The 56,878-nt window shown below is 73.0% G+C and carries 54 protein-coding genes (2 of these 54 cut by a window edge); 33 read left to right on the plus strand and 21 right to left on the minus strand.

The window, feature by feature from the left end:
- A protein-coding gene (locus ACSMX9_RS17855) for a peptidoglycan DD-metalloendopeptidase family protein (RefSeq protein ID WP_445395087.1) crosses the window boundary here: on the minus strand, positions 1-1,082 show its 5' portion. Its footprint begins 19 nt before the window's first position; the window shows 1,082 of its 1,101 coding nt (coding positions 1-1,082); its start codon is at positions 1,080-1,082; the stop codon falls past the left edge of the window.
- Positions 1,083-1,213: 131 nt separating this feature from the next.
- On the opposite strand from ACSMX9_RS17855, the gene ACSMX9_RS17860 reads away from it, so the two are divergent.
- From ACSMX9_RS17860 to ACSMX9_RS17925, 14 genes are all read left to right on the plus strand, one after another.
- Positions 1,214-1,762: a DUF6668 family protein gene (locus ACSMX9_RS17860; protein WP_445395088.1), complete on the plus strand. Its 549-nt coding sequence runs from the start codon at positions 1,214-1,216 to the stop codon at positions 1,760-1,762.
- Positions 1,759-2,037 (plus strand): hypothetical protein, encoded by a 279-nt coding sequence (locus ACSMX9_RS17865; protein WP_351249712.1) that lies wholly within the window; start codon positions 1,759-1,761, stop codon positions 2,035-2,037. Before ACSMX9_RS17860 ends, ACSMX9_RS17865 begins: the two co-directional genes overlap by 4 nt.
- Before the next feature lie 100 nt (positions 2,038-2,137).
- A complete protein-coding gene (locus ACSMX9_RS17870; RefSeq protein ID WP_445395090.1) occupies positions 2,138-2,437 on the plus strand; it encodes a hypothetical protein in 300 nt (99 codons plus the stop codon).
- A gap of 44 nt (positions 2,438-2,481) precedes the next feature.
- Complete coding sequence (locus tag ACSMX9_RS17875) at positions 2,482-3,237, plus strand: hypothetical protein (RefSeq protein WP_445395092.1); 756 nt, start codon at positions 2,482-2,484, stop codon at positions 3,235-3,237.
- Positions 3,237-4,427, plus strand: coding sequence for a hypothetical protein (locus ACSMX9_RS17880; RefSeq protein ID WP_445395094.1), 1,191 nt, complete (start codon positions 3,237-3,239; stop codon positions 4,425-4,427). The genes ACSMX9_RS17875 and ACSMX9_RS17880 overlap by 1 nt, the downstream gene beginning before the upstream one ends.
- A gap of 78 nt (positions 4,428-4,505) precedes the next feature.
- Positions 4,506-5,999, plus strand: a complete 1,494-nt coding sequence (locus ACSMX9_RS17885) for an SCO6880 family protein (RefSeq protein ID WP_445395096.1) — start codon at positions 4,506-4,508, stop codon at positions 5,997-5,999.
- Positions 5,996-7,483 carry an ATP/GTP-binding protein gene (locus ACSMX9_RS17890; RefSeq protein ID WP_351243090.1) on the plus strand — a complete coding sequence of 496 codons (1,488 nt, stop codon included), beginning with the start codon at positions 5,996-5,998 and terminating at the stop codon, positions 7,481-7,483. The genes ACSMX9_RS17885 and ACSMX9_RS17890 overlap by 4 nt, the downstream gene beginning before the upstream one ends.
- A 32-nt stretch (positions 7,484-7,515) precedes the next feature.
- A complete protein-coding gene (locus ACSMX9_RS17895) occupies positions 7,516-8,049 on the plus strand; it encodes an NUDIX hydrolase (RefSeq protein ID WP_445403018.1) in 534 nt (177 codons plus the stop codon).
- A 379-nt stretch (positions 8,050-8,428) separates the two neighbouring features.
- Positions 8,429-8,638, plus strand: a complete 210-nt coding sequence (locus tag ACSMX9_RS17900) for an integrase core domain-containing protein (protein WP_445395098.1) — start codon at positions 8,429-8,431, stop codon at positions 8,636-8,638.
- A gap of 132 nt (positions 8,639-8,770) precedes the next feature.
- Entirely contained in the window at positions 8,771-9,226 is a 456-nt protein-coding gene (locus ACSMX9_RS17905) for an NUDIX domain-containing protein (RefSeq protein ID WP_445403019.1), read from the plus strand.
- A 290-nt stretch (positions 9,227-9,516) separates the two neighbouring features.
- Positions 9,517-9,954, plus strand: coding sequence for a hypothetical protein (locus ACSMX9_RS17910; RefSeq protein WP_445395100.1), 438 nt, complete (start codon positions 9,517-9,519; stop codon positions 9,952-9,954).
- Between the two features lie 7 nt (positions 9,955-9,961).
- Positions 9,962-10,504, plus strand: a complete 543-nt coding sequence (locus ACSMX9_RS17915) for an NUDIX hydrolase (protein WP_445395102.1) — start codon at positions 9,962-9,964, stop codon at positions 10,502-10,504.
- A gap of 357 nt (positions 10,505-10,861) precedes the next feature.
- Positions 10,862-11,698, plus strand: a complete 837-nt coding sequence (locus tag ACSMX9_RS17920; RefSeq protein ID WP_445395104.1) for a helix-turn-helix domain-containing protein — start codon at positions 10,862-10,864, stop codon at positions 11,696-11,698.
- The gene (locus ACSMX9_RS17925) at positions 11,698-11,916 is read left to right on the plus strand and encodes a DUF397 domain-containing protein (protein WP_445395106.1); all 219 of its coding nucleotides are present in this window, start codon (positions 11,698-11,700) and stop codon (positions 11,914-11,916) included. The genes ACSMX9_RS17920 and ACSMX9_RS17925 overlap by 1 nt, the downstream gene beginning before the upstream one ends.
- A 253-nt stretch (positions 11,917-12,169) precedes the next feature.
- Here ACSMX9_RS17925 and ACSMX9_RS17930 read toward each other — a convergent pair whose 3' ends face one another.
- Positions 12,170-12,373 (minus strand): hypothetical protein, encoded by a 204-nt coding sequence (locus tag ACSMX9_RS17930; protein ID WP_445395108.1) that lies wholly within the window; start codon positions 12,371-12,373, stop codon positions 12,170-12,172.
- A 187-nt stretch (positions 12,374-12,560) separates the two neighbouring features.
- Here ACSMX9_RS17930 and ACSMX9_RS17935 point away from each other — a divergent pair, with 187 nt between their 5' ends.
- A complete protein-coding gene (locus ACSMX9_RS17935; protein WP_445395110.1) occupies positions 12,561-13,022 on the plus strand; it encodes an NUDIX domain-containing protein in 462 nt (153 codons plus the stop codon).
- Positions 13,023-13,331: 309 nt separating this feature from the next.
- On the opposite strand, the gene ACSMX9_RS17940 is transcribed toward ACSMX9_RS17935, so the two are convergent.
- The 10 genes from ACSMX9_RS17940 to rsmI form a co-directional block, all read right to left on the minus strand.
- Complete coding sequence (locus ACSMX9_RS17940; protein WP_351243069.1) at positions 13,332-14,171, minus strand: DMT family transporter; 840 nt, start codon at positions 14,169-14,171, stop codon at positions 13,332-13,334.
- 97 nt (positions 14,172-14,268) lie between these two features.
- Positions 14,269-15,948 (minus strand): penicillin-binding transpeptidase domain-containing protein, encoded by a 1,680-nt coding sequence (locus tag ACSMX9_RS17945; protein WP_445395112.1) that lies wholly within the window; start codon positions 15,946-15,948, stop codon positions 14,269-14,271.
- Between the two features lie 216 nt (positions 15,949-16,164).
- Positions 16,165-17,784: a penicillin-binding transpeptidase domain-containing protein gene (locus ACSMX9_RS17950; RefSeq protein ID WP_445395114.1), complete on the minus strand. Its 1,620-nt coding sequence runs from the start codon at positions 17,782-17,784 to the stop codon at positions 16,165-16,167.
- A gap of 136 nt (positions 17,785-17,920) precedes the next feature.
- Entirely contained in the window at positions 17,921-19,300 is a 1,380-nt protein-coding gene (locus ACSMX9_RS17955) for an acyltransferase family protein (protein ID WP_445395116.1), read from the minus strand.
- Positions 19,301-19,354: 54 nt separating this feature from the next.
- A complete protein-coding gene (locus ACSMX9_RS17960) occupies positions 19,355-19,882 on the minus strand; it encodes a GNAT family N-acetyltransferase (RefSeq protein ID WP_445395118.1) in 528 nt (175 codons plus the stop codon).
- Positions 19,883-20,050: 168 nt separating this feature from the next.
- A complete protein-coding gene (locus tag ACSMX9_RS17965) occupies positions 20,051-20,977 on the minus strand; it encodes a 4-(cytidine 5'-diphospho)-2-C-methyl-D-erythritol kinase (RefSeq protein ID WP_445395120.1) in 927 nt (308 codons plus the stop codon).
- Complete coding sequence (gene rsmA / locus ACSMX9_RS17970; RefSeq protein ID WP_445395122.1) at positions 20,974-21,864, minus strand: 16S rRNA (adenine(1518)-N(6)/adenine(1519)-N(6))-dimethyltransferase RsmA; 891 nt, start codon at positions 21,862-21,864, stop codon at positions 20,974-20,976. The genes ACSMX9_RS17965 and rsmA overlap by 4 nt, the downstream gene beginning before the upstream one ends.
- A gap of 52 nt (positions 21,865-21,916) precedes the next feature.
- Entirely contained in the window at positions 21,917-22,840 is a 924-nt protein-coding gene (locus tag ACSMX9_RS17975) for a TatD family hydrolase (protein ID WP_445395123.1), read from the minus strand.
- A gap of 53 nt (positions 22,841-22,893) precedes the next feature.
- Positions 22,894-23,385 (minus strand): hypothetical protein, encoded by a 492-nt coding sequence (locus tag ACSMX9_RS17980; protein WP_445395125.1) that lies wholly within the window; start codon positions 23,383-23,385, stop codon positions 22,894-22,896.
- A 223-nt stretch (positions 23,386-23,608) separates the two neighbouring features.
- Positions 23,609-24,457 (minus strand): 16S rRNA (cytidine(1402)-2'-O)-methyltransferase, encoded by an 849-nt coding sequence (gene rsmI, locus ACSMX9_RS17985; protein ID WP_366114078.1) that lies wholly within the window; start codon positions 24,455-24,457, stop codon positions 23,609-23,611.
- Positions 24,458-24,581: 124 nt separating this feature from the next.
- Between rsmI and ACSMX9_RS17990 the strand changes: the two genes are divergently transcribed.
- Entirely contained in the window at positions 24,582-26,324 is a 1,743-nt protein-coding gene (locus tag ACSMX9_RS17990; protein ID WP_445395127.1) for a dolichyl-phosphate-mannose--protein mannosyltransferase, read from the plus strand.
- A 1,241-nt stretch (positions 26,325-27,565) separates the two neighbouring features.
- Here ACSMX9_RS17990 and ACSMX9_RS17995 read toward each other — a convergent pair.
- Positions 27,566-28,087, minus strand: coding sequence for an AAA family ATPase (locus ACSMX9_RS17995; RefSeq protein WP_445395129.1), 522 nt, complete (start codon positions 28,085-28,087; stop codon positions 27,566-27,568).
- A gap of 38 nt (positions 28,088-28,125) precedes the next feature.
- Entirely contained in the window at positions 28,126-28,884 is a 759-nt protein-coding gene (locus ACSMX9_RS18000) for a GntR family transcriptional regulator (RefSeq protein WP_445395131.1), read from the minus strand.
- A 239-nt stretch (positions 28,885-29,123) separates the two neighbouring features.
- On the opposite strand from ACSMX9_RS18000, the gene ACSMX9_RS18005 reads away from it, so the two are divergent.
- The 7 genes from ACSMX9_RS18005 to ACSMX9_RS18035 all read left to right on the plus strand — a co-directional run bounded on the left by ACSMX9_RS18005 (position 29,124) and on the right by ACSMX9_RS18035 (position 35,564).
- A complete protein-coding gene (locus ACSMX9_RS18005; RefSeq protein WP_445395133.1) occupies positions 29,124-29,498 on the plus strand; it encodes a hypothetical protein in 375 nt (124 codons plus the stop codon).
- Positions 29,495-29,938: an XRE family transcriptional regulator gene (locus tag ACSMX9_RS18010; protein WP_445395135.1), complete on the plus strand. Its 444-nt coding sequence runs from the start codon at positions 29,495-29,497 to the stop codon at positions 29,936-29,938. Before ACSMX9_RS18005 ends, ACSMX9_RS18010 begins: the two co-directional genes overlap by 4 nt.
- Positions 29,935-30,753, plus strand: a complete 819-nt coding sequence (locus ACSMX9_RS18015) for a hypothetical protein (protein WP_445395137.1) — start codon at positions 29,935-29,937, stop codon at positions 30,751-30,753. The genes ACSMX9_RS18010 and ACSMX9_RS18015 overlap by 4 nt, the downstream gene beginning before the upstream one ends.
- A gap of 2 nt (positions 30,754-30,755) precedes the next feature.
- Positions 30,756-31,520 (plus strand): HNH endonuclease, encoded by a 765-nt coding sequence (locus ACSMX9_RS18020; protein WP_445395139.1) that lies wholly within the window; start codon positions 30,756-30,758, stop codon positions 31,518-31,520.
- Entirely contained in the window at positions 31,517-33,100 is a 1,584-nt protein-coding gene (locus ACSMX9_RS18025) for an ATP-binding protein (RefSeq protein ID WP_445395141.1), read from the plus strand. Before ACSMX9_RS18020 ends, ACSMX9_RS18025 begins: the two co-directional genes overlap by 4 nt.
- A gap of 250 nt (positions 33,101-33,350) precedes the next feature.
- Entirely contained in the window at positions 33,351-33,590 is a 240-nt protein-coding gene (locus tag ACSMX9_RS18030) for a helix-turn-helix domain-containing protein (protein ID WP_445395143.1), read from the plus strand.
- 708 nt (positions 33,591-34,298) lie between these two features.
- Positions 34,299-35,564 carry a tyrosine-type recombinase/integrase gene (locus ACSMX9_RS18035; protein WP_445395145.1) on the plus strand — a complete coding sequence of 422 codons (1,266 nt, stop codon included), beginning with the start codon at positions 34,299-34,301 and terminating at the stop codon, positions 35,562-35,564.
- A 226-nt stretch (positions 35,565-35,790) separates the two neighbouring features.
- On the opposite strand, the gene ACSMX9_RS18040 is transcribed toward ACSMX9_RS18035, so the two are convergent.
- Positions 35,791-36,246, minus strand: coding sequence for a hypothetical protein (locus ACSMX9_RS18040; RefSeq protein WP_445395147.1), 456 nt, complete (start codon positions 36,244-36,246; stop codon positions 35,791-35,793).
- A 328-nt stretch (positions 36,247-36,574) separates the two neighbouring features.
- Between ACSMX9_RS18040 and ACSMX9_RS18045 the strand changes: the two genes are divergently transcribed.
- From ACSMX9_RS18045 to ACSMX9_RS18080, 8 genes are all read left to right on the plus strand, one after another.
- On the plus strand, positions 36,575-38,410 hold the full coding sequence (locus tag ACSMX9_RS18045; RefSeq protein ID WP_445395149.1) for an ABC-F family ATP-binding cassette domain-containing protein: 1,836 nt from the start codon (positions 36,575-36,577) through the stop codon (positions 38,408-38,410).
- A 262-nt stretch (positions 38,411-38,672) separates the two neighbouring features.
- Positions 38,673-40,544 (plus strand): outer membrane protein assembly factor BamB family protein, encoded by a 1,872-nt coding sequence (locus tag ACSMX9_RS18050; RefSeq protein WP_445395151.1) that lies wholly within the window; start codon positions 38,673-38,675, stop codon positions 40,542-40,544.
- A 202-nt stretch (positions 40,545-40,746) separates the two neighbouring features.
- Entirely contained in the window at positions 40,747-42,834 is a 2,088-nt protein-coding gene (locus ACSMX9_RS18055; RefSeq protein WP_445395153.1) for an outer membrane protein assembly factor BamB family protein, read from the plus strand.
- A gap of 378 nt (positions 42,835-43,212) precedes the next feature.
- Positions 43,213-43,926 (plus strand): helix-turn-helix transcriptional regulator, encoded by a 714-nt coding sequence (locus ACSMX9_RS18060; protein ID WP_366114058.1) that lies wholly within the window; start codon positions 43,213-43,215, stop codon positions 43,924-43,926.
- A 490-nt stretch (positions 43,927-44,416) separates the two neighbouring features.
- Positions 44,417-45,457 (plus strand): galactose-1-phosphate uridylyltransferase, encoded by a 1,041-nt coding sequence (gene galT / locus ACSMX9_RS18065; RefSeq protein WP_445395155.1) that lies wholly within the window; start codon positions 44,417-44,419, stop codon positions 45,455-45,457.
- Positions 45,457-46,461, plus strand: coding sequence for a UDP-glucose 4-epimerase GalE (galE, locus tag ACSMX9_RS18070; RefSeq protein WP_445395156.1), 1,005 nt, complete (start codon positions 45,457-45,459; stop codon positions 46,459-46,461). The genes galT and galE overlap by 1 nt, the downstream gene beginning before the upstream one ends.
- Positions 46,462-46,487: 26 nt before the next feature.
- Positions 46,488-47,672: a galactokinase gene (gene galK / locus ACSMX9_RS18075; protein WP_445395158.1), complete on the plus strand. Its 1,185-nt coding sequence runs from the start codon at positions 46,488-46,490 to the stop codon at positions 47,670-47,672.
- Positions 47,673-48,031: 359 nt separating this feature from the next.
- Entirely contained in the window at positions 48,032-48,796 is a 765-nt protein-coding gene (locus ACSMX9_RS18080) for a LuxR C-terminal-related transcriptional regulator (protein WP_445395160.1), read from the plus strand.
- Between the two features lie 225 nt (positions 48,797-49,021).
- On the opposite strand, the gene ACSMX9_RS18085 is transcribed toward ACSMX9_RS18080, so the two are convergent.
- Positions 49,022-49,726 carry a restriction endonuclease gene (locus ACSMX9_RS18085; protein WP_445395162.1) on the minus strand — a complete coding sequence of 235 codons (705 nt, stop codon included), beginning with the start codon at positions 49,724-49,726 and terminating at the stop codon, positions 49,022-49,024.
- 233 nt (positions 49,727-49,959) lie between these two features.
- Positions 49,960-50,457: a MarR family winged helix-turn-helix transcriptional regulator gene (locus tag ACSMX9_RS18090; RefSeq protein WP_445395164.1), complete on the minus strand. Its 498-nt coding sequence runs from the start codon at positions 50,455-50,457 to the stop codon at positions 49,960-49,962.
- Positions 50,458-50,548: 91 nt separating this feature from the next.
- Between ACSMX9_RS18090 and ACSMX9_RS18095 the strand changes: the two genes are divergently transcribed.
- A complete protein-coding gene (locus ACSMX9_RS18095) occupies positions 50,549-51,370 on the plus strand; it encodes a trans-aconitate 2-methyltransferase (RefSeq protein ID WP_445395166.1) in 822 nt (273 codons plus the stop codon).
- Positions 51,371-51,401: 31 nt separating this feature from the next.
- Here ACSMX9_RS18095 and ACSMX9_RS18100 read toward each other — a convergent pair whose 3' ends face one another.
- Both ACSMX9_RS18100 and ACSMX9_RS18105 read right to left on the minus strand, forming a co-directional pair.
- Positions 51,402-52,073 carry a TetR family transcriptional regulator gene (locus ACSMX9_RS18100; RefSeq protein WP_445395168.1) on the minus strand — a complete coding sequence of 224 codons (672 nt, stop codon included), beginning with the start codon at positions 52,071-52,073 and terminating at the stop codon, positions 51,402-51,404.
- Positions 52,070-53,059, minus strand: coding sequence for an acyl-CoA desaturase (locus ACSMX9_RS18105; protein WP_445395170.1), 990 nt, complete (start codon positions 53,057-53,059; stop codon positions 52,070-52,072). The genes ACSMX9_RS18100 and ACSMX9_RS18105 overlap by 4 nt, the downstream gene beginning before the upstream one ends.
- A gap of 287 nt (positions 53,060-53,346) precedes the next feature.
- On the opposite strand from ACSMX9_RS18105, the gene ppc reads away from it, so the two are divergent.
- Positions 53,347-56,079, plus strand: a complete 2,733-nt coding sequence (gene ppc / locus ACSMX9_RS18110; protein WP_445395172.1) for a phosphoenolpyruvate carboxylase — start codon at positions 53,347-53,349, stop codon at positions 56,077-56,079.
- Between the two features lie 6 nt (positions 56,080-56,085).
- Here ppc and ACSMX9_RS18115 read toward each other — a convergent pair whose 3' ends face one another.
- Positions 56,086-56,595, minus strand: coding sequence for a hypothetical protein (locus ACSMX9_RS18115; RefSeq protein WP_445395174.1), 510 nt, complete (start codon positions 56,593-56,595; stop codon positions 56,086-56,088).
- Positions 56,596-56,747: 152 nt separating this feature from the next.
- Positions 56,748-56,878 carry the 3' portion of an aminoacyl-tRNA hydrolase gene (gene pth, locus ACSMX9_RS18120; protein ID WP_351243017.1) on the minus strand. The gene runs 466 nt beyond the window's last position, so the window shows 131 of its 597 coding nt (coding positions 467-597); its start codon lies beyond the right edge, outside the window — the gene reads right to left on this strand; it ends in the stop codon at positions 56,748-56,750.

Here is a 56,878-nt window from a genome sequence, read left to right on the forward strand (position 1 = left end):
GGCGCGGGGTCCACGTACGTCCCGTCCACCCGCACCTCGAAGTGGGCGTGCGGGCCGGTCGAGAAGCCGGTGGAGCCGACCGCGCCGACCCGCTGCCCGACCCCCACCCGCTGCCCGCGCGCCACGTCGAGGGCCGACATGTGGTTGTACGTCGTCTCGATCCGTTTGCCGTCCACGGTGCCGTGCGCGACCACGACCCGGTTGCCGTACCCGGTGGTCCACCCCGCGAACGTCACCTCTCCGCCCAGGGCGGCCAGGAACGGGGTGCCGGCCGGGGCGCCGATGTCGATGCCGGTGTGCAACTTGTAGACGTGCAGGGTCGGGTGCATGCGCATCCCGTAGGGGGAGGTGACCGGGAAGTTCCCGCGCAGCGGCATCGCCATCCGCCGGCCGGGCGGCAGCTCGCCCACCGCGTCCTCGACGCTCGCGTACTTCGGGATCAGGGACCGGATGCGGGCGAGGTAGCCGCGGGTCTCCGTGTACGGCGGGACCCCGCCGTGCCGTTGCACGGCGCCGGGGCCGGCGTTGTAGGCGGCGAGCGTCAGGTCGAGGGTGTCGCCCTTCGCCCGCCCGCGCTGCTTGTACCGCTCCACCTGCCGGGCCAGTGCGCAGTCGTAGGCGCCCTGCGCCATGATCGCGTCCGGTGGGTCGAAGGGCGAGGACCGGCCGTCGCCGTCGGCGTCCTCGCCCCAGGTCGCCCAGGTCCCGGGCATGAACTGGGCGAGCCCCCGGGCGCCGGCGGGGGAGACCGCGTCGGGGTTCCAGTTCGACTCCGCCTCTATCTGGGCGGCGATGACGGCGGGGGTGACCGCCTCGCACAGGGCGCCCGCCTTCAACACCCAGGGCACGTACGCCGGGTCCACCGCACCGTTGCGCAGCGAGCCGCCCGCGCCCTTGCCGTCGCCCCCGCCGGGCGGGCCGCCGCTGACCGCGATCATCGCCCCCAACGGCAGTACCACCAGCGCCAGTACGCCTCCGACGATCCACGAGGCCCGTCCTCCGTTCCCCCCGCTCTTCGACATCCGCTCCCCTCGGCAGCGCTCCCGCGCCCCGTGCCCGTCCTCGCGGCCGTCGGGTGTCACCGGACGCATCCTGCCCGTGCATCACCGCTCGGTCATAAACTCGTCCCAGAGTGTCATGGGTCGCTGTTCCCCGCCCCCGCGTCGGCGAGGATCACCGGGCCGGTCACCGAACACCCCGGAAGGGAGGGGAGTTGAACGTGCCAGTCGAACCGCCGGGCGGACCCGGGATATGGGTCCGCGGGCCGGTCGCCGTCCCCGGGACGCCGGCGCCCGCACCGATGGACCCCCAACAGCCGCGCCCCGCGGGGCGGATGGCCTGGGTCGGTGCGCACGGCGGGGCCGGGGTCACCACCCTGGCGCAGGTCTTCGGCGGCGTCGACGCCGGCCGGTCCTTACCGCTCCCCGCCCAAGGCGGCCCTAAGACCGTGGTGTTGGTGGCCCGCACCCACGCCAGCGGGCTACGGGCGGTGTCCCGGGTGCTCGACGCCTTCCGACGCGGCCAGGAACCGCCCGGGACGACGCTGGCCGCGGTGGTCCTGGTCGCGGACGCCCCCGGCCGGCTGCCCCGGCCGCTCCAACAACGGATCAAGGTCATCGGTTCGGTGGTGCCGGTCCACCGGGTGCCGTGGGTGCCCGCCTGGCGCACCGGGGACCTCACCGTCCCGCCGCCCCGGCAGACCGCGGACCTGGCCGCCCTGATCGCCCAGCCGGACCGAGACCACCCGAGGAGCGGCCGATGAGCGCCGGACTGCTGGCCCACCTGGCGTACGACCCGCCCGCCGAGGTCACCGGTCCGCTGGACCAGGTGCTCGGCTACCTGGCCTGGTTGGTGACGGCGGCCGGAGTGGCGGGCCTGATGTTCGTCGGCACCCGGATGGCCGTCGCACTGCGCACCGGCGACGGCGAGGAGCACCTGCGGGCCTACCTCCTGGTGCTGGCCGCCTGCGTCATCGGCGCCAGCGCCGGGCCCCTGGTGCAGTTCGTGGGGCTGGACCTCTGGAACACCGAGGGCTGAGCGGCCCGCCACCCGGCCCTTCGGCGCCGACCCGTCCCCGCCCACCGGGCCCGACCCAACCACACCGCGACCCTTGGTCGAACCACATCGGGGAGAAACCATGATCCAGGCGCTCGCCGCCAAGGCCCACGCCACCGTCGTCCTCGCGGACGGCGACGTGCCCGACCCCAACCGCAACGCCCCCGACGCGCTCACCTCCAAGGTCGACACCGTCCTCGGCATCCTGGCCTGGGCCGGCACCGCGGCGGGCGTCGCGGGCGTGCTCATCACCGGGGCGATGATGGCGCTCTCCATGCGCCGGGGCGAGGGATCGGAGCACCTGGGCCGGCTCGGCATGGTCCTGGGCGGCTGCGTCCTGGTGGCCACCGCCGGGCCGGTCGTCACGTTCGTCTTCGGCTGACCGGGCCGACCCGCGACCACACCACAGAGTAGGGAAGGAACACGATGGGCAAGCCCGGCCGGCCGCGCGGCGGCAGCGGCGAGTGGGAGCAGCCGTTCTGGCAGCAGCGGGGCTGGATCGTGTCGGCCGGGTTCCTGCTGGCGCTCGCCCTCCTGGCCGGTGTCGTCCTGCTGGCGAGGGGGGACGGGGAGCCGGCGGCAGCGTCGGCGCCCGCACCCTCCGCCCCGGCCACCGCCGCCGCGTCCGGTGACGGCCGACCGGCCGGCTGCCGCACCGACGACGGCGAGCAGCGCAAGCCCGAACGGTCGCCGAAGGACCTGTACTGGAAGGCCAACGGCAGCAACCTGGTGCCCGTGTCGAAGGGTTCGGGACCGCTGAAGTTCGACGGCTCCGTCTGGTACTGCTTCGCCCGCACGCCCACCGGAGCGGTGTTCGCGGCGCACGCCATCGCCGACCACTTCGGGTACGCGGGTTGGCGGGAGGTCGTCGAACGCCAGGTGGTGCCCGGGCCGGGCCGGGACGCGTACGTCGCCGCCCGGAAGAAGGCGAAGGACAAGTCCCCCTCGGACGCGGCGGCCGGGGCGGCCTACGCCGGGTTCTCCGTCCTCTCGTACAACAGGCGGGAGGCGACGGTCATGCTGCTGGTGGGCGCGCCCGGCGGTGACCGGTACGGCTCCCTGTCGGTCGCGCTGCGCTGGCAGGACGGCGACTGGAAGGTGGTGCCCGACGAGGACGGCGCGGTCTACGGCGGGGGCGCGGCGGTCGACGGCACCGACGGCTTCGTGACCTGGGGGGCCTGATGGCGGACACCGGGAAGTGCACGGTCGACCCGCTGGCCTGCGCGGGGAAGGACGTCGAGTACCCCTTCGAGAAGGGCGGCCAGGGCGGCGCCGTGCAGGAGTTCGCCGAGGCGATCGGGGTCGCCACCTCGGAGACGCTGAAGGCGCTCAACGGGGTGTGGTTGAAGGTCGACGTGGAGAACCCCAACGGCCCGATCAACGACGTCCACGAGGCGACGGGTTGGCTGGTCGGCTACCTCGCGGTGGCCTGTCTGCTGATCGCCTCCGCGAAGATGGCCCTCGACCGGCGGGGCCAGCCCATGAAGCAGGCGTTCCTCGGCATGTGGCGGGTGCTGCTGGTCGGCGGACTCGCGGTGCCGGTGGTGCAGGCCCTCACCAAGGCGTCCGACGCCTACGCGCAGGACATCTACGAGAAGTCCGACCTCGACGACAAGGCGCACGAGATCCTCGGCGTGATGGGGCTCCAGGCGCCCGGACTGGTGCTGGTCTTCGGGCTGTTGGTGATCCTGTCGTCGGTGGTGCAGATCTGTCTGATGTACCTCCGCATCGGCGTCATGATCGTGCTGGTGGGCACCCTGCCGCTGGCCGCCGTCTCCTCCATGACCGGCTGGGGCGAGGGCTGGTGGAAGAAGCACCTGGGCTGGCTCGCGGCCTGGCTGCTCTACAAACCGGCCGCGGCCCTGATCATCTACTCGGCCACCGCGATGACCGACAACCCCGCGAACGACGGCGCCCTCGACACCACCATCGCCGGCATGGGCATGTTGATCCTGGCCGTCTTCGCCCTGCCCGCCCTGCTGAAGCTGATCGTCCCGGCCACCGTGGCCCTCGGCGGCGTCCCCGGCGCGGCCGTCGCCGCGGGCGCCTCCGGCACCGCGGCCAGCGGCGCCGTCAGCATCGCCTCCGGCGGGGTCGGCGGCGGGGCGGCGGCGGGCGGCCGGGCCGTCGGCCCGCAGGGCTCGCCGTCCGCGGGGGCCGGCGGCTCCGGCGCGAGCGACCGGGACCCGGCCCGGTCCGGCGGTGGCACCGCGGGCGGCCGCGGCAGCGGCGGGGGCGCCGCCGCGGGGCCCCGGGCCGCCGGCCCCGCCCCGGCCGCGCCCGCCGCCGCCGCGCGGTCCGCCGCCCGGGCCGGCGGTGACGCGACCCGCGCCCCCGACGACCACGGCACGGCGAAGGGCCACCACCCGTAACCCGCCCGCCCCGAGCCACCGACCACCGAGGCGCCACCGAAGCACCACCGCGGAAGCCGAAGCCCACGAAGGGAACCCATGTCCTCCGACGCCCTCACGCGTCCCACCTACGGCAACTGGCGCCGTCCCCGCCGCCCCGGCCTCGGCCCGCTCGGCCTGCTCGGCACCGTCATCGCCTTCGGCGGGCTGCTGGTGACGCTGCTGGCCTCACTGGTCTCCCTGGCCGCCGCGGTCACCGTCCTCGTCCCGGTGGCCCTGCTGCTGGCGCCGCTGGCGCTGCGCACCGCGGACGGCCGCAACGTCTACCAACTCCTCGCCGTGCGCATCGGCTGGCTCCGCCGCAAGGCCAACGGCTCCACCAGCTACGTCGCCGGGCCGCTGTCCCGCCGCCCCGGCGGCCGGTTCCCCCCGCCCGGGCTGCTCGCCCGCACCCGGATGCACGAGGGCCGGGACGCCTACGACCGCCCGTTCGGCGTGATCCACCACCCGGGGCGCAACCTGTACACACTGGTCCTGGCCTGCGAACCCGACGGCGGCTCCCTCGTCGACCCGGAACAGGTCGACGTGTGGGTGGCGTCCTGGGGCGACTGGCTGAACCGGCTCGCCCACGAACCCGGGCTGCGCGGAGCCCAGGTCGTGGTGGAGACCGCGCCCGACACCGGCACCCGGCTCGCCGCCGAGGTCCTCCCCCGGATCTCCCCCGACGCCCCCGCCGCGGCCCGCGCCGTGATGGAGGAGGTCGTCCAGCGCTACCCGACCGCCTCCTCCGAGATGCACACCTACATCGCCCTCACCTACGGCCCCACCGGCGGCCCCAAACGGGACGTCGACGACGTCGTCACCGAGCTGTCGATGCGGCTGCCCGGACTGCTCGCCGGGCTGGTCGCCGCCGGCGGCGGGGCCGCCCACCCGCTCTCCGCCGAACGGATCGCGGAGACCGTGCGGGTGGCCTTCGACCCGGCGGTGGCCCCGGACGTGCTCGGCCTCCGCGCCGAGGACTCCGGCACCGGACTGGAGTGGGCCGACGCCGGCCCCGCGGCCACCGTGGAGACCGTCACCGCCTACCAGCACGACTCGGGCGTCTCCCGCTCCTGGCTGCTGACCCTCGCCCCGCGCGGCACCGTCCGCTCCAGCGTGCTGCGGGGACTGCTGGAGCCGGCGCCCGGCACCCGCCGCAAGCGGGTCTCCCTCGTCTACCGCCCCATCGACCCGGCGACCTCCGCCCGCATCGTGGAGTCCGACCGCCGCGCCGCCCACTTCATGGGCAGCTCCCGCGGCGGCCTCGTCCAGGCCCGCGCCACCTCCGAGATCCGCGCGGCCGAACAGACCGCCGCGGAGGAGGCCGCCGGCGCCGGACTGGTCGAGTTCTCGCTGATGGTGACCGTCACCGTCGACGAGGAGTCCGGGCTCCGGGACGCCGACATCACCGTCCGCAACCTGCAAGCCTCCTCCCGGGTGTCGATGCGCCCCGCCGACCGGATGCAGGCGTCCGCCTTCGCCTGCACCCTGCCGGTCGGCATCCTGCCCTGGGAGTACACCCTCGTCCCGTACCAGCTGCGGGAGGCGCTGTGAGCGGCACCCGGCGCCCCCGCCGCCCGGCCACCGCCCCGCCCCGCGGCTGGTACGGCCCCGGCGGCGGCCAGGTCGGCCACCTCGACCCGCCCGCCATGTGGCGGGCCACCACCGTGCAGGCGTGCGGGCTCTGGCCGTTCGCGGCCGGCTCCGGCGCCCCCATGACCGGGGTGCCGCTCGGCCAGCACCTGCACACCGGGGCCACCGTCTGCGGCGACCCCATCTCCTGGTTCACCCGCGCCCGCTACATCTCCAACCCCTCCCTGTTCATGCTCGGCATGCCTGGCCTCGGCAAGTCGACGCTGGTCAACCGGATGCTCATCGGCCTCGCCGCGACCGGCGTCACCCCGTTGGTGCTCGGCGACCTCAAACCCGACTACGCCGACACCGTGCGGGCCCTGGGCGGTCAGGTCATCTCCATCGGCCGCGGCGTCGGCGGCATCAACGTGCTCGACCCCGGCGCCATGGGCGAGGCCGCGGCCCGCATCGGCGGCGAGCCCGGTCGGGTGCTCGCCGCCGAAGCCCACGGCCGGGTCCTCAACATGGTCGCCGCGCTGATCACCATCGTCCGCGGCCGGCCCATGGACGACCACGAACAGTCCGTGCTCTCCGCCTGCCTGCACCACCTCACCGAACGGACGGAGCCGGGCCGCGCCCCGCTCCTGCCCGACCTGCTGCGGGTCCTCGACGAGGGCCCCGACCGGGTGCGCGCCGTCACCCTGGACCGCGGCGACGTCACCCGCTACCAGGAGGCCGTCGACCCGCTGCACCGCTCCCTGCTCGGCGTCCTCGACGGCCCCCTCGGCAGCACCTTCGCCGCCGGTACCTCCACCCGCATCGACCCCGCCTCGCCCGCCGTCTGCGTGGACATCTCCCGCATCGGCGAGGCCGACACCCAACTCACCGCGGCGGCGATGCTGGCCGCCTGGTCCGACGGGCTGGGCACGGTCGCCGCCGCCCACGCCCTCGCGGACGCCGGACTCGCCCCGCAACGCTGGTTCTTCACCGTCCTCGACGAACTCTGGCGCCCCCTGCGCGCCGCCTCCGGCATCGTCGAACGGATCGACGCCCTCACCCGCCTCAACCGCTCCCTCGGCCTCGGCGACGCCAAGATCACCCACACCCTGAAGGACGCCGAGGCCCTCGGCAACGAAGCCGACCGGGCCAAGGCCCGCGGCTTCGTGGAACGCGCCGGCATGGTGGTGTGCGCCGGCCTGCCCCGCACTGAGATGCGGGAGCTCGGCGAGATCGTCGGCATGTCGGAACGGGAGATCGACCTGGTCTCCTCCTGGTCCTCGCCGCCCGGCTGGGCCAGTACCGGCAACCACGACGAACCCCCCGGCCGCGGCCGGTTCCTGATCAAGGTCGGTGGTCGGCCCGGCATCCCCATCAAGGTCTCCATCACCGACACCGAACGCGCCCTGCACGACACCAACACCCGCTGGACCGCCACCGGTCCGCCCACCGGGGAGCGCGACGGATGACCGGGAACGCCGGGGAGGGGGAGGGGAGCGCGATGCGCTGGACGGTCCACGGGGAACGCCCCGTCCACGACACCCCCTGGGTGCGGCTGCGCACCCTGGACGTCGAACAGCCGGACGGCACCCGCACCGACTACGACGTGGTCCGGCTGCGGGACGTCGCCGTCACCGCCGCCGTCGACGACCGCCGCCGGGTCCTGATGATGTGGCGCCACCGCTTCGTCACCGACACCTGGGCCTGGGAACTACCCATGGGACTGGTCGAGGACGAGGAGGAACCGGCCACCGCGGCCGCCCGCGAACTGCTGGAGGAGACCGGCTGGCGCCCCGGCACCCTGCGGGAACTCGTCTACGCGGAACCCGCCGCCGGCATCACCGACGCCCGCCACTTCGTGTTCCGCACCGACGACGCCCACCACGTCGCCGCCCCGACCGAACGCAACGAGTCCGACCGCCTGGAGTGGCTCCCGCTCACCGACCTCCCCGCCCTGATCTCCCGCCGGGAGATCGTCAGCAGCGCCACCCTGGTCGGGATCATGGCCCTGCTGCTGGACCTGGGGGCGGGGTGACGGCGGGCGGGGGTTGCCGGCCGTTTCAGGAGCGGAGGGTTCCGAGCGCGCCGGCGAGGCGTTCGCGTGCCGTCGCCCCGTAGACCGCACTCCGGGACAGTTCCGCGAACCGTGGCGGCAGAAGATCAAGAAGGACGCCGACCTCATTCATCGTTCCGACCGCGGGTCGCCACGGCGATCAACAACCGGCCTCGCAAGGTCCTCGGTTGGCGGACACCGGCCGAGGTCTTCGAGGAACAGCTACGCTCGCTGCAACGGCCCAGCGTTGCAACGACCGGTTGAACTCACCCAATACGTGTCCATTCGCTGCACAGAGCGGCTGGCGGAGGTCGGAGCCTCAGCATCGGTCGGCTCGGTCGCAGACCCGTACGATAAGGCGATGGCTGAGGCCCTGAACGGGACGTTCGAGGCCGAACTGATCGAGCATCAGGGCCCGTGGCGGGACTGCGACAAGGTTGAGCGAGCCTTTTTCCAGTGGGTCGCGTGGTACAACGGCGAACGACTCCACTCCGCCCTGGGCTGCGTCCCACCCGACGAGTACGAACAGGCGTACCGGACGAGCCTGGAGGAAGCCTCGCAGACCGCTTGATCACACGATCGCGGACTCTACGAAACTCGGGACTGCTCAGTCGCCCGTCCCAGCCCGTAGCGGACCTGGCCCGCAGGCTTCACATCATCACAGGCGGTTAGAGTCCATCCTGTGAACGAGCATGAGGCGAAGATGGCCCACCCCCGCATGGCAGCCGGCGCTCTCTTCTTCGATGAAGCCGATCGCGTCCTGCTCGTAGAACCGTCCTACAAGGACTATCGCGACATTCCGGGTGGATACGTCGAACAGGGTGAGTCACCCCTGCAGGCCTGTGCGCGAGAAATCCACGAGGAACTGGGCATCAAACCCCGCATCGGCCGCCTGCTCGTCGTGGACTGGGCGCCGAATCCAGGGGAGGGAGACAAGGTCCTCTACCTCTTCGACGGCGGCCGTCTCAGCACGGACCACCGGCACCAGGTCGCACTGCAAGCCGACGAGCTCCGCGGCTACGACTTCCACCGCGCCGAACGGCTGCCGGAGCTCACCATCCCCCGCCTCGTACGCCGAATCACCGCCGGCATCCAGGCCCGCGCGAACGGCGCGACCGCCTACCTGGAACATGGCGAGCTGCCACAGGCAGGGCCCTGACCGGGGCCCTGCCTGTGGCGGAACATGAATCCCAGGTCGCATTTGCCCACGTCCGAGACCACTCGGAAGTCGGCCGACGGTTCGCTTCGCCGCAGACCGAGATTGCCTGCGGCCATCACCGGATCCCGTACGAACACCTGGAAAGCGCGTTGGGGGACTTAGCGCCGAGGAGTCCCCGTCATCGCTCACCGAGTGAACCGGCCTGGCCACCATCTGGGCATGAGACGCCCAGGAAGCGCCTTCGTGCGTGAGCGGACGGTCCGGCACAGGGCCGCCACGACCGAGATGGGGTGCGAAGTCGCAGGGCGCTGATCGGGCAGAACAGCACCCAGGAGCATCCCCCGGCAAGAAACCCGATCCCACTCTCGCTGCGGGGCGAGGACTTCCCCGAGCTGAGAAACGGTGCGTTCGTCGCCACGGTGACCAGCTCGGAGGACGAACTGGAGTTGGCCGGGCTGCCGGCGTGCTACACGAGGTCGACCGTTGCGGAGCACATGACGCGCTACGAGACGACGGGGCACTACTTCTACCTGCTCAACGGAGGCGAGGCGGTCAACTTCCTGCACGGGGCGAGCGTCGGTCCTTTCATCCACCTCGTCCAGGCCGAGATCATCGCCGGGGTGCGCGCTCTGGTGCAGGGAGGTTTCGGCGCGGGCGTGCACGAGGTCTCGGCAGCGGCCCGTGGCTCCATCGCCACGACCTGGCTCCACTACTTCAACGAAAGGTGACCGAACCATGGGAATCGACCCCGACCACATCCGCGAGACGGTGACGGCGTACACGAGCGCCCACCCGGAGGAGGACGCGGTGCTCGCCCGGGTCCTCGAACGTCTGGACCGGGGAGAGGACCTCAGCAGCCGCAAGACCTTCCCCCTGCACGTCACCGCCGGGGCGGTGCTGGTCGACGAGAACGGCGACGTACTCCTCGTCCGTCACAACGCACTCGGGAAGTACCTCACCCCCGGGGGTCACCTGGAACCGGAGGACGTGGACCTGAGGGGAGCCGCCCTGCGGGAACTGAGGGAGGAGACCGGCATCCGGACGGGGATCGAACCGCTCTCGCCCGACCCCGTCCACATCGACGTCCACGACATCCCCGCGAACGACGCCAAGGGCGAGCCCGCGCACCAACACGCCGACGTGCGGTACCTGTTCCGCACGACGGGGCCGGTGACAGTCACCTTGCAGGAGGAGGAGGTCAGCGGCGTCGCATGGCGCAGCCCGGACGCCCTCGCGGACGAAGTGCTACGGGATCGGGTCTCGGCGGCAGTCCGCTGACGGCTGCGCCCTCGCGCGCACGGGTGGTGAAGCGCTGCGGCCACGTCGCCTCGAACGTGGCCGCAGCACCACGGCGGCGGACCGGTGGTCACTCCGACCGGAGATCACCTTCGATCCCGCCGCCCTGCTGACGGAGACGTACCTCGCCCGATCCCGTGGCCCAGGCCGTGCCCTTCTCGCCCCGTGTCGGGTGAAGTGTGCGAGATCCCCGACGTGAGACTGGTGTTGTTCCGCTACGTTCTTTCCTCACATGACCGCTCCGCTCCGTAGTTCTTTCGCTACCGGGGTAGTTCAGGTGTCTTGGAGTGGGAAGCCGAACAACATGGCTGGCGAGAAAGGTTAATTGGGGGACAGAGGGTGAACCGTAAGGACTTGAACCCGGAGGAATCGCCGCAGGCGGCATTCGGAGCACGTCTACGCAGCTCACGTGAGGCGCGCGGCTGGACGCAAGCGGATCTCTCCACCCGCATGGGCGTCTCCGGCGGGCACATCTCGGGTGTGGAAACCACCCGCAAAACGCCTTCCTTGCGCTTCGCGAAGGCTGCCGACAAGGCATTCGGCCTCTTGGGGAAGGAGGCCACGTTCGAGCGCCAGTGGCGTGAGATGCAGTACGGGAGCCTGTTGGAGGGATTTCCGGAGTACCTGGGGTGTGAGGGGCGGGCCGCCGAGGTGCGGTTGTTCGAGGTGGGGGCGGTCCCCGGGCCGCTCCAGACCCGTGAGTACGCCCAGGCCATCGCGGGCTTCGCCGTGGAACAGGGGGACATCACGTCCGAACAGGCCGCTGAGCGCGTGGACTTCCTGATAGAGCGACAGTCCGCCCTGGCGCGGACCCCGTCACCGTTGGTCTTCGCCGTCCTGGACGAGAGCTGCATCCGTCGACCCATCGGTGGGCCGCAGGTGATGAAGGCGCAATTCGAGCGGTTGCTGGACTTCGCCGGACAGTCCAACTCGGGATTCCAGATCGCCCCGTACTCCCTGGCCGAGCGGAGGCCGTTCAGTCGCCTGGTCAACCTTCTGACGATGGCTGATCGATCCGTGATGTCCTACATCGAGTCAGAGATGCACGGTCATCTGGACCGTGAACTCACCTCTGTGCTCCCGCTACTGAGGAAGTACCATCAGTTGCAGCTAGAGGCCGCATCCCAGGCGGAATCTGTCGCCATGATCGAAAAGCTACGAAAGGGCATCGTGTGATGGCTGAGATCAACTCCCTTCCGCTGCGGTGGGTCAAGTCCTCTTACAGCACTCACAACGGTGGTTCCTGCGTGGAGTGGGCTCCTGATGTGGCTGTGGTGGGTGTGGTTCCTGTGCGCGATTCGAAGGATCTGGCCGGTCCTGTGTTGAGCCTGCCGGTGGACGCATTCTCGTCCTTCGTGGCGGGTGTGAAGGGCGGCGAGTTCGTCGCGGTCTGAGCGCGTCGGTGCGACCTGCCGCGGGCCAGCAGCGTGAGGCCCCCGCCGCCTCCGAGTGGAGCGGCGGGGGCCTGTTTCCTGTCTTGGATGGCCCAGCCTGCGGGCCACACCGGCTCCCGTACGATGTGCCGAAGGGGAGAGGCAGCGCCTCAAGGCGGCGAACGGCTACGGAAGTGCGCCGGCGCGGGCAGCAAGGGCCCGGAGTTCGGGTGTCGTTCGACCGGACAGCAGGAGTCCGGAGATGAGGAGGGCTCTACGCGGCGTGCCGGGCATCGACGTGCCGCACCCGCCGTCCCCTGCCGGTCCGGCCTGGTACGCGCTCCCCCTGAGCTACTGCCCGGACCAGCTCGCCGGCTTGCCCGTCGAACGGTTCCTCGAAGCCGTCCACGCCGAGGGCGCGGGCGAGGTCGACCTTCCCGGCTCGACCCGCGCTCTCGGCGATCACCCGTTGTTCCACAGCCCCGGGGCGCTCCTGCCGGCTACGCTGACCACCCGGGCCCCTCCGCCGACAGTTTCGCCACTGCACAGCGCGTACACGGCAGCACGGTGAAGCTCCCGGTGTGGCACCGCGAACAGGACCTCCATCTCGCCGACGCGTACACCGCGGCCATCGTCAAGGTCGCCGACCACCAGGAACTCGTGAAGTGGACGCACCCGTCGACGCCGCCCTGCTGGGCGATCTCATCCGCGCCGCCGACGCTGATGGCGTCACCAAGCACGTGGTCGGCGCCGTCATCTCCAATACGGAAGGCGAGGTGCTGCTATTGCACCGTGCCGCCGACGACTATCTCGGTGGCCTGTGGGAGCTCCCTTCCGGCGGTGTCGACGCGGGCGAGACCCTGACCGAGGCCCTGCACCGGGAAGTCGCCGAGGAGACCGGTCTCACCGTCACCACGGTCGGGGCCTACATCGGGCACTTCGACTACCTCTCCAAGAGCGGCAAGAAGACCCGACAGTTCAACTTCACCGTCCGCGTGACCCATGAGAGCGACACGGTCAAGCTGACCGAACACGACGCACACCTGTGGGCCGACAGAGCGAAGCAGGAACAGGTCTCCAACGCCGTACGGTCCGTCCTGACAACGTGGCGAGAGGGAGTTCCGTGACGGGGCGTCCCACGCTGGTACTCGCCGATCGCCCTGAGCTCTGTGTTCGCACCCACCCCGCCCACGAGGATGCGCCGGGCCTGGACTCCCTATGCCCGGGTCCGGCACGCGGGACCCGAGCACCCCCGCACGCGCGGGGAGCACGCCACTCCTCCGTAGTCGACGTCGCGGTGCGCGGGACCACCCCCGCACGCGCGGGGAGCACCCCTTCCCGACCTGGGACGTTACCCCGCGGGCGAGCCGTTTTGAGTAAGAACTCGAAACTCCGACATGTGCCCCAAACGACCCAAACCACCCCCCCGGCCCCCCTCACGTCAGCATCAGCCCTATCCCCACCACCAGCACCCCCGCCGCGACCAGGCGGGGCGTGCCGAAGCGTTCGCGGAAGAGGAGGGCGCCGATGGCGGCGCCGACGATGATGCTGGACTCGCGCAGGGCGGCGACGGGGGCGAGGGCGGCGCGGGTCTGGGCCCACAGGACCAGGGTGTAGGCGAAGACGGAGAGGGCGGCGCCCAGGAGCCCGAGCCGCAGGTGCGGGCGGAGCCGGTCGGCGGTCTCGCCGCGCCAGCGCCACAGGGCGTAGAGCGGGACGGCGAAGCCCTCCAGGACCATCAGCCAGGCCATGTAGCCGAGGGTGGTGCCGGCGGCGCGGACGCCGAGGCCGTCGACCAGGGTGTACGCGGCGATGGCGGCGCCGGTGGCGAGGGCGGCGACGATGGCGGGCCAGTCGGGGCGGTGGCCGCGCAGGCCCCACAGGGCGACGCCGGTGAGGCCCGCGCAGGCGACGGCGATGCCGGCGCCCTGCCAGGCGTCGGGGTACTCGTCGGCGAACACGGCAGCGAGGGCGGTCACCAGCAGGGGGGCGCTGCCCCGGGCGATGGGGTACGCCTGGCCGAAGTCGCCGAGGCGGAACGACCGCATCAGCAGGGCGTAGTAGGCGATGTGCAGGGCGGCGGAGAGGGCCAGGTAGGGCCAGGCGCCGGCGGCGGGCAGCGGGGTGAAGGGGGTGAAGGCGAGGCCGATCAGGGCGCCGCCGCCGGAGATCAGGGTGAAGCCGACGAGCTTGTCCGTGATCCGGTGGGCGATGGCGTTCCAGGAGGCGTGGGTGACGGCGGCGAGCAGGACGGCCGCCGCGACCAGCGGGGTCACCTCCGCACTGCCCGGATCGGAGCGGTCGGGTGCCGGGGGGCACCGGCGCGCCGGGTCGGTGCCCCCCGTTCGTCGTGGCCGTATCGGCGCACGGCGGTCAGCCCGCGGACTTCAGCAGCTTGGCCACCAGGGGGCCGGCGGACTTGCCGCCCCGTCCGCCTTCCTGGACGACGGCGGCCCCGGCGACGTCGCCGCGCCAGGCGGTGAACCAGCCGTTGGGCTTCTTCTGGCCGTCGACCTCGGCGGAGCCGGTCTTGGCGCCGACGTCCGCGCCGAGTCCGGACATGGCGTCGGCGGCGGAGCCGGAGGTGGCGGTGTAGCGGAGGAGTTCGCGCAGTTGGCTCTGGGCGTCCTGCTCCATGGTGCGGGGGGCGGTGGCGAGCTTGCGGCCGTCGACCTCGGGGGAGACCAGGTAGGGCTGGGTGAACCTGCCGGTCTTGGCGGTGGCGATGACGCTGGCCATGTTCAGCGGGTTGGCCCGGACGCCGCCCTGGCCGATGAGGGAGGCGGCCTTGGGGGCGTCGCGCTGGGCGGGGACCGCACCGTCGAAGGTGGGGACGCCGACCGCCCAGTCGTTGCGGCCGAGGCCGAAGACCTCGCTGGCCACCTGGGTGAGGTCGTCGTCCTTGAGCTTCTTGGACTGGGATATGAACGCGGTGTTGCAGGAGGAGGCGAAGCTCGCCCGGAAGGTTCCGTTCTTGATCTGGAACTTCTCCAGGTTCTGGAACTTCCAGCCCCCGTAGGAGGAGTACTTGGGACAGGGGTGCTTCTTGTCGGTGCTCGCCAGGTCCTTCTCCAACAGCAGCGCCGCGGAGACGATCTTCATGGTGGAGCCGGGTGCCAGCGAGCCCTGGAAGGCGGTGTTGAAGCCCTCGGGGCGGGAGTTGGCGACGGCGAGGACCTCACCGGTGCTGGGCTTGAGCAGCACCACCGAGGCGCCCTTGCGCTTGGCGGTCTCCCGCTCGGCCGCCGCCTGGGCCCGCGGGCTGATCGTGGTCTTCAGGGTGCCCGGGACGCCCTCGGCCAGGGTCAACAGCGTCTTGTCGGGCACCTCCTCCTTCCCCTGCGCCTTCCCGTCCGCCGTCGTGGCCGGTGCGTCGGCGGGCCGGGCACGGACGATCCGGAGTTCGATCCCGGCCGTGCCGCCGGCCTTCTTGCCGTAGCGCTCGCGCAGCGAGTCCAGGACGCCGCGCAGCGAGGGGTACTTCTCGGCGGTCAGTTCGTCGCCGGCCCGGTCGACGGCCTTGATCGGCGGGGTCCCGGACTCGCCGGTCACCAGCCGGTCGCCGGCGAGGAGTTCGGGGTGGATCACCGAGGGGCGCCAGCCCACCAGCACCTTGCCGTCGACGGGGCGTCGCACCAGGTCCAGCGCGGAGCCGTAGTCGAGGGGCTTGCCCTTGCGCGCGTGGGTGACGGTCGCCTTCACCGCGAACGGGAGGCGGGCGCCCTTGCGGACGCCGGGGGTCAGGGTCACGGCGCTGACCTTGGCGTCCCGGGTGAAGCCGGTGAGGGCCGCCCGGGCGGCGGGTGCGTCGTCGGTGAGCGCTGCCGCGGCGGCGGTGTTCCCCCTGGCCCAGGCGGTGAGGAACGCCCCGCCCACCTTCGTCACCTCGGCGGCGGTGGGCGGGCCGGTGGGTATCGGCGGCTTGCCGTCCCCCGGGCCGTCGCCGCCCAGGGTCCAGGCGGTGACGCCCGCCCCGCCGACGGCGACCGCGATGACCGCGCCCCACAGGGCGGGTCGCGTCTTCGGGCGCCCGGCGCGCCTTCTCTTCCCCAACAGGTCCTCCGTTGCCTCCGCGCACCGTCCGTGGTGCGTGCCGGCGCTGCCGTGCCGTCCGCGGGGTCGGCACGTCCTTCACCCTAGAACGCCCCGCGCGGCGAGCCGACTTCGCGCCCCTCGGTGAAGAACACCCAAGCCGCCCGTATGGTTCCCTTCGGATGAAATCCGGCCGGGGCGGCCGGAAGGGAGGGCGGACGGCGTGTCGGGGGGCCGTCAGCCGCGGCTGCGCAGCACCTCCGCCACGATCGGGCCGGCCGAGTCGCCGCCGCGACCGCCCCGTTCGGCCACCGCCGCCACCGCCACGTCCCCCCGGTAGCCGACGAACCAGCTGTTGGCCTTCGCCTGCCCGCCGACCTCGGCGGAGCCGGTCTTGGCGCCGATGTCCCCGTCGAGGCCGGCCATGGCCTTGGCGCCGGTGCCGACGGTGGCGGTGGCCGCCATCATCCGCCGCAACTGGACCACCGTGGTCGGCGCGAGTCCCTCGGCGGTGGCGAATTCCCGTCCGTCCAGGGACTGCGGCACCAGGTGCGGCTGGCGGAACTCGCCGGTCATCGCGGTCGCCGTCACCGAGGCCATGGCCAGCGGGCTCATCTGCACCCGGCCCTGGCCGATGGCGTTGGCCGCCCGGTCGGGTCCGGAGGACGGCGGCACCTTGCCGTCGAAGGAGGCGATGCCGGTGCGCCAGTTGTCGCGGCCGAGCCCGAACTTGTCCTCGGCAGTGCGGGTCAGTGAGGCGTCGTCGATCGGCTGTTCGTCGACGAGGTCGATGAAGGCGGTGTTGCAGGACCGCTGGAAGCTGTTCTGGAAGTCAGCGCCCGGGTCGGGCGTCATGCCGGTGATGTTGCCGAAGGTCTGGCCCTGCCGGACCGTGGTGGCCGGGCAGGGCGCGGGGCCGTCCGCGGTGACCACGCCGTTCTCGATCAGGGTCGCGGCGGTGACGACCTTCATGGTGGAGCCGGGCGCCAACTGGCCCTGGAACGCGGCGTCGAATCCGTCCCGGCGGTGGTTGGCGGTGGCCAGCACCTCGCCGGTGCTGGGGCGCACCGCGACCACCGAGGATTCGGGGTAGCGCTGCACGGCCCGTTCGGCGGCGCGCTGCACCCGGGCGCTGAGCGTGGTGCGGAGCAGGCCGGGGCGGCCCTCGGAGAGGGTGACCAGCGGGGTGTCGGGCACCTCGCCCGCGTGCCGCACCACCAGTTCCACGCCGGGCGTGCCCCCCACCCGTTCCCCGTACGCCGCCCGCAGTTGGCCGAGGACCGGCGCCAGGGAGGGGTGGTCCTCGCGGGTGAGTTCCCGTCCGTTGCGGTCGACGGCCTTCACCGCGGGGGTCCTGGCGGTGCCGGTGACGAGGGTGTCGTCCTTCCGTTTCAACTCCGGGTGCACCACGGTGGGCTTCCAGTCGACGAGGGCCCGTCCGGTGGTCACCCCGCGCACCACGGTCAGCCGGGTGGAGTAGGCCACGGGCTTGCGCAGCCCGTGGTGGGTGACGGTGGCCCGCACCCGGTAGGGGACGGTGGTGCCGCGCGGGGTGCCGGGGGTGATCCGGACGTCGACCAGGCCGGCCGCGTCCTTGAAGCCGATGAGCACCGGCCGGGCCTCGCCCGCGTTGTTGGTGGCCCGGGCCGCGCTGCCGGTGTCGCCCTTCTCCCAGGCGGCGAAGAACTCCCCGGTGACCGCGCGGACCTCCGCCGCGGACGGCGGGCCGGACTTCTTCGGTTCGTCCTCGAAGCCGTAGCCGAGTTCGTCGACGAGGGTGTAACCGCCGAAGGCCGCGCCGCCGATCATGGCGGCGAACACGCCGCCGACGATGGCGGTCTTCGCTCCGTTGCGCATGCCGTCCTTTCCGTGGGCCCGCCCGCCGCGGAGGTCGGGTGCGAACCGTGTCGGGGCCAGCGTAAGGGGCCGGAGTGTGCGCCGTGTGACGGCCCGTGCGCCGAGAGGGACGGCGGTGCGCGGGGCGTGCGCGGACTCAGCCCGCCGGGGCCCGCCGCGCGGGGGCGCCGGCGCGTTCCACCAGCAGCCATCCCAGCACCGCCATGGCCACGGCGACCGGGGCCGTCACCCGAAAGGCGATCAACAGGGCGCTGCGGCCTTCGAGGAGGTCCGCGTAGCCGACCATCGACAGGCCGAGCACCCCCAGCAACGCCAGAGTGACACCCACCGCCGCCACCGCGCCGGTGCCGCGCCGGCCGCCGCCGGCGACCGCCGCACCGCCGCCGGGCCGTTCGAAGCGGCTGAACACGGCCACCAGCAGGGCCGTCAGGACGAGCGCCGCGGCCAGCCGCAGCGGCACCTGCGCCCACCACACGCCGGAGGCCGGCGCGGGCAGCGGCACGTCCAGGGCGAGCAGCGCCCCGTACACGCCGAGCATCGCCGTGAGGTGCCACAGGAAGGCCGTCATCGAGAACGCGCCCGCCACCACCACGCCCCGCCACACCCGCGGCCGGGCCAACCAGCGGGTGGCGGGGCCCCGCAGCAGCTCCACCGCGCCGATCAGCCAGAGCCCGTGGCAGAGCAGGGCCAGTGTCGGCGGGGCCATGTTGGAGATCCGCTCCCCGGGCATGCCGACCATCGACAGCGGATACGGGCCCAGCGCCACCAGGGCGGCGGCCCCCAGCAGCCCGCCGCCGGCGAGCACCGGCGGCAGCCCGAGCCGTCCGTCCGCCCGCAGGAACCCCAGCTGGTGGACGGCCAGCCACACGAAGGCGAAGTTCAGGAACTCCACGTACGGCACGCCCAGCGCCAGCCGTAGCACGTCCACCGCCGCCGCGGCTCCGGCCAGCGCGGCGAACGCGCCCCAGCCCCAGCGTTCGTGGGCCCGCAGCAGCGGCGGGGTGAGGGCGGCCATCGCCAGGTAGATGCCGACGAACCAGAGCGGCTGGGTCACCAGCCGCAGTGCCGCGTCCAGCAGCGCCCCGTCCACCCGGGCGAGTTGCAGGGCGAGTGCCGCCGCGCCCCACACCAGCACGAAGGCCATGGTGGGCCGGAGCAGCCGGCGCAGCCGCGCCCGCAGGAACACCGCGTACACCGGTCGGCCCTGCCCCGGCCCGGTCGGGTCGGAGAGCCGGGCGGCCAGCGAACGGTAGGCCAGGGCGTGGGCGAAGCCGCCCACGAAGAAGAACACCGGCATCACCTGGAAGACCCAGGTGAGCAGTTGGGCGCGGGGCACCTCGGCGAGCAGGTTGCCGACCTCGGCGCTGCCGTCGGGGGCGAGGGTGACGGCGGCCATCAGCCAGTGGCCGAGCACCACCACGCCCAGCGAGGCCACCCGCAGCAGGTCCGTGTACCGGTCCCGGTGGGCCGGGGTCGCGTCCGCCAGCCGTTCCGCTTCCCGAAGACGTGTTCCCATGCCCGGTACGTTCGCCCACGCGTACGGGGGACGGACAGGGCGCGGGTACTCAGCTCAGCCCTGAGTACCGGTGAGGGGGCGGCCGTAGCGCAGCAGGTCGAGCAGGACGCCGCCGTTGTCGTCCGGGACGACGGTGCCGTCGTGGCGCCAGCCGGCCGACTCGTAGAACCGGCGGGCCCGGGCGTTCTCCGCGAGGACCCAGAGCACCGCCTCCCGGTACCCGGCCTCCCGCATGGCGGTCACCGTCGCGGCCGTCAGCTCACGGCCCGTGCCGGTGCCCCAGTGGTCGGGGTCCGCGTACAGGGCGCCCAGTTCGGCGCGGTGCGGGTGGTCCTCCCCGGCCGGTGCGTAGGTGGCGAAGGCGGCGATCCGCTGCGGGTCCGCCGCCGGGTGGGCGACCAGGACGCCCCTACGGTGCCCGGGCTGCCCGAGGATCTCCTGCCAGGTGCGGGTCTTCGCCACCGGGTCCAGGGCGTCCAGGTACGGCTGGGGGACGATCCCGGCGTACGCCGCCCGCCACGCCCGGACGTGCACCTGTGCGATCTCCGCCGCGTCCGCGGTCCGTGCCGCTCGTATCCGCATGATCGGCCATGATCGTCGGCCCACCGGCCGGACACCACCCCCGCACGGCGGGTCACCCACCGGCGCGCGCTGGACGACGCGCCCCCGCCGGCCACCGACGCGCAGGGCGTGCGCGGGGCGCACCCGCACCGGGGCCGGTACGGTCACGGTTCCCGTACGGGGAAGTCCTCAGGAGACGCGGGGCACCAGGGCGGCGCCGGGGGCGGGGGAGGAGGTGACCCGGGCGGTGCGGCAGTGGGCGCCGGCGCGCAGCGCCTCGGCCACCGTGCGCCCGGCGCCCTCGTCCTTGACCAGGAACGCGGTGGTGGGACCGGAGCCCGAGACGATCGCCGCGAGCGCTCCGGCCTCGACGCCCGCCGCGAGGGTGTGTGCCAACGAGGGGAACAGCGACAGCGCGGCCGGCTGGAGGTCGTTGGCGAGCGCCCCGGCCAGGGCGACCGCATCGCCCCCGCGCATCGCCTCCAGCAGTGCCGGGGCGGCGGCGGGCGCGGGCACCGCGGTGGCCGCGGTCAGCCGGTCGAACTCCCGGTAGACCGCGGGCGTCGACAGTCCGCCCTCGGCCGCCGCGAACACCCACCAGAAGTCGCCGCCGACCTCCAGCGGCTCCAGCAGCTCGCCTCGGCCGGTGCCCAGTGCCGCCCCGCCGACCAGGCTGAACGGCACGTCGCTGCCCAGTTCCGCGCACAGCTCCAGCAGTTCCGCGCGGCTCGCCCCGGTGCCCCACAGCGCGTCGCAGGCGACCAGCGCGCCGGCCGCGTCGGCGCTGCCGCCGGCCATGCCGCCGGCCACCGGGATGTCCTTGTCGATGTGCAGGTGCACCCGGGGCTCCCGACCGAACCGCTCGGCCAGCAGCACCGCCGCCCGTGCGGCGAGGTTGCTGCAGTCCAGCGGCACCTGGTCGGCGTCCGGTCCGGTGCAGGTGATCCGCAGCTCCTCGGCGGGAGCCGCGGTGACCTCGTCGTACAGGCCCACGGCGAGGAAGACGTTGGCCAGGTCGTGGAACCCGTCCGGGCGGGCGGCGCCCACCGCGAGCTGCACGTTCACCTTCGCGGGCACCCGCACGGTCACTGCGGTGCCGGCCCGGGCGCCGCTCATCGGTTCGCCTCCGTCCCGCGGGCCGCGGGGGCCTGCTCGGCGATCCGGGCGAACTCCTCCACCGTCAGCGCCTCGCCGCGGGCCTGCGGGGAGACCCCGGCCGCGACCAGCGCCGCCTCGGCCGCCGCCGCGGAACCGGCCCAGCCGCTGAGCGCCGCCCGCAGCGTCTTGCGGCGCTGCGCGAAGGCCGCGTCCACCACCCGGAACACCGCCTTGCGGGAGGCCGTCGTGCTGACCGGCGTCGTCCGCCGCACCAGCGACACCAGTCCGCTGTCCACGTTCGGCGCCGGCCAGAACACCGTGCGTCCGATCGATCCGGCGCGCTTCACCTCGGCGTACCAGTTGGCCTTCACCGAGGGCACCCCGTACACCTTGGAGCCGGGCGTGGCGGCCAGCCGGTCGGCGACCTCGGCCTGCACCATCACCAGGGTGCGCTCGATGCTGGGGAAGGTCTCCAGCATGTGCAGCAGCACCGGCACGGCCACGTTGTACGGGAGGTTCGCGACCAGCGCGGTCGGCGCCGGGCCGGGCAGTTCGGCGACCCGCATCGCATCGCTGTGGACCAGCGAGAAACGGGCGGCCCGCTCCGGCAACCGGGCCGCGACGGTCGCCGGCAGCGCCGCCGCCAGCACGTCGTCGATCTCCACCGCCGTCACGTGCTCGGCGACCTCCAGGAGCGCGAGGGTCAGCGAGCCGAGGCCCGGCCCCACCTCGACCACCCGGTCCTCGGGCCGCACCTCGGCGGTGCGGACGATGCGACGCACGGTGTTGGCGTCGATGACGAAGTTCTGGCCGCGCTGCTTGGTCGGCTTCACGCCGAGCGCCGCAGCCAGCTCGCGGATGTCGGCGGGGCCGAGGAGGGGGCCGGGGTCGGTGTTGCTGCTCACCGGTCAAGGGTACGGTCCCCGGGCCACCGCCCCGCCCCCCTGGGGCGGGCGCTCAGTAGCCGAAGGCGCGGGCCGTGTTCGCGGCGACCGCCGCGGCCAGCACCTCCTCGTCCAGCCCCTTCACCGCGGCCATGGCCCGCAGGGTGACGGGGATCAGGTACGGCGCGTTCGGCCGGCCCCGGAACGGCGCCGGGGTGAGGAACGGCGCGTCGGTCTCCACCAGCACCAGCTCCCGCGGCGCCACCGCGAGGGCGTCCCGCAGCGGCTGGGCGTTCTTGAAGGTGACGTTGCCCGCGAACGACAGGTAGTAGCCCTGCCGGGCGCACTCCGCGGCCATCTCCGCATCGCCCGAGAAGCAGTGGAAGACGGTCCGCTCGGGGGCGCCCTCCTCCTTCAGCACCCGCAGCACGTCCTCGTGGGCGTCCCGGTCGTGGATCACCAGCGCCTTGCCGTGCCGCTTGGCGATCTCGATGTGGGCCCGGAACGAGCGCTCCTGCGCGGCCCGGCCCTCCGGCCCGGTGCGGAAGTGGTCCAGGCCCGTCTCGCCGACGCCCTTGACCTGGGGGAGGGCGGCCAGCTCGTCGATCACCGCGAGTGCCTCGTCCAGCGCCGCCTCCCCGCCCGGGCGCCGGGCGCCCTGCCGGGACCAGCCGTCCGGGTCGCCCAGCACGATCCGGGGCGCCTCGTTGGGGTGCAGCGCCACCGTCGCGTGCACCGCGGGGTGGGCCGCCGCCGTCTCGGCCGCCCACCGGGAGCCGGCCAGGTCGCAGCCCACCTGCACCACCGTGCTGACCCCGACCGACGCCGCCTTGGCCAGCGCCTCCTCGACCGTGCCCGACTGCATGTCCAGATGGGTGTGCGAGTCGGCGACCGGCACCCCCAGCGGGGTCGGCCGCGGCGGCGGCGCGTCCTTCTCGGCGCGGCGGGCCGCGGCGGCGGGCGGGGTGGACGGGCTGGGGTGCGGTGTCGCGGACATGCACCGATCCTACGAACCCCGCCGCGCCGGGCGGCGGGGTCGGCGCCGTGGGGTCACACCGCGTGCCGGTCGTGCTCGTCCCGGTGACGGAAGGGGTGCAGGAGGTGGGAGAAGCTCCAGTGGCGGTGCGGCCGGTCCGGGTCCGGGGCGTCCGGGTCCGCGGCGTCCTCGTCGTCGTCCGACTCCATCTGACCGATCGGACCCGCCGCGCCGATCACCGGCCCCGGCCGGTCGGTCCGGTGCCTGCCGCGGCCCGGATGCTGCGAACCGCGCAGCAGGTCCAGCACCGAGGACACCTGACCGGCCCGCATGATGCGGACCACGTGCCCCCCGCAGTTCAGGCAGGTGGGGGTGCTCAACGGGGACGGCACCCGCTGCCCGTCGGCCAGGTACGTCACGTACGCACGGCCCGCCGGGTCGAGGTGGTGCTCGATCTCGTACGACTGCTCCCAACCGTGCCCGCACCGCATGCAGGCGAAGGCGTACGACTCGTGGACGACGGCGGTCGCCGTGCCGGGGTGACCGGCCCCTGCGATCTCACTCATGCCAGCTCCTCTTGCCCTGCGGACAAGCGCCGCCGGGCGTCGGATGCTGCCGCGACGGCGTGGGGGACGGGTACGTCCTCCTGTCTCCAGTGGACGCTTCTCCCGGCCCGGACGCATCAGCCCAGCCGAGTGTTGGAACCGATTTTGTCCGCTCCTGTCCCGGGGGGCCGGTGCGTGGGCCTCGCTTTGCCTTCCACGGTAGACCTTTGCCCGCCCTTGGTGCTCATCGTGGGGCGTTCTTTGCTGCCACGACCGCGTCGAACACCTCCCGCTTGGGTACCCCCGCCTCCGCCGCGACCGCCGCGATGGCCTCCTTGCGCCGCTCGCCCGCCTCCTCGCGCGCCCGGACCCGCCGCACCAGCTCCTCGGGCCCCAGGTCCGCCGGCCCCGGCGCCGGGGCGCCCTCCACCACCACCGTGATCTCCCCGCGCACCCCCTCGGCGGCCCAGGCGGCCAACTCCTCCAGCGGCCCGCGCCGGACCTCCTCGTACGTCTTGGTCAGCTCCCGGCAGACCGCGGCCCGCCGCCCGGCCCCGAACGCCTCCGCCATCGCGGCGAGCGTGTCGGCCAGCCGGTGCGGCGACTCGAAGTAGACGAGGGTGCGCCGCTCCTGCGCCACCTCCCGCAACCGGGACAGCCGCTCGCCCTGCTTGCGCGGCGGGAACCCCTCGAAGCAGAACCGGTCCACCGGCAGCCCCGACAGCGCCAACGCCGTCAGCACCGCCGACGGCCCGGGCACCGCGGTGACCCGCACGCCCTGCTCCACCGCCGCCGCCACCAGCCGGTACCCCGGGTCGGACACCGAGGGCATGCCCGCGTCCGTCACCAACAGCACCCGCGCCCCGCCCGTGAGGGCCTCCACCAGCTCCTTCGTCCGGGCGCTCTCGTTGCCCTCGAAGTACGACACCACCCGCGCCGTCACCGGCACCTCCAGGCCCTGGGCGAGCCGGCGCAGCCGCCGGGTGTCCTCGGCGGCGATCAGGTCCGCGGCCCGCAGCTCCGCCGCCAGCCGCGGCGGCGCGTCCGCGAGGTCCCCGATCGGAGTGCCGGCCAGTACGAGAGTCCCACCCACATCAGTCACCCTCCCAGTCTCCCAGCACGCCCGCCCGCCGCCTCACGCCCCGCCCGCCCCCCACCGCGGCAACGCGCGGCCCGCGGGGACGCCGCCGCACAGCCGGGTTCCCTACGATGGCGCGGTGACGAGTACCGCGTCCTCGACGGACACCCGACAGGACCAGCCCGCCGCGCCGCGACCCCCCGCCTGGCGACACCGCCTGCGCCGTTTCGGTCACACCCCGCGCCCCCGGGCCGACCTGCGCGGCCAACTGGTGCCCCCGTACAACGAGCCCGGCCCGCGCCTGTGGGCCGCGCTGCGGGTGCCCGAACGGCTGGTGCCCCCGCTGCTGCGCTGGTCCGGGTGGCTGGGTCCGCTGCTGGTGACCGTCCTCGCGGGCGTCCTGCGGTTCTGGAACCTCGGCTCCCCGCGGGACGTGATATTCGACGAGACGTACTACGCCAAGGACGCCTGGGCGATCGTCCACCGCGGGTACGAACTGGAGTGGCCCAAGGAAGTCAACGAGCAGGTCCTCGAACAGGGCGCCGGCATCGCCCTGCCCGAGCAGGCCGCGTACGTCGTCCACCCGCCGCTCGGCAAGTACGTCATCGGCTTCGGCGAATGGCTCTTCGGCTTCGAACCGTACGGCTGGCGGTTCATGACCGCCGTGCTCGGCACCCTCTCGGTGTTCCTGGTGTGCCGCATCGGGCGCCGGCTGCTGCGCTCCACCTTCCTGGGCTGCCTCGCGGGCGCCCTGCTGGCCCTCGACGGCCTGCACTTCGTGATGAGCCGCACCGCGCTGCTCGACCTCATCGTCATGTTCTTCGTCGTCGCCGCCTTCGGCTGCCTGCTGGTCGACCGGGACCGCAGCCGCGCCCGGCTGGCCGCCGCGCTGCCGCTCGGCGAGGACGGGCTGCCCCGCCCCGACGCCCGGATCGCCGACGCCCTGCGGCTCGGCTGGCGGCCGTGGCGGATCGCGGCCGGCGCCTGCCTCGGCCTCGCCGCCGCGACCAAGTGGAACGGCCTCTACTTCCTCGCCGCGTTCGCCGTGATGTCCGTGCTGTGGGACGTCGGCTCCCGCCGCGTCGCCGGCGCCGAACGGGCCCGGCTGACGGTGCTGAAGCGGGACCTGTGCCCGGCCTTCCTCGCCACCGTGCCGACCGCCCTCGCCGCCTACCTGAGCACCTGGGCCGGCTGGCTGCTCTCCCCGGCCGACGGCAAGGGCGGCTACTTCCGCGACTGGGCCACCACCGCCGGCAAGGGCGGCAACTGGACCTGGCTGCCCGACTGGCTGCGCAGCCTGTGGCACTACGAGTCGGTGGTCCTCGACTTCCACAAGGGCCTCGTCACCCCGCACCAGTACGAGTCCAACCCGTGGAGCTGGATCGTCGTCGGCCGGCCCGTCTCCTACTTCTACCGCCCGGTCCCCGCCGGCTCCCCCGAGGGCTGCCCCGTCGACACCGCCGACAAGTGCGTCCGCGAGGTCCTCGCCCTCGGCACCCCCCTGCTGTGGTGGACCGCCTGCGTCGCCCTGCTCTACCTGCTCTGGCGGTGGCTGCTGCGCCGCGACTGGCGGGCGGGCGCGATCCTGTGCGGGGTCGCCGCCGGTTACCTGCCCTGGTTCCTGTACCAGGAGCGGACCATCTTCTACTTCTACGCGGTCGTCTTCGTGCCGTTCCTGTGCCTCGCGGTGGCGATGCTGGTCGGCGCCCTGCTCGGTCCCAAGGGCTCCAGCGAACTGCGCCGCACCGCCGGCGCGGCGGGCGCGGGCGTGCTGGTGCTGCTCATCGCCTGGAACTTCATCTACTTCTGGCCCCTCTACACCGGCCAGATGATGCCCATCGCCTCCTGGCGCGCCCGGATGTGGCTGGACACCTGGATCTAGCTGCGGGAAGGGGCCCGGCAAGGACCGGCGACGGCCGTCCCACGACGGTCGTCGTCGGTCGTTGTCGGTCCTTGCCGGTCGCCCTCGGACGGCCCGTAGACGGCCCGGCGGCCCGCTAGCGCTAGCGGCCGGACCCGTTGTTGACCACCGGGTTAGCGGCTAGCAGGGGACCTTCGGCGGGCCTTCAAGCACCCCACCGAGCGTCCACGGGGGGCCCGGCTCAGTCTGGGCCGTCGCGTCGGCCGGGTCAGGACGAGGGGACGGGCGTCTGCGCGGGGTTCGAAGTTTTCCCGCCCCCTGTCACCTGGTACAGGCGGTGGGGTATCACTGGCCCATCACCCGGAAACCCCCTGTGACCTGCGAGTTACAGGTGACAGACAGGTGACAGGTGACAGGTCGAAACAGGTGCGGGTGACAGGCCAGTGACAGGTTCTTCCCGCAAGAGGAGCACGCGGGGCGGGGCGGTGCTCCTCTTGCTTGTCGTGCACTGCCACGGCCAGACAGCTTTTCAGAGGGGCGGGAGAGCCCCCTCTGAAAAGCCGTGGTCCAACTCCTCCGCGTGCTGGAGGCCGAGGGCGAGGAGCCCAAGAAGTCCCACGGACGCATGGTTGTCCACCGCGACCAAGTCGCCCGGGCCCTCGCCAACCGCGACACCGAAGGTTCCGCTTCCCCCGTTGAGTAGCGGGGAGGCGCACCCTCCAGCACCGGGGAGGCGGGGAGAACTCCCCAACCGCCTCCCTGCCCCGCCTCCCCCATGTTGATCAGCGAAAACGCTATTTCGGGGAGGCGGGGAGGCACCCCAGACGGGCCCCCGAAACCCCCTCCACAGCGCCCCCGCCAGGGGGTGTCCCCGCCTCCCCGGCCGAGTATTGGAAGGGATCCCGTTTCCTAGAGAGTTAAGGAAAACAGCGTCCGCAGCGTCCGGTACAGCTCGTGCGCCCCCTCCGACCTGCGCTTTCGTTGCGGACGCTGAGCGAAATGCCTAGCGTCCGCCAGCGTCCGCAGCGTCCGGATACCCACCGTTACTAAGAGCGTCTTTTCCCAGGTCAAGGCGGCTATTAGCGGGGGCGGGGGCGGACGCTAGCTCTCGGGGAGAAGGAAGAGACCACCGTCCATGGCGGGTAGGTGGTCTCTTCAATGAGCCTGTCGCCGATGCGGCCAACGGCGGATGAGTGGCACGGTTCCGCCGCCAGCGCGAGCGGAAGCGAGCTGCCAAAGGACGCGCGGCTTCGCCGCCCCCTCTATGCCTTGCCTTGCTGGGAGGCTTCGTCTATCGCCTTCAACACCGAATGTGGGTCGCCGTTGTACAGGATGTGGGGTTCGTCCGGCTCAGGCGGGACGAACCGGGTCCGGTAGCGAAGCAGGTCGCTTTCCGCGAAGTAGATCGAGTTCGGGTCGGCTTCGTGCCGGGCGTTGCGCTTGCTCACGCGGTCCCAGAGCTCTTCGTGGCTCACCTCCAAGTAGACGAGGACCGTGACCGCGCCGGCGTCGTCCGCGACCGATCGCCAGTAAGCGCGGTCGGCTGGTGTCCAGAACCCGTGGTCAACCACCACGTCGCGCCCGGCTTGGAGCTGCTCGCGAAGCTCGACGGCGGTCACTTCGAGCACTGGGCGTTCGAGGGTCGGGAAGACCCCCCGGGGGAAGTCGACGCCGTAGACGCCGTGGCGACGGAACATCTCCTCGTCGGGGCAGAGCCGGACGAAGCCGCGGGCTGTGAGCGAGCGGGACAGCGTCGTCTTACCTGAGCCGGGCAGTCCCGCCATGAGCACGCAGGATGGTCTGGCGGTGCCGTTGGCGGCCGTCACTGGGTGACCTCTGATTCGGTGCGCCACGTTCGACCGGGGCCGCCGAGGTCGACGCCGTACTCCACAACGTTGCTCTCGCTGTCCACGAACTTCGCCGTCATCACGACGACCGCCCCGGTCGCCGGCTTCACGGGGTCCAGCTCCAGGAGTCGTGCGTCCTCGGGAGTCAGGAGGCGCGCCGACGCGGTGTCGATCCGGTGGGTGATCGGTCGGCCCGTGGCTCGTGCGATGAGTTCCAGCGACGTTCCGCCGGACAGTCGCTTGCCCTCCGCCAACTCCGGGATCATCTGCCCGTACCGGGCCGGGAACCACGACGTGGAGTGCGCGACGATCCCGTGCCGGTCGCGGTACACGCGACTGCGCCTGATCACTTCCGAGCCAGGCGGGATGTCCAGCGCCTGCGCCACCTGGGTGGGCGCCGGTACCACGGCGGCCTGGTGGGAGTCGGACCGTTCGCCAGCGCCCCAGCTCGAACCGCTGTGGCGACCCCGGTCCTGCCGCTGAGAGCCGGAGGACATGGGGGAGGGGCGGTCCAGGACCTCAGTCCCGATGCCGTGAATCCCCCTGACGAGCCCCTCGGTGCGAAGCTTCCGCAGCGCCTTCTCGGCGGTCGCGGTGCTCACCTTCCACTCCTGCGCAAGGGTCTTGATGCTCGGCAGCAGTGAGCCCGGCTGTAGATCCCCTGAGGTGATCAGCTTTGTGTAGTGGGCGGCGATCTGCGCGTACGGCGCTCGATTGTCGGCCTGGTCCGGCATCTCGCTGGCTCCCTTGTCTCCCGTGAGGATGTTGTCGGCATGCCTACTGTACCCCTTGACACCCTAGGGTGCCCTAGGGAACCTTAGGGATGTGCCCGCCGGTCGGACAGCTCGATCGGAGACGGTCTATCTGGCGTGCGCTGAACCGCGAAAAGTCCTGGTCAAGCCAGGAAAAGCAGGGAGCGGCTCCCTACCGCCAAGCAGTCAGCCGCTCCCCTGACCCTTGAAGGGGTTCTTTCATGATGCCTGGAACGGTTCCGGTTGAGCATGTGGGGTTGCCGTTGGTGGCGCCGGTGGCGGGGTTGGATGTGTTCGGTTCGCCGGGTGTGGGTGAGCCGGTGCGGGTGGCGGTGCAGGTGAACGCGCGGTTGTCGTTCGCGGAGTTGCTGGGGTTGCTGGTGCACCACGGGTCGCTGACGGTCGAGGAGTTGGGCGAGGACGCGGCGGTGTTGGAGTGCCTCCAGTTCGAGGTGCTGAGCACGGACCTGTGGGCGATGGAGCGGCAGGCCGAGAAGGCGATGGCGGTGTTGGCCAGCGGTCGTGACGACGAGTACGGCCGGTTCGTGCGTGCGGTCGCGGTCGCGGTGACGCGGGTGTTCGGGGTGTCGGCGTGAGCGCGGTGACGGTGGCCGGCCAGGGGGCCGGTGCGGTGTCGGTGGTCGGTGAGGTGGGTCGGCCGCAGCAGCCGTTGGGGTTGCAGTCGGCGGACACGCCGCTGGGCCGGGCCCGGGTGGCGCGTGGTTGGTCGCAGGAGAAGGTCGTGCGGGCGTTGACGTTGCTGGCGCGGGAGTGGGGTTGGCAGATCGCGTCGGAGCCCTCGTTGAAGGTGCAGGTCTCCCGGTGGGAGCACGGGGTGACCCGGCCCGGGGAGACGTACCGGGTGCTGTTGTCGGCGGTGTACCGCGCGACCCCCGAGGAGTTGGGCTTCGACCAGACCCGCCCTGGTGGCACGGGCACGTCGACGAAGAGCCTGCGGGACCGGGTCGGCGAGTTGGAGGCGCGGCTGGAGCTTCTGACCAGCTACCTGACCATGGCGGGGGGTCTCCCCTCGTGAATCGGACCAACGTCACCGCCCTGTACGCCCACGTGCCGGCCCCGGCTGCTCCCGCCGTGCCCTTGGCGCGGCGGGAGCGGCGCCGGGCCGGGGAGGAGTTCCCCGCGGTTGTGGTGGGGGGCGGTTCGTGGTCGCGGTTGGAGGTGGCGGCGGCGTTGTTCGAGGCGTCCGCCGATGACGCGTTCGCCGACCGGGTGCCGAGCACGGACGACCTGTACGCGGTCCTGGGCGCGTCGGTGGCGGAGCTGGGCCCGGCTGGGTTGGCGGACGTGGTGGGTGTGTTCGCGGAGTTCGAGCCCGGGGAGTTCCAGGAGGCGGACGCCTGCCACCTCTACGCCTACCGGCTGGCCCTGTCATTCTGGTACGAGGGGGCCCGTTCCCGACCGATGACGGTGGGGGAGGCGGCCGTCGCCCTCTACCTGTCGGACGCCTACCGACACCACCGGACCGACCCGCCCACCGCCCGCCGCGCCCCGCTCCGGGTCGTCCGCGGCATCCGGCACGGTGCCTCCCAGGTTCCCACCCAAACCCTGATCCACCTCGGCAAGGCCATGACCGCCGAGTTCACCCACCCCCACCCGACCTGCGTGACGTCCCCCGTCACGCCTCCGCCGCATCCGGCCCCCGACTGGCTGTACCGCCACGCCCTGCCGGACGCCCACCGCCGCCGGTTCTGCTTCGACCTGCTGCGCGCGGACGGGCGTCAGCCGTCGCCGTTGGTGGTGCGGGTCGACGGCGGCACGTACTCGGTCGGGGCGACCCCGCCGGCCGGGCAGGACGGCACCTGGGCACGCACCCTGCGGGCCAGGTGGTGAAGGTGGCGAACAAGCCGAACATCGAGGTGCGGCGGAATCGTAAGCGGCGGGCGGCGTACGTGTACCGGCGCCGTTGCGCGTACTGCCGCGTCGCGTTCCGGTCGCTGGACGAGGCGACGTTGGACCACATCGTTCCCCGGTCGGTGTGGCACACCTGGACGGCCACCGCCCTTGCCCTGGCGTGTGGGGACTGCAACCAGGCCAAGGCCAATCGCTTCCCCCTGTCGATCGCTCTCCTGCTGGCCGCTCGGTACCCCGTTCACGGTGAGCCGTGCGTGTTCACGGCCGGCGTGTCGACCGTTCACGATGCCGGACCGGTGTTCACCGCCGAGCCCGGTGTGCTCACCGACCAGGGGGACGTGTTCACGGGGGAGGCGTCGACCGTCCACGGCGAGCCCGCGGTGCCCCCGCTGAACGGGTCGACCGTTCACGGGGAGTCGGTGGTGTTCACCGGTCGGACGCGGGTGCCGGGGCCGGTGTTCACGCTGGGGGTGTGGCGTCTGCTGGCCCGACTCGCCCATGCCCATCAGGTGGCCAACCCGCCGACCCCGACCTACGACCGCTACCCCCCACGGCGCATCTCCGATCGGCCCGAATCGGCCCTTGAACAGCAGCATCGATCTACCCCTGACCTGCGTGACGAGGCGCGTCACACCCCGCGTCACACCCGGTCGGGCCTGTGCCCGACCGGGCAGTGCGACCACCACTGTCCGCGCCGATCGGTCGGTGCGGACGTGGGGTCGACCGGAGCGGCGGTGTGCGCGTGAACAAGGAGAACGAGACGGTGAACACGCCCGGGCGGTCCGTGAACACGCGGCAGTCGGCTGCGGGTGGGGGTGAGGGGAAGCCGCCGCCGGCCGCCGCGCGGATCGTGGCCATGGCCCGGGAGCAGTACCGGTTCGTCATGTCCACGGACTCCCGCCCCTACGCCGTCGCCCTGGATGGTCCGAACATCGCCCTGCCGCTGCGGGGGAAGGCGGGTGTGCGTCAGCGCCTGGCGCGTCAGTTCGCGGACGCCTACCCGGGGGAGGTGGCCTCTCAGTCCGCTCTGGCTGACGCGATGACCGTGCTGGAGGGGATCGCCGAGGACACCGATCCGGTGGTGGTGAACCTGCGGGTGGGGCGTGCCCCGGACGGGGCGATCGTGGTCGATCTCGGTACCGCGGACGGTCGGGCGGTCGTGGTGTCCGGGGTCGGGTGGAGCGTGGTCGACCGGGCCCCGGTGCTGTTCCGCCGCTCCGGCGCGATGGCGCCCATGCCCGAACCCGTCCTCGACGGCGATGGCCTGGCCCAACTGCACGGGTTGCTGAACATGGACGAGCCCACGTTCCACCAGCTCGTGGCGTGGCTAGTCGCGGCGTGGATTCCGGAGATGCCGCACCCGGCCCTGGTGTGCAAGGGCGAGCAGGGCACAGGCAAGTCCAAGGCGGCCGAGATGGCGGTGAATCTGGTTGACCCGTCGCCGGCCGCGCGGCGTTCCCAACCTCGGGACGAGAAGGCGTGGTCCCGGCAGGCGTTCAGTTCGTGGGCGCTGTGCCTGGACAACGTCTCCACGATCCCGCCGTGGTTGTCGGACACCCTGTGCAAGGCGGTGACCGGTGACGGTGTGGTCGACCGGGCCCTGTACACCGATGACGACGTGGTCGTCCTCACCTTCAAACGGGTCCTGGCCATGACCACCATCGACGCCGGAGCTCTCGCCGGCGACCTTGCCGAGCGGGTCCTGATGCTCGACCTCCAACTCATCGAATCCACCCGCCGCCGTTCCGAGGAGGAGTTGAACACCGAGTTCGAGGCGGTGCGGCCCGCCGTGCTCGCGGCCCTGTTCGATGTGCTGGCGTGTGTGCTCGCGGTGCTCCCGGGGGTGCGGTTGGAGTCGATGCCGCGGATGGCCGACTTCGCTCGGGTGCTCGCGGCCGTGGACCAGACACAGGGCTGGAACACCCTGCGGGACTACGAGGCCACCTCGGCGAACGTCGCCACCGACGCGTTGGAAGGCGACCCGTTCGCCATGGCCCTGGCCGCGCTGGTGGACCGGGCGGGCACATGGCAGGGCACCGCCGCCCAGTTGCTCGAAGCCCTGCCCGCGCCGCTGGTCCGGCCGCCGACCTGGCCCAAGGACGCCACCCGGGCCGGTGGGCGCGTCAAACGGCTCGCCCCGTTGCTGCGGTCCATCGGGATCACCGTGGACGACACGCAACGTAGTCGGGACCGGCACCGGCACAAGCTGCTGATCCTCACCCACACCCCAGACGACCAGCCCCCAGCGTCCGCACCCGACCAACGCCCCCTGTGGCCGCAGGTGGCCCCCATCGGGCAGGGCGAAACCGTGCCCCACCAGCACTGACACCACCGCAACCCGCGCCCCGGGCCGCCGCCTGCCAGTGGCCCGGGCCGGTGAACGCTGCGGACGCTCCCACCGTCCAGCATCCGCAGCGTCCGCTCCAGCGTCCACACCACCCACCCCAACTGGCCTGCGGCAAAGCGTTCGTTCGGACGCTGGGACGCTGCGGACGCTGGAATACACCAACTCTCCAGGACGGCGACCGGCACCACCCACAAGAACCCCTCACCGGACACGAGGAGTCACCACACCCATGGGCGCCGAAGTACCGACCAACCCCGTCGCCACCCTGCGCGGTGGCCTCCCCGACCGCTACCTCACTCCCGAAGACCTCGTGACCATGTTCAGCCTCCCGAGCGTCGAGACCGTCTACGCCTGGCGCCGCAAGCGGATCGGCCCGCCCGGCTTCCGCGTCGGCCGCTACCTCCGCTTCAACCCCGCCGCGGTCAAGGAGTGGGAGACCGAACAGACCACCCTCGACCCCACCGCCTGACCCAGGAGTCCCGCGGGCTGGCCCCGGTGCGGGCCCCCGCCACCGGCCCGCAACGCGGGTTCCACGCCGCACCCGGGGTAAAGCCCCCCGGCCCTACCCCCGGGCAGCGGAGCCCGGCCACCAGGACCACCCAACAACCCCTCCCGGAGCACCCCGGGGTAGAGCACCCCCTCTACCCCGGTAGAGGGGGCAGGTAGAGGGCCCTGACCTGCCAGGTAACGGGGGTAGAGGGGGCCCGGCGTCGACCCCGAGGAACCCGCCTGCGGCGCCGCTAGACCTAGCACCCCCGCCCGCTAGACCTAGCACCCCCACTAGCGGCACACCAGGGCCCCGACCTGCGGCCTAGCGCCTAGCACCCCCGCCTCCGAAACCCGCCCACAACCCCGAACCACCCACCACAACCCCCCTTCCCCGCCGCTAGCCACCCGACCACCGCCGCACACCGCGAACGGCAGGGAGGCACGCACCGCAGGGCCAGGGAGGCAGGGAGAACTCCCTCACCCCCTCCCTGCCCCACCTCCCTCTACCTGACCTGCGTAAACAACCACTCAGGGAGGCAGGGAGGCGGGCTCCAGCCCGCCACCGAAACCCCTCCAGACCCCACCCCAACCCACCCCCTCAACGCCTCCCTGCACACCCTGACGCCTCCTGACAGTCACACCTCCCTGACACCCAAACCACCCCACCACGAAAGGCAGAACACGCCCCATGGCAGGCCACGTCCAAGACCGCTGGTTCAAGACCGAGGAAGACACCAACGGCAAGGAGACCCGCGTCAAGACCGACCGACACGGCACCGGACTCCGCTACCGCGCCCGATACATGGGCCCCGACGGAACCGAGAAGTCCAAGAGCTTCCGCGACGGACAGAAGCGCCTCGCCGAGAAGTGGCTCACCCGCATCGAGGCCGACATGGACAACGGCCAGTACACCGACCCCCGCACGTCGCGGACCACGTTCAGGCAGTACGCGGAGCGTTGGGTGAAGACGCACACGGGGGAGATCAACAGCAGGGAGGCCGCGGAAAGGCGGCTTCGACTGCACGCTTATCCCCACATCGGAACGCGGCCCCTCGGATCGTTCAAACCCGAACACATCCGTGAGTGGATCGCCAAGTTGGACGGAACCGTCCCTGCGGAATCCCACCGCAGGATCATCGTCGGGACCGTGTCCGCGGCACTCAGCGCGGCCGTGGACGATGGGCTGCTGAGCAAGAACCCCTGCCAGGCTCGGACCGTGCAGCTTCCGAAGCCGGCCAAGCCACACGTCACCCCGTGGTCAGCGGACCAGGTCTTCCGCGTGAGGGCGGCTCTCGACCACCGTTTCCGTGCCTCCGTGGACGTCGCTGCGGGTTGCGGACTGCGACAGGGCGAGGTCTTCGGACTGTCCGTCGAAGAACTCGACTACGAGGGGGGTTGGCTTCGGGTCGGGCACCAGCTCAAGCGCATTCGGGGCAAGTACGTGTTCGCGCTGCCCAAGGGCGGCAAGGTGCGGGATGTTCCGCTCCCCGGAGCCGTGACGGCGGAGCTCCGGGACCACGTGAAGGCGTTCCCGGCGGTCGAGGTGACCCTCCCCTGGCGTACCCCGGACGGCCCGGCGGTCACGAAGCGGCTCCTGTTCAGCGGTGTCGAGGGCAGGCACGTCCGCGTGAGCAACTTCAACGACTACCACTGGAAGCCCTCCCTGGCCGCCGCTGGGGTCATCCCGCTCCCGGAACAGGGCGCCCGTTACGCGGCGGCCCGTGAGCACGGCATGCACGCGCTCAGGCACTTCTACGCGTCCGTCCTCCTGGACGCGGGGGAGAGCATCCGGGCACTGAGTGCGTACCTCGGCCACGCTGACCCGGGGTTCACCCTGCGGACGTACACGCACCTGATGCCGAGCAGCGAGGGGCGCACCCGGAAGGCGGTGGACGCCCTCTTCCGGGCCGCCGCTCCCCAGGATCACGGCCCACAGACGGCCCCGGACGCCTGACACGGCCCCGATCGGCAGGAAACCTGCTGGTCGAAGCCCTCTCACTGTCGAGGACACGAACTTCATCTACTTCTGGCCCCTCTACACCGGCCAGATGATCCCCATCGACTCCTGGCGCGCCCGGATGTGGCTGGACACCTGGATCTAGCTGCGGGAAGGGGCCCGGCAAGGACCGGCGACGGCCGTCGCCGGGCCGGGGACCGCGGGGAGGCCCCCGGCCAGCGCCTCAGGAACCCCCGGGCTCGTAGGTCTCCCACGCCACCAGCAGGGACGCCGCCATGAGGGAAACGGAGATGACGCCGCAGATCCAGACCGTCGAGAGGGTGTCCAGGTCGATCGGATGCCCGGGGTTCTCCAGCTGGGCGAAGTAGGAACGGTGCAACCGATGCCGGACGGGGAGCAGGGCGACCGGCAGCGATCCGACCGCCACGCTGTAGAGGAACAGGACCACGGGTGTCGGTTCCGCACCGAACAGGGCCCCCAGGGCGACTGCGGCGCACAACGGGGGGAGCGACAGCAAGAAGGCCCGTCTGTTCCTCCTCCTGACCTGTTCGAGTTTGGCGCGGAGCGCCTCCGGCGCCCTCTTAGGGCCGGGTGGCAGCGCCAAGACCGTGATCGCGAACAGCACGGTCACCACGGCCGCGGTCAGCCACCACACGCGGTCCGGAACGGAGAACAGCATCGTCCGTCACCTTCCTTCCCTCGCCCCACACTCGATGGCAAGAGCATCCATCTCCCTTCGTGCACGGCACACCGCCCGTACCCGGCAACGTTTCGGCCCGCTCCCTGCACGATTCGGCCATACCGGGCCGGAGCCGGTCCGACGGTCGGCGCCCGGACAGCCGTCGGGTCCCTCCGGCGGGGCGGGGGACGGCCCGGCGCGCGGACCCGAGGTCGCCCCGCCCGCCGGGCGGCCCGGTCACCCGGCGGGGCCACCCCGGACGGCCGACTAGGCTGGAAGGCCGGTTCACCCCGGTGACCGGGCCGGTCCATCCCGTGGCAGGAGCGAAATGGCAGTCAACCTCGTCAATGTCGAGTCCGTCGGCAAGGTGTACGGCACCCGTGCCCTGCTCGACGGGGTGTCGCTCGGCGTGAGCGAGGGCGACCGGATCGGCGTGGTGGGACGCAACGGGGACGGCAAGACCACCCTCATCCGGATGCTCGCCAAGCTGGAGGAGGCGGACACCGGCCGGGTCACCCACAGCGGCGGACTGCGGCTCGGCGTCCTCACCCAGCACGACGCGCTGGACCCGTCCGCCACCGTGCGGCACGAGGTGATCGGCGACCTCGCCGACCACCAGTGGGCCGGCAACGCCAAGATCCGCGACGTGCTCACCGGACTCTTCGGCGGGCTGGACCTGCCCGGCTTCCCGCAGGGCCTGGACACCGTGATCGGCCCGCTCTCCGGTGGCGAGCGCCGTCGGGTCGCGCTCGCCAAGCTCCTCATCGACGAGCCGGACCTGCTCGTCCTCGACGAGCCCACCAACCACCTCGACGTGGAGGGCATCGCCTGGCTCGCCGCCCATCTGCGGGCCCGCCGCTCGGCCCTGGTCTGCGTCACCCACGACCGCTGGTTCCTCGACCAGGTGTGCACCCGCATGTGGGACGTCCAGCGGGGCAAGGTGCACGAGTACGAGGGCGGCTACTCCGACTACGTCTTCGCCCGCGCCGAGCGGGAGCGCATCGCCGCCACCGAGGAGGTCAAGCGGCAGAACCTGGTCCGCAAGGAACTCGCCTGGCTGCGCCGGGGCGCCCCCGCCCGCACCTCCAAGCCCCGCTTCCGGGTGGAGGCCGCCAACGAGCTGATCAAGGACGTGCCGCCGCCCCGGGACACCTCCGAGCTGATGAAGTTCGCCAGCGCCCGCCTCGGCAAGACCGTGTTCGACCTGGAGGACGTGACCGTCCAGGCCGGGCCCAAGACCCTGCTCCGGCACCTCACCTGGCAACTCGGCCCGGGCGACCGGATCGGTCTGGTCGGCGTCAACGGCGCCGGGAAGACCTCGCTGCTGCGGGCCCTCGCCGAGGCCGCCCGCACCGGGGGCGAGGCCCAGCCGGCCGCCGGCCGGATCGCGGTGGGCAAGACGGTGCGCCTGGCGTACCTGTCGCAGGAGGTCTCCGAACTCGACCCGCAGCTGCGGGTGCTGGAGGCCGTGCAGCAGGTGCGCGAACGGGTCGACCTCGGCAAGGGCCGGGAGATGACCGCCGGACAGCTCTGCGAGACCTTCGGCTTCGGCAAGGAGAAGCAGTGGACGCCGGTCGGCGACCTCTCCGGCGGTGAGCGCCGCCGCCTCCAGGTGCTGCGGCTGCTGATGGACGAGCCCAACGTGCTCTTCCTGGACGAGCCCACCAACGACCTCGACATCGAGACCCTCACCCAGCTCGAAGACCTCCTCGACGGCTGGCCCGGCTCGATGGTCGTGATCTCGCACGACCGGTTCTTCGTGGAGCGCACCACCGACCGGGTGTTCGCGCTGCTCGGCGACGCGACGATGCGGATGCTGCCGCGCGGCATCGACGAGTACCTGGAGCGCCGCGCCCGGATGGGCGAGGCCGCCAAGGCCGCGCAGCCCACCCGGACCGGGGCGTCGGCGCCGGTCGCCGACCCCGCGGGCGGCGCTCCGGCGCGGTCCGCGGCGCAGGTCCGGGCGGCCCAGAAGGAACTCCAGCGGATCGAGCGGCAGATCGACCGGATCTCCCGCAAGGAGACCGGGCTGCACGAGCGGATCGCCGAGCACGCCACCGACTTCGAGAAGGTCGCCGTGCTCGACGCCGAACTCCGCGCGCTGGTCGCCGAACGCGAGGACCTCGAAGCCCGCTGGCTGGAACTGGCGGACGACGCCGAGTGACGGAGTAGGCGGGATCACGCCACCGGGGCGGCGGGCGGCTCCCGTCTCCCCGGGCGTTCCGGTCGGCCGGATGCAGGTGCTGCGAAGAGGGCGTGAAGGGCCGTAACAGCCGGATCACAAGGCAGTCCGCCCTTGGGCACAGCAGCCGTCCGGGCCCGGTGTGGCCGGGGGCGTGGTGATAGAAAGGGCCACTGAAAGCCGCACGCGTACGCATGTTCCCGTATCGCGGGGCGCGCAGCGAATCAGTGAAGGGGGAGCGCTGATGAGTCAGTCGCCCGAGGAACGCACGCCGGCCGAAGGCTCCGGCATACCGAACGAATCCGGCCAGCCGACCGTGGTGCCGGACATGCCGCCGGCCCCGTTCGGACCTCCTTCGACACCACCGCCCCCCGCCCCTCCCGGGGCCACCGGGGCCGCGCCCGGCCCGTACCAGGCTCCGGGCCCGTACGGCCAGCCCGCGGGGTACGGCCCGCCGCCGACCGCCGGCCCCTACGGCCAGCCCGTGCCGCCGCCGGGACCGTACGCGCCGTCGGGTCCCTACGGGGCGCAGCCCGGACCCCCCACGGTGCCGACCCCGGGGTACGGACAACCGGGGCCGTACGGGTACCAGCACTACGGGGCGGGCGGACACGGCCAGCCGCCCCACCCGCCGAAGGCGCCGGGCCCGGGCGGGCGGGGCCCGTTCCGGGGCCGGACCGGGATCGTCCTCGCGGCGGTCGCCGCGCTGGTGGTCGTGGTCGGCGGGACGGTCCTCGCGCTCGGCGCGGGTGACGAGGGGGACGACCCCGCGCCGAAGGAGCCCACCCCGGTCGCCGGGGGGAGCACCGCCCCCGCGCCGAGCGCTTCGGCCTCCGTCGACCAGGGCGACGGCAAGGGCGCCGGCGGCTCCGGCGCGGCGGGCGAGGGCGTGGACGTCGACGAACTCAACGAGGGCCGCGAGGACGGCGAGTCCCGGGTGCTGTGGTACCGGTCGGCCCCCAAGGTGCCCGGCTCCGGCGCCGAGGCCCCGGGCCTGTGGGCCACCGATGACCTCGTCGTCAAGGCGGCGTACAAGCAGGTCGTCGGGTACGACGCGGCCGGCGGCGAGCCCCGGTGGACGGTGGAGCTGCCGCAGAAGGTGTGCGCGGTGGTCCCGCGGCCCACCGGGGACGGCAAGGTGGTCGTCGCCCACATGAGCGGGGTCAGCGACCGCGCCAAGTGCAACCAGCTCCAGCAGATCGACCTCGGGACCGGGGCGAAGGGCTGGACCCAGAAGGTCTCCGAGGGCGGCCTGTTCGACAGTTCCGTGAGCATCGCCCTGCACCTGGTGGGCGACACCCTGGTCGTCGGGCGCTCGATGTCCGGCGTCGGGTACGACGTCGACACCGGCAAGCGCCGCTTCGAGGTCGGCAAGCACGGCACGGACTGCTTCCCGAACGGCTTCACCGGCGGAGCCCGGCTGCTGATGGTCGCCGGGTGCGGTGCCGGCGGCGACAACCAGCGCGACGAGGTGCGCCAGTTGGACCCGAAGACCGGCAGGGTGCTGTGGAGCAAGAAGTTCCCCAAGGGGTGGCGGGTCACCCGGGCGCTCTCCGTGGACCCGGTGGTGCTGTACCTGACCAACGAGGAGAAGAAGCAGTGGAACGTCACCGCCCTCCAGGACGGTTCGGCCGCGGTGCGTTCGCAGCTCTCGCTGAAGGAGCAGCCGGAGCTGGACTGCGGCTGGGCCGGCCTCACCCGTGAACTCCAGGGCTGCACGGGTGTGGTCGCCGACGCCGACACGCTGTACCTGGCGACCAAGGCGAAGAGCAGTGCCAACGAACTCCTCGCCGTCAGCCTCGACACCGGCAAGGAGAAGTGGCGCACCGGGGCCACCTACGGGCGCTCCCTGCAACCGCTGCGGATCGAGGACGGCCGGGTCCTCTCGTACGAGCGGCCCAGCCACGACCGCGCGGGGGCGGTCACCGCGATCGAGGTCACCGGGGGCGCTCCCCGGGTGCTCCTGAAGAACCCGGACGGTGCCGCGGCCTTGGAGCGGAGCTTCTTCCAGAAGGCCGTGGCGTACGAGGGCGGCCGCTTGTACCTCTCGACCACGATGTTGAGCAGTACGAAGAACGGTGCGGAGCAGAAGTTGATGATGGCCTTCGGACCGTGACCGCCCCACCCGTTCGGGTGAGTCGACCGGTCACACGGCGCCACGTCGCACGGCGTGCCCACCCGATCGGGTGGGCACGGGGCGTCAACCCGTGTCCCGTCGACTCACCCCGCACCCTCCGTACCAGCCCGAGCCAGTCACGTTTTTCGAGCCAGTCGCGTACGACACGACACAGCAGTCGATCCCCGAGGTAGATGACGTCATGAGCCACCCGCCCCAGCCGACCGACCCCCCCGGAGAGCAGCCCGGGGCCGAGTCGGGGGCCCCGCAGCCCCCGGAGCCGGACGGCGCACCCGTGGGCTTCGGCAAGCCCCGGCCGCCGCAGGACGTACCGTCCGCCGGTGGTTTCGGTGCGCCGCAGGACCCGTCCGCCGGGGGCTTCGGCGCCCCGCAGCCCCCGCTGCCGCAGCAGGACGGCTTCGGCGCCCCGCCGGCCGCGTACGGGCAGCCGCCGAGCGGCTTCGGCGCGCCTTCGGAGCCGCCGTCCGCCGGTGGTTTCGGCGCCCCGCAGCCCCAGCCCCCGCAGCAGGGCGGCTACGGGACCCCGCACCCCGGGTACGGCTACCCCACGGCGCCCGCACCGGCGGTGCCCGGGCAGCCCGGCCCGCCGGGCCCCCCGCCGCCCCCGGCGGGCTACGGGTACCCGACCGCGCCGGGCCAGCCGGAGAGCGGCTACGGCTACCCGGGCGGCCCGGGACCGTCGGGGTTCGGCCAGCCCGGTCAACCGGGCCAGCCCCTCCAGCAGCAGCCCTACGGCGCTCCGTACGGCGCGCCCACGGTGCTGGCGCCGGCTCCGGTGCCGCCTCCGCGCCGGTCGGGGCTGCGCAATCCGGTGACGCTGATCATCGGGGCGGCCGTCCTGGTGATCGCGTTGATCGTCGGCGGCGGCGTCCTGTACGCGACGTCCGGCGACGACGACAAGAAGAACTCCGCCGGCAAGGGCGACGGGGGCGAGAAGCCGGCCGGCGGCGGAGAGAAGGGCGGCGGGGACGCCAAGGGCGGCGAACCGGTCCCCGCCGGTGGCGAGGCCAAGGAGAAGGCGCCCGCCAACCCGAAGTCCAAGCCGCTGTTCCAGGTGCCCTCGCCGGTGGTCAAGGGCGACAGCACCCTGGTGGTCGCCGGTTCCTGGCTCACCGACAAGGTGTACGCCAAGTCGGGGGTCGGCGAGGTCGTCGGCTACGACCCGGCCGGCGGTGACGAGCGGTGGACGGTGAAGCTGACCGGCCCGGTCTGCGCGGCCAGCCGGCACGTCACGGCCGACAACCGGACCGCGCTGATCGCCCAGCCGGCGATGCCCACCAAGGCGAAGCCGCACCACGGCTGCACCCAGGTGTCGGTGCTCGACCTGGACACCGGCAAGCTGCTGTGGACGAAGACCGCCAAGTCCGGCGACCGGACGGTCTCCTTCGACGAGGTCACCATCGGCGCCGGCACGGTCGCGGCGGGCGGTTCGGCGGGCGGCGCCGCGTGGACCGCCGCGGACGGCGCCCAGTTGTGGGCGCCCAAGCTGGGCGAGCCGTGCTACGACGCCGGGTACGCGGGCGGGGAGAACCTGGTCGCGGTGCGCCGTTGCGGCAGCTTCGACAGCCGTCGGCTGGAGATCCAGAAGCTGGACCCGAGGACCGGCAAGCCGCTGTCCACGTACAAGATGGCGACCGGTGTGGACTACGCGAGCGTCGTCTCCACCAAGCCGCTGGTGGTGGCCGCGGACATCGGTGACTCGGCCGGCGACGGCAGCTCGATCTCCGACTTCTTCGCCATCGACGAGGAGACCGGCAAGCTGCGCTCCAAGTTCACCGCCGAGGGCGACAAGTACGCCGCCCGCTGCGACGCGACCCGGGTGGAGCAGTGCAAGCTGCTGGCCGTGGGGAACGACCGGCTCTACCTGCCCACCGAGGAGCACGACGGGTCCAAGGAGTTCACGGACACCAACGAGGTCGTCGCCTTCGACCTGAAGACCGGCAAGCTGCTCGGCGCCCGGGCCGACGCCGGTGACGGTTACGTGATGAGCCCCATCCGGATGGACGGCGACAACGTCCTGGCCTACAAGAGGGGCCCGTACGACAAGGGCGGTCGGGTGGTCAGCCTGGACGGGACCTCCCTGGAGGAGACCCTGCTGATGGAGAACCCGGCGACGGAGTCCTCGCGGGAGCCGGAGCGGTCCTTCCTGCCGGAGTACGCGGAGTACCTCTTCGGCGACGGGCGCTTCTACATGTCGGCGCTGTACGCCAGGAAGCCCTACAGCACGGACGAGGAGGCGTATCTGGCCGTGGCCTTCGGCACCCGCTGAGGCCCGCGGTCCGTCGACCGCCGCCGTCCGAGCCCCCGTTCCCCGACACCTGTGCGAGGAACGGGGGCTCAGGCGCGTATTGGGGGCGCACGGAAGTGCGGACCGCGCACGGAAGGGGCGGCGCTTACGCGGGCGTACCGGGTATTTGGGGTGTTCCACCCCGCGGGTCGGGCCCCGTCCCGCCGTTCGGAGGGGTTCGCGGTGCGAAAACGCGTGCGAGGGCGTTCGGTCAGGTGTCGAGACGCCTTCGAAGGTATTACCGTCGGCTTCTCATCCGTAACGCCAGCGGTTCGCCGAACAAGCGTGTAGCTTCCGGATGACGAGGGCAGGGGGTCCGGATCTGTGGGGGACCGGGCGGCACAAGTGGGGGGTGACACTGTGGGTGTGCGGCTCATGGTGGTCGATGATCACAGGCTGCTCGCCGAGGCGTTGGCCTCGGCGTTGAAGCTGCGCGGGCACCGGGTCCTGGCAGCCGCGGCGCCCGCCGCGGGCGCCGCCGAACTGGTGGTCTCGCGGGCGCCGGAGGTGTGCCTGCTGGGTACCGCGGCGCCGGCCGAGCCGGGCGCCTTCGACCCGGTGGTGCGCATCAAGCGGGACCGGCCGCAGGTCGCGGTGGTGGTGCTCGGCCCGGTGCCGTCGCCGCGCGGCATCGCCGCCGCCTTCGCCGCCGGGGCCTCCGGCTACGTGCGGCACGACGAGCGCATCGAAGGCGTCGAGCGCGCCATCATGAAGGCCCGCGCGGGGGAGTCGGCGGTGGCGCCGCAGCTGCTCCAGGGCGCGTTCAGCGAACTGCTGAACCCCGCGGCCCAGCCCGACGACGAGGGCCAGCGGCTGCTCCAGATGCTCACCCCGCGGGAGGTCGAGGTCCTGGTGCGGGTCGCCGACGGCGAGGACACCCGGTTGATAGCCGCCGGGATGGGCATCGCGCCCTCCACCGCGCGCACCCACGTGCAGCGGGTGCTGATGAAGCTCGGGGTCGGCTCCCGACTGGAGGCGGCGGCGCTCGCCGCGCGCACCGGACTGCTGGACCGGGTGGGCCCCTTCGGCCCGACCTCCGCGTCCACCCTCCCGGCCGGCTCCTCCGGGGGCTGAACCGGCCGCCGCGCTCCTGCCGTTCCGGGCCCGCGCTCCACGACTTCCGTCGTCGGGGCGCGGGCCCTCGCACGTCGCCCCCCCCGTTCGCGCACCCGTGCGGGGGTGGTGCGGCGGCGGGGGCGGCTCCGGAGCGGGTCCCGCCGCCGTGACGGCGCCGTCCGGCGGGGCCGGCCCGGTCCGGCGTGCTGGCGGGCGCACGGGCGCCCGCCCGGCGAAGGCGCCTGGTCAGCCGGGGGGCGGGTGGTTCCCCGAGCACCCCGGCCGCGTCCGCCGGAGCGGAGTGGCCGGTTCCCGGGGGGAGGCCCGCCGCGCCCGGTGAAGGCGGTGGCGCCTGTTCCTTCCTGTGGTCCGATTTCTGACTGTTGTTTGATTTTGATGGGTCAGGCCCCCCTCGTCCCTTGACGTGCCGCAGAGGTCATGGTTTGTTGTGTTGAATTCTGTTGGATCACTCGGTGGTCGGTAAGGGCCCCCGACGAGGAGCGCCGTGGTGAAGAAGACGTCGACCCGGCTGGCCGACGGCCGGGAACTCATCTACTACGACAACCGCGACGACACGGTCCGCACGGCCGCCGACCCCCGCCCGCTGGCAGCCGTCGCCACCACCTCCGAAGTCCGCCACGACCGGCTCCTCGACGACCACGTCGCCATCGCCTCGCACCGGCAGGACCGCACCTACCTGCCGCCCGCCGACGAATGCCCGCTCTGCCCCTCCGCCGCCGGCCGCCCCACCGAGATCCCCGACGCCTCCTACGACGTCGTCGTCTTCGAGAACCGCTTCCCCTCCCTGGCCGGGGCCGCCGGCCGCTGCGAGGTCGTCTGCTTCACCTCCGACCACGAGGCGTCCTTCGTCGACCTCACCGAGGAACAGGTCGCCCTGGTCCTCACCGCCTGGACCGACCGCACCGCCGAACTGGCCGGACTGGACGCGGTGGAGCAGGTGTTCTGCTTCGAGAACCGCGGCACCGAGATCGGCGTCACCCTCGCCCACCCGCACGGCCAGATCTACGCGTACCCCTTCACCACCCCCCGCACCGCGCGGATGCTGCGCTCCACCGCCCGCCACCGCACCACCACCGGACGCAACCTGTTCGACGAGGTCCTCGCCGGGGAACTCGCCGACGGCAGCCGCGTCGTCCTGGAGACGGACGCCTGGGTCGCCTTCGTGCCCTACGCCGCGCACTGGCCCTACGAGGTGCACCTCTACCCCCGCCGACGCGTCCCGGACCTGCTCGCCCTCGACCCGGCGGCCCGCGCCGAGTTCCCCCGCGTCTACCTGGACCTGCTGCGCCGGTTCGACCGGCTCTTCGGCCCCGACGCGCCCCCCACCCCGTACGTCGCGGGCTGGCACCAGGCGCCCTTCACGGCCCCCGCCGAACGGGAGGAGTTCGCCCTCCACCTGGAGCTCTTCACCATCCGCCGCACCACCGGCAAGCTGAAGTTCCTCGCCGGTTCGGAATCGGGCATGAACGTGTTCATCAACGACGTCCCCCCGGAGGACGCGGCCCGCCGACTGCGAGAGGCAGCCTGATGCCCACCCCCGACCCGTCCCCCGCACCCGGCCGTTACCTGGTCACCGGCGGTGCCGGCTACGTCGGCGGGGCCGTCACCGCCCTGCTGCTGGCCGCCGGCCACCGGGTGACCGTCCTCGACGACCTCTCCACCGGTTTCCGCGCCGGCGTGCCCGCCGGCGCCGAGTTCATCGAGGGGCGCGTCCAGGACGCGGCCCGCTGGCTGGACGCCTCCTACGACGGCGTGCTGCACTTCGCGGCCTCCTCGCAGGTCGCCGAATCGGTCGCCCGCCCCGAGAAGTACTGGGCCAACAACGTCGGCGGCAGCGCGGCGCTCCTCGACGCGATGCGGAACGCGGGGGTGCGCCGGCTGGTGTTCTCCTCCACCGCCGCCACCTACGGCGAACCCGTGCGCACCCCGCTCACCGAGGCCGACCCCACCGCGCCCACCAGCCCCTACGGCGCCACCAAACTCGCCGTCGACCACATGATCGCCGGCGAGGCCGCCGCCCACGGGCTCGCCGCGGTGTCCCTGCGCTACTTCAACGTCGCCGGCGCCCACCGGGCACCGGACGGCACCCTGCACGGGGAGCGGCACGACCCCGAGTCGCACCTCATTCCGCTGGTGCTGCGGGTCGCGGCCGGCCAAGGGGACGCCGTCCGGGTCCACGGGGACGACTACCCCACCCCCGACGGCACCTGCGTACGGGACTACCTCCACGTCACCGACCTCGCCGAGGCCCATCTGCTGGCCCTGGACGCCGTCGCCCCCGGCGAGCACCTGGTCTGCAACCTCGGCAACGGCACCGGCTTCTCGGTCCGCGAGGTCATCGAGACGGTCCGTGCCGTCACCGGCCGCCCGGTCCCCGAGGAGCCCGGCCCCCGCCGCCCGGGCGACCCGGCGGTGCTGGTCGCCTCCGCCGCCACCGCCCGCGAACGCCTCGGCTGGCGCCCCGCCCGGACGGACCTCGCGGACATCGTCGCCGACGCCTGGGCCTTCGCCCGCCGTACCGTGCACCCGTGACCCCGAACCGCCCCCGAGGACCCGCCATGACCCCCGCCCCCGCCGTCGACACCCTCACGCACGCCTTCGAGCGGCTGTACGGGAGGGCCCCCGCCGGGGTGTGGGCCGCGCCCGGACGGGTCAACCTCATCGGCGAGTACACGGACTTCAACGAGGGCTTCGTGATGCCCCTCGCCCTGCCGCACACCGTGGTCCTCGCCGCGGCCCCGCGCACCGACGGCGTGCTGCGGCTGCACTCGGCGAACGCCCCCGACCCCGCCGCCGTGGTGGACCTGCGGACCGCCGACCTCGCCCCGGGCGCCGGCGCCGGCTGGACCGCCTACCCCGCCGGAGTGCTGTGGGCGCTCGCCGACGCCGGCCACCCGGCCGTGCTGGCCGGCGCCGACCTGCACCTGGAGTCCACCGTCCCCACCGGCGCCGGGCTCTCCTCCTCCGCCGCGCTGGAGGTGGCCACCGCCGTGGCCCTGGACGAGGTGTACGGACTGGGGCTCGACCGGCCCGCGCTCGCCCGCCTCGCCCAGCGCGCCGAGAACGCCTACGTGGGCGTGCCCTGCGGGATCATGGACCAGATGGCCTCGGCCTGCGGAGCCGCGGGCCACGTCCTCCACCTGGACTGCCGTGACCTGGGCGTGCGACCGATCCCCTTCGACCCGGCGGCGCACGGGCTGCGGCTGCTCGTCGTGGACACCGGGGTCCAACACGCCCTCGGCGACGGGGCGTACGCCGAACGGCGCGCGGGGTGCGAACGGGGCGCCCGGGAGTTGGGCGTCCCGCACCTGCGCGACGTCCCCCACGAGGCGCTCCCCGATGCCCTCGCGCGCCTGGGCGACGAGCGACTGCGCCGCTACGTCCGGCACGTGGTCGAGGAGGACCACCGGGTCGGGCGGGTCGCCGACCTGCTCGCCGAGTCCACCCCCGAAGCGCTGCGCGCGGTCGGCCCCGTCCTCACCGCCGGCCACCGCTCGCTCCGCGACGACCTGCGGGTCTCCTGTCCGGAACTGGACCTCGTGGTGAGCACCGCGAACGCGGCGGGTGCGCTCGGGGCCCGGATGACCGGGGGCGGTTTCGGCGGCTCGGCGGTGGTCCTCACCGACGCGGCCGAGGCGCCCCGGGTGGCCGAGGCGGTGCGCACGGCCTTCGCCCGCGCCGGGTTCGCGCCCCCCACGACCTTCGACGCTACCCCCTCCGAAGGCGCCCGCAGACTGGCCTGACGCCGGCCCCGCCGCGGCCCCGTCCGGGCGGCCGTCCGCCCGCAGGACGGTGAATCCCCCCGTGCTTTGTCGACTTCTGTCTCAATACGAAACATCAGGACCGCCCTGAACGGCGAGGTCAAACAGTTCTGCAAATCGGCTTCCGCTTCTGCCAGTCGGCCTTACCCTGAGGGGCAGCGTCGGTGGGGGCCGGCGCGTATCAGGGGGCGAAACAGTCGGGTAGGACGCCCGAGTGGGATTGCAGTCCAAGGCACGGCGGCGGCCGTGCGGCTGCGGCGGCCGGTGCCCGGACCAGAACCGGGGCCGGATTCCACATCGGTCGCCGCACCCGCGCAGGCCGTCCCCCGAAGGGGGTTTTTGTGGTTCGTATCCGCGTGCTGGTCGTCGACGACCATCGCATCTTCGCCGAGTCGCTCGCAGCGGCGCTCGCCGCCGAGCCGGACGTGGAGGTGGCGGCGGCGGGCAGCGGTCCGGCGGCCCTGCGCTGTCTGGACCGGGCGGTGGCCGACGGGCGCAGGTTCGACGTCCTGCTCGTCGACGCCGACCTCGGCGCCTCGGCGGTCGGCGTCCTGCCCGGGGCACGGTCTCCGGTGGCGGTCGCCGACGCCTCCGCGGAGGGCGGCGGGGCGCCGACCGACGGGATCTCGCTGGTGGCGGCGGTGCGCCAGGCGCAACCGGGGGTCCGCACGGTGGTGCTCGCCGAGAAGGACGATCCGCGGCGCGCGGCCCAGGCCCTCCAGGCGGGGGCCGGCGGCTGGGTCGCCAAGGACTGTTCGCTGTCACGGCTGTTGAACGTCATCCGGGGCGTGCTGCGCGACGAGACGCACCTCCCGCCGGCCCTCCTCACCGGGGTGCTGCGGGAGTTGACCGCGGCGCGCAAGCACCGCACCGAGAGCGAGCGGCTGGTGGAGTCCCTCACCCCGCGGGAGCGGGAGGTGCTGCGCTGCATGGTCGCGGGCCTGGGACGCAAGGCCGTCGCCGAGCGCCTCTTCCTGTCCCCGCACACCGTGCGCACCCATATGCAGAACGTGCTGGGCAAGCTGGGCGTGCACAGCACCCTGGCCGCGGTCGCCCTGGCCCGCCGCGCGGGGGTGGGCCCGGTGGACCTGGAGGCGGCCTCCTGAGCGCGGCCGGGCCCGGGGCCGGGCACGGCGGGCCTGCCCGGCGGAATCCGCCCGGCTCTGGACGTCGACGCGGCCGACCCGGCCGCCCGGCAACTGCCCCGGCTCGCCGTGAGCGGGACCCGGACCGCCCCGTACCGGGCCGTCCGGGACGGCGCGGTCGCCCGGGGGCGGCTCGCCGACCCGTCCTGAGGCGCACCCCGGTGGCCGACCGTCGTCGGCCACCGGTCAGGACAGCGCGGCCGGCGGGCGCGGCGGCGGCACCGCCCGCAGCACCTCCCACAGGGGACGGGACCCGGCGGCCCACGCCCCGAGGGCCTGACGGTCGACCACGTGGAGCCGCTGCTGCTCGGCGAAGGCCACCGCGGGTGCGGTCACCCGCCCGTTGGTGACGATGACCGCGACATCGGCGCCGTGGACCGGCCGGGCGGTGCCGTTCAGCACCTGGAGGTCCGGGGTGCCGACCGCGGACCCGGCGGCGCCCGCGCGCCGGTGCTTGCACTGGATCACCCAGAGCCGGCCGTAGGGGTCGGTGGCCTTCACGTCGGCGCCCAGGTCGCCGCCGCCTCCGACGCGGAGGGCGTCCCGGCAGCCGTCCCGTTGCATCAGGTCCCGGACCGCGTCCTCGAAGCGGGTGTGGTGCAGGGCGTCGAGCTGCTCCAGCGCGTAGCGCAGGGAGCGGCTGCGCTCCGCCTCCCCCCGGGCCCGGTCCCGCGCGCGCCGGTGCCGGACGACGAGGGCGAGCACCGTGACCGCGCCCAGCAGGACGAGGACCCAGGCGTGCGCCAACAGCCAGTCGACGACGGCCGCCACCAGGACGACGGCGAAGAACCCGACCGCGAGCAGGCCGACCAGCCGGTCGTCCGCGCGTTGCCGCCGTGCGGGACGGCGGGTGCGCCGGCGCACCGCCGGTCGCCGCTTCCGGGGGCTCATCGCCCGGCCCGGACGCTCGGTACGGCATGGCCGGGCGGTACCGCCCCGTCCCTGGTCGACACCCGTCCAGACCTCCCCCACGACCGGCCGTCACGGGGGATGCGGCGCACCACCCCGGCCCGTCCTGTGTAGTGGTGCCGGGTCCGCACCGGCGGACGATTCCCGGCGAATGACGCGATGGTGACCGGACCTGACCGAATACGGCCGTTCGTCCCGGTCGTGGTGCGGGGCGGTCAGCCGGGGAAGTTGTCGAAGGGGGCGGTGAGCTGGCGCAGCAGTGCGGCCAACTCGGCACGCTGGGCGTGCGACAGCTCGGCCAGGATGGCCCGCTCCTGGTCCAGCAGGCCGGCCAGGGCCTGATCGGCGCGGTCCCGGCCCTCCGTGGTGAGCCGTACCAGGACGCCGCGCCGGTCGGTGGGGTCGGGCAGCCGCTCGACGAGGCCCTTCTTGGTGAGCCGGTCGATCCGGTTGGTCATGGTGCCCGAGGTCACCAGGGTCTGCGTGAGCAGTTGGCCCGGGGAGAGCTGGTAGGGGGTGCCGGCCCGGCGCAGGGAGGTCAGCACGTCGAACTCCCAGGGTTCGAGCTGGTGTTCGGCGAAGGCGAGTCTGCGTGCGCGGTCGAGGTGCCGGGCCAGCCGGCTCACCCGGCTGAGCACCTCCAGGGGCTCGACGTCGAGGTCGGGGCGCTCCCGGCGCCACGCCGCGACGAGCCGATCGACCTCGTCCTCCATGGCGATCAGTGTAGTAGGTCTGTCGACATGAAGTCTCTTGATGTCAAGATAGATGGGCGGTGGACGGCCCACCGCCCCGAGGAGGTCCACCGTGCCCACCACCACCCCCGTCTGGGACCCGCACCAGTACCTGCGCCACGCGGGCCACCGCGGCCGGGCGTTCGTCGACCTCCTGGCCCGCGTCCCCGAACTGCCCGGCGGTCCCGCGCCCCGCATCGCCGACCTCGGCTGCGGGGCCGGCAACGTCACCGCCCTGCTCGCCGAACGCTGGCCGGCCGCCCGGATCACCGGCTACGACGCCTCCCCCGCCATGCTCGACCGGGCCCGGACCCTGGCCGGCCCCACCGCCGGCGGCGGTCACCTCGACTTCGCCCCCGCCGACGCGGGGGAGTGGGCCCCCGACCCCGCCGACCCGCCGGCCCTGCTCGTCAGCAACGCCCTGCTGCACTGGGTCCCCGGGCACACCGAACGGTTCGCCGACTGGATCGCGGGGCTCGTGCCGGGCGGCACCTTCGCCTTCCAGGTGCCCGGCAACTTCGACGCCCCCAGTCACGTCCTGCTGCGCGAACTGGCCGACTCGCCCCGCTGGCGCGCCCGCCTCGACGGCGTCCTGCGGCACGAGGGCGCGGTCCGCACCCCCGCCGCCTACCTGGACGTCCTCGCCCGGCTGGGCTGCACGGTGGACACCTGGGAGACCACCTACGCCCAGGTGCTGACCGGCGAGGACCCCGTCCTCGACTGGGTCGCCGGCACCACCCTGCGCCCCGTCCTCACGGCCCTCGACGCCGACCCGACCGCCCTCGACGCCTTCCTGGACGAGTACCGGACGGCCCTGCGCCGCGCCTACCCGCCCGCCGGGTACGGAACGGTGTTCCCGTTCCGGCGGATCTTCGTGGTGGCCCGTACGGCGTGAGCTGCCGGACCGGTCGGGGGAACGCCGCCCCTCACGCCTTGCGGTGGCCCATCAGCCGGGGCCGGGGCTCCAGGCCGTCCAGGCCGTGCCAGGCCAGGTTGACCAGGTGGGCGGCGACCTCGGCCTTCTTGGGACGGCGGACGTCCAGCCACCACTGGCCGGTCAGCGCGACCATCCCCACCAGCGCCTGCGCGTACAGCGGCGCCAGTTTCGGGTCGAAGCCCCGGCTCTTGAACTCGCGCCCCAGGATGTCCTCCACCTGCGTGGCGATGTCCGAGATCAACGAGGCGAAGGAACCCGTCGACTGGGCGACCGGCGAGTCCCGGACCAGGATGCGGAACCCGTCCGTGTACTCCTCGATGTAGTCGAGCAGCGCGAAGGCGGCCTCCTCCAGCAGCTCCCGGGGGTGCCCGGCGGTCAGGGAGCCCGTCACCCCGTCCAGCAGCCGGCGCATCTCCCGGTCGACCACCACCGCGTACAGGCCCTCCTTGCCGCCGAAGTGCTCGTACACCACCGGCTTGGAGACGCCCGCCTTCGCGGCGATCTCCTCGACGGAGGTGCCCTCGAAGCCCTTCTCCGCGAAGAGGGTGCGACCGATCTCCAGTAGTTGCTGGCGGCGCTCCGCACCGGTCATCCGGGTGCGGCGGGGACGCCGCGGCTTCTCGCTGGAGGTGCTGGAGTCGGTCGCCACGTCGTCCATCATGCCGGTTCGGCGGGCTCCCGGTGGCGTCGGGAGTCGATCCGGGACTGTGACGGCCACCGCACGTCGTACGCCCAGCCCGCCCGCTCGAACCAACGGATGATCCGTGCGGAGGAGTCGATCTGCCCGCGCAGCACCCCGTGCCGCGCCGAGGTGGGATCCGCGTGGTGCAGGTTGTGCCAGGACTCGCCGCAGGACAGGACCGCCAACCACCACACGTTGCCCGACCGGTCCCGGGAACGGAACGGCCGCTTCCCGACCGCGTGGCAGATCGAGTTGATCGACCACGTCACGTGGTGCAGCACCCCCACCCGCACCAGCGAACCCCAGAAGAACGCGGTGAACGCCCCCCACCACGACAGGGTGACCAGCCCGCCGACCAGTGCGGGCAGCGCCAGCGACACCACCGTCCAGCCCACGAACTGCCGCGAGATCCGGCGCATCGCCGGGTCCTTCACCAGGTCCGGGGCGTACTTCTCCTGGGAGGTCCGCTCCCGGTCGAACATCCAGCCGATGTGGGCCCACCACAACCCCTTGAGGAGCGCCGGGACGGTGTCCCCGTAGCGCCAGGGCGAGTGCGGGTCGCCCTCCGCGTCCGAGAACTTGTGGTGCTTGCGGTGGTCGGCCACCCAGCGCACCAGCGGCCCCTCCACCGCGAGCGAGCCGGCGACGGCCAGCGCGATCCGCAGCGGACGCTTCGCCTTGAAGGCGCCGTGCGTGAAGTAGCGGTGGAAGCCGACGGTGATGCCGTGGCAGCCGAGGAAGTAGAAGAAGACGAGCAGCCCCACGTCCAGCCAGCTCGCCCCCCACCCCCAGGCCAGCGGGACGGCGGCGGCCAGCGCCAGGAACGGCACGACGATGAAGAGGGCCAGGGCGATCTGCTCGACCGAGCCCTTCCGCTCGCCGCCGAGGGTCGCGGAGGGGACGGCCGGGGCGGGCCCCCGGGCCGCCGGTGCGGCGTCGTCGAGCACGTCGGAGCGGGTGATCATGGTGCGTTCCCTTGGGGGGTCGGGGACGGGGGAGGGGGCGCGCGGGCACGGGGAGGACGGGATTCCCGCACGCCCGTAACCCACGGCGACGCAAGTATGGCAGTGCGTAGCCGTCGGACGAGAGGCCCGCGGACCGCGCGTCCGTTTGGACACCTATCCTTGGAGACGGCCGGACAGCGTCGTCCGCTCTGTGTTCGTCCCGGGCCGTGAGCGGTGTCCACCGCCCTCATCACCGACGACCCGGGTTCCCCTCCAGAAGCGCCTCAACACTGCAAGGAGCCGCACCTGTGAGCAGTGCCGACGACCGGACTCCCACCACCAGCCCCGAACTGCGGGCCGACATCCGCCGACTGGGTGACCTGCTCGGCGAGACCCTCGTCCGTCAGGAGGGTCCCGAGCTCCTCGAACTCGTCGAACGCGTCCGCCGCCTGACCCGTGAGGACGGGGAAGCCGCCGCCGAACTCCTCGGCGGCACCGAACTGGAGACCGCGGCGAAGCTGGTACGCGCCTTCTCCACCTACTTCCACCTCGCCAACGTCACCGAGCAGGTGCACCGCGGCCGGGAACTGCGGGCCAGGCGCGCCGCCGAGGGCGGACTCCTCGCCCGCACCGCCGACCGCCTCAAGGACGCCGACCCGGAGCACCTGCGGGCCACCGTCGCCAACCTCAACGTGCGCCCCGTCTTCACCGCGCACCCCACCGAGGCCGCCCGGCGCAGCGTCCTCAACAAGCTCCGCCGCATCGCCCGTCTGCTGGAGACGCCGGTCATCGAGGCCGACCGCCGCCGCCACGACGTCCGCCTCGCCGAGAACATCGACCTGGTGTGGCAGACCGACGAACTGCGCGTGGTCCGCCCCGAGCCCGCCGACGAGGCCCGCAACGCCATCTACTACCTCGACGAACTGCACGCCGGGGCGGTCGGCGACGTCCTGGAGGACCTCACCGCCGAACTCGACCGCGTCGGCTTCCGGCTCCCCGACGACACCCGCCCGCTGACCTTCGGCACCTGGATCGGCGGCGACCGCGACGGCAACCCCAACGTCACCCCCCAGGTGACCTGGGACGTCCTGATCCTCCAGCACGAGCACGGCATCAACGACGCCCTCGCGCTCGTCGACGAACTGCGCGGCTTCCTCTCCAACTCCATCCGCTACACCGGAGCCACCGAGGAACTCCTCACCTCCCTCCAGGCCGACCTGGAGCACCTGCCCGAGATCAGCCCCCGCTACAAGCGGCTCAACGCCGAGGAGCCCTACCGGCTCAAGGCCACCTGCATCCGGCAGAAGCTGGAGAACACCAAGGCGCGCCTCGCCCAGGGCACCCCGCACCAGTCCGGCCGCGACTACCTGGGCACCGCGGAACTCCTGCGCGACCTCACCCTCGTCCAGACGTCCCTGCGCGAGCACCGCGGCGCGCTCATCGCGGACGGCCGGATGAACCGCACCATCCGCACCCTGTCCGCCTTCGGCCTCCAACTCGCCACCATGGACGTCCGCGAACACGCCGACGCCCACCACCACGCCCTCGGCCAGCTCTTCGACCGGCTCGGCGAGGAGTCCTGGCGCTACGCCGACATGCCCCGCGAGCACCGCACCAAGCTGCTCGCCAAGGAACTGCGCTCCCGCCGCCCCCTCGCACCCACCCCGGCCCCGTTGGACGCCGCCGGCCGCAAGACCCTCGGCGTCTTCGACACCATCGGCCGCGCGCTCGCCGTCTTCGGGCCCGAGGTCATCGAGTCGTACATCATCTCCATGTGCCAGGGCGCCGACGACGTGTTCGCCGCCACCGTCCTGGCCCGCGAGGCCGGACTGGTCGACCTGCACGCCGGCTGGGCCAAGATCGGCATCGTGCCGCTGCTGGAGACCACCGACGAACTGCGCGCCGCCGACGTCATCCTCGACGGCATGCTCGCCGACCCCTCCTACCGGCGGCTGGTCGCCCTGCGCGGGGACGTCCAGGAGGTCATGCTCGGGTACTCCGACTCCTCCAAGTTCGGCGGCATCACCACCAGCCAGTGGGAGATCCACCGGGCCCAGCGCCGACTGCGCGACGTCGCCCACCGCCACGGGGTGCGGCTGCGCCTCTTCCACGGCCGCGGCGGTACCGTGGGCCGCGGCGGCGGCCCCTCGCACGACGCGATCCTCGCCCAGCCCTGGGGCACCCTGGAGGGCGAGATCAAGGTGACCGAGCAGGGCGAGGTCATCTCCGACAAGTACCTGGTCCCCTCCCTCGCCCGGGAGAACCTCGAACTGACCGTCGCGGCGACCCTCCAGGCGTCCGCCCTGCACACCGCGCCCCGGCAGTCCGTCGAGGCCCTCGCCCGCTGGGACGCGGCGATGGACGTCGTCTCCGACGCCGCCCACGCCGCCTACCGGACCCTGGTCGAGGACCCGGACCTGCCCGCGTACTTCTTCGCCTCCACCCCCGTCGACCAGCTCGCCGACCTGCACCTCGGCTCCCGCCCCGCCCGCCGGCCCGACTCCGGCGCCGGCCTCGACGGACTGCGGGCCATCCCGTGGGTCTTCGGCTGGACCCAGTCCCGGCAGATCGTCCCCGGCTGGTTCGGCGTCGGCTCCGGGCTGAAGGCGCTGCGCGAGGCCGGCCTCGACGCCGTCCTGGACGAGATGCACGAGCAGTGGCACTTCTTCCGCAACTTCCTGTCGAACGTCGAGATGACCCTCGCCAAGACGGACCTGCGGATCGCCCGCCACTACGTCGACACCCTCGTCCCCGAGGACCTCAAGCACGTCTTCGACGCGATCGTCGCCGAGCACGAGCTGACCGTCCGCGAGGTGCTGCGGGTCACCGGCGGGGAGCGCCTGCTCGACACCCACCCGGTGCTCCAGCAGACCTTCGCCATCCGCGACGCCTACCTGGACCCGATCTCCTACCTCCAGGTGTCGCTGCTGGCCCGCCAGCGGGCCGCCGCCGAACGCGGCGAGGAGCCCGACCCGCTGCTCGGCCGGGCCCTGCTGCTCACCGTCAACGGGGTCGCCGCCGGACTGCGCAACACCGGCTGACCCGCCCTACACCGTGACGACGGCCGCCGTCAGCAAGGTCAACGCTGCGGCGGCCGTCGCCCACGCGGTCCGGGGCATCCGCACGCCCCCCGCCAGGATCACCGCCGCCAACAACAGCGCACCGCCCAGCGGCACCCAGGCCCGCAGCACCCCCGACGTGCCGGCGCGCACCACCTCGTCGGTGCCCGGCTTCACCACCACCGCGATCCGATCACCGGGGTCCGCGCCCACCGACTCGTCGAGCACCACCCGCGCCCGGCTCGACGAACCCGGCGACGCCGGCGCGTAGGGGCCCACGCACTCCTCCGCGTCGCACCCCGCGACCGTCATCGTGCCCCGCTCGCGCCCCTTGGAGAGCATCACGTGCTGCGCGCTGCTCCAGGACGCCCACACCCCGGCGACGAGCAGCAGCAGCGCCACGGCGGCCATCACCGCCCGGCCGGCCCAGGACACCGCGATCCGGCCGGAGGGGGAGGGGCGGACCCGGCGGCCCGAGGGGGAACGCGTCGCAGCCATGGCCCGGATCCTTGGCCATCTCCTGACCCCAGGTCAACTGCCCGCCGCGACATGTCCCGAGATGTACATCCGGCTGTGACCACTCCCACCTTCCGGCGGGCGGCGGGCGCCCGTCGTCCGGCCCCGCGAGACCGCACGGGCCGGACGCCGGCTCACCCGTTGTAGGTGCCCTGCGCCCGCTCCAGCCCCTCCGCGAGCAGACACTCCACCGCGTCGGCCGCCCGGTCGACGAAGTAGTCGAGCTCCTTGCGCTCGGTCGACGAGAAGTCCTTCAGCACGAAGT

Source organism: Streptomyces sp. LE64 (genome assembly GCF_052606915.1).

Coding starts and splice junctions, on each gene's coding strand:
- ACSMX9_RS17900 (WP_445395098.1), top strand. CDS start 8,429: ATGGCTGAGGCCCTGAACGGGACGTTCGAGGCCGAACTGATCGAGCAT.
- ACSMX9_RS18000 (WP_445395131.1), bottom strand. CDS start 28,884: ATGCCGGACCAGGCCGACAATCGAGCGCCGTACGCGCAGATCGCCGCC.
- ACSMX9_RS17950 (WP_445395114.1), bottom strand. CDS start 17,784: ATGCGCAACGGAGCGAAGACCGCCATCGTCGGCGGCGTGTTCGCCGCC.
- galK (WP_445395158.1), top strand. CDS start 46,488: ATGACCCCCGCCCCCGCCGTCGACACCCTCACGCACGCCTTCGAGCGG.
- ACSMX9_RS17925 (WP_445395106.1), top strand. CDS start 11,698: ATGGCTGAGATCAACTCCCTTCCGCTGCGGTGGGTCAAGTCCTCTTAC.
- ACSMX9_RS18100 (WP_445395168.1), bottom strand. CDS start 52,073: ATGATGGACGACGTGGCGACCGACTCCAGCACCTCCAGCGAGAAGCCG.
- ACSMX9_RS17865 (WP_351249712.1), top strand. CDS start 1,759: ATGAGCGCCGGACTGCTGGCCCACCTGGCGTACGACCCGCCCGCCGAG.
- ACSMX9_RS17955 (WP_445395116.1), bottom strand. CDS start 19,300: ATGGGAACACGTCTTCGGGAAGCGGAACGGCTGGCGGACGCGACCCCG.
- ACSMX9_RS17895 (WP_445403018.1), top strand. CDS start 7,516: ATGCGCTGGACGGTCCACGGGGAACGCCCCGTCCACGACACCCCCTGG.
- galE (WP_445395156.1), top strand. CDS start 45,457: ATGCCCACCCCCGACCCGTCCCCCGCACCCGGCCGTTACCTGGTCACC.
- ACSMX9_RS17965 (WP_445395120.1), bottom strand. CDS start 20,977: ATGAGCGGCGCCCGGGCCGGCACCGCAGTGACCGTGCGGGTGCCCGCG.
- ACSMX9_RS17880 (WP_445395094.1), top strand. CDS start 3,237: ATGGCGGACACCGGGAAGTGCACGGTCGACCCGCTGGCCTGCGCGGGG.
- ACSMX9_RS17905 (WP_445403019.1), top strand. CDS start 8,771: ATGGCCCACCCCCGCATGGCAGCCGGCGCTCTCTTCTTCGATGAAGCC.
- ACSMX9_RS17975 (WP_445395123.1), bottom strand. CDS start 22,840: ATGTCCGCGACACCGCACCCCAGCCCGTCCACCCCGCCCGCCGCCGCG.
- ACSMX9_RS17870 (WP_445395090.1), top strand. CDS start 2,138: ATGATCCAGGCGCTCGCCGCCAAGGCCCACGCCACCGTCGTCCTCGCG.
- ACSMX9_RS18040 (WP_445395147.1), bottom strand. CDS start 36,246: ATGCTGTTCTCCGTTCCGGACCGCGTGTGGTGGCTGACCGCGGCCGTG.
- ACSMX9_RS18050 (WP_445395151.1), top strand. CDS start 38,673: ATGAGTCAGTCGCCCGAGGAACGCACGCCGGCCGAAGGCTCCGGCATA.
- ACSMX9_RS17915 (WP_445395102.1), top strand. CDS start 9,962: ATGGGAATCGACCCCGACCACATCCGCGAGACGGTGACGGCGTACACG.
- ACSMX9_RS18005 (WP_445395133.1), top strand. CDS start 29,124: ATGATGCCTGGAACGGTTCCGGTTGAGCATGTGGGGTTGCCGTTGGTG.
- ACSMX9_RS18105 (WP_445395170.1), bottom strand. CDS start 53,059: ATGATCACCCGCTCCGACGTGCTCGACGACGCCGCACCGGCGGCCCGG.
- ACSMX9_RS17885 (WP_445395096.1), top strand. CDS start 4,506: ATGTCCTCCGACGCCCTCACGCGTCCCACCTACGGCAACTGGCGCCGT.
- ACSMX9_RS18085 (WP_445395162.1), bottom strand. CDS start 49,726: ATGAGCCCCCGGAAGCGGCGACCGGCGGTGCGCCGGCGCACCCGCCGT.
- ACSMX9_RS17875 (WP_445395092.1), top strand. CDS start 2,482: ATGGGCAAGCCCGGCCGGCCGCGCGGCGGCAGCGGCGAGTGGGAGCAG.
- ACSMX9_RS17980 (WP_445395125.1), bottom strand. CDS start 23,385: ATGAGTGAGATCGCAGGGGCCGGTCACCCCGGCACGGCGACCGCCGTC.
- ACSMX9_RS18045 (WP_445395149.1), top strand. CDS start 36,575: ATGGCAGTCAACCTCGTCAATGTCGAGTCCGTCGGCAAGGTGTACGGC.
- ACSMX9_RS18090 (WP_445395164.1), bottom strand. CDS start 50,457: ATGGAGGACGAGGTCGATCGGCTCGTCGCGGCGTGGCGCCGGGAGCGC.
- ACSMX9_RS18030 (WP_445395143.1), top strand. CDS start 33,351: ATGGGCGCCGAAGTACCGACCAACCCCGTCGCCACCCTGCGCGGTGGC.
- ACSMX9_RS18055 (WP_445395153.1), top strand. CDS start 40,747: ATGAGCCACCCGCCCCAGCCGACCGACCCCCCCGGAGAGCAGCCCGGG.
- ACSMX9_RS18115 (WP_445395174.1), bottom strand. CDS start 56,595: ATGGCTGCGACGCGTTCCCCCTCGGGCCGCCGGGTCCGCCCCTCCCCC.
- ACSMX9_RS17960 (WP_445395118.1), bottom strand. CDS start 19,882: ATGCGGATACGAGCGGCACGGACCGCGGACGCGGCGGAGATCGCACAG.
- ACSMX9_RS17995 (WP_445395129.1), bottom strand. CDS start 28,087: ATGGCGGGACTGCCCGGCTCAGGTAAGACGACGCTGTCCCGCTCGCTC.
- ACSMX9_RS18035 (WP_445395145.1), top strand. CDS start 34,299: ATGGCAGGCCACGTCCAAGACCGCTGGTTCAAGACCGAGGAAGACACC.